Origin of the sequence: Pseudomonas sp. USTB-Z (genome assembly GCF_019691255.1) — a bacterium.
GTDB classification, from domain to species: Bacteria; Pseudomonadota; Gammaproteobacteria; order Pseudomonadales; family Pseudomonadaceae; genus Aquipseudomonas; species Aquipseudomonas alloputida.
Map to the genome: position 1 here is coordinate 1 of NZ_JAECZP010000033.1, position 57,671 is coordinate 57,671.

At 63.8% G+C, this 57,671-nt stretch carries 46 protein-coding genes (1 of these 46 running past the window's edge); 24 read left to right on the forward strand and 22 right to left on the reverse strand.

Annotated features, from left to right (window positions below; translation table 11 throughout):
• The 7 genes from I8746_RS25595 to I8746_RS25625 form a co-directional block, all read right to left on the reverse strand.
• A partial coding sequence (locus tag I8746_RS25595; protein ID WP_259674204.1) for a condensation domain-containing protein occupies positions 1-1,857 on the reverse strand: 1,857 nt, incomplete at its 3' end.
• A gap of 206 nt (positions 1,858-2,063) precedes the next feature.
• Positions 2,064-3,713 carry a cyclic peptide export ABC transporter gene (locus I8746_RS25600; protein WP_041168379.1) on the reverse strand — a complete coding sequence of 550 codons (1,650 nt, stop codon included), beginning with the start codon at positions 3,711-3,713 and terminating at the stop codon, positions 2,064-2,066.
• 22 nt (positions 3,714-3,735) lie between these two features.
• Complete coding sequence (locus I8746_RS25605) at positions 3,736-4,755, reverse strand: GNAT family N-acetyltransferase (protein ID WP_003251532.1); 1,020 nt, start codon at positions 4,753-4,755, stop codon at positions 3,736-3,738.
• A 75-nt stretch (positions 4,756-4,830) separates the two neighbouring features.
• Entirely contained in the window at positions 4,831-6,270 is a 1,440-nt protein-coding gene (locus I8746_RS25610; protein WP_259674205.1) for an efflux transporter outer membrane subunit, read from the reverse strand.
• Positions 6,267-8,237 (reverse strand): MacB family efflux pump subunit, encoded by a 1,971-nt coding sequence (locus tag I8746_RS25615; protein ID WP_221101170.1) that lies wholly within the window; start codon positions 8,235-8,237, stop codon positions 6,267-6,269. Before I8746_RS25615 ends, I8746_RS25610 begins: the two co-directional genes overlap by 4 nt.
• Positions 8,238-9,401, reverse strand: a complete 1,164-nt coding sequence (locus I8746_RS25620) for an efflux RND transporter periplasmic adaptor subunit (RefSeq protein ID WP_019750845.1) — start codon at positions 9,399-9,401, stop codon at positions 8,238-8,240.
• A gap of 205 nt (positions 9,402-9,606) precedes the next feature.
• Positions 9,607-9,879, reverse strand: a complete 273-nt coding sequence (locus I8746_RS25625) for a hypothetical protein (protein ID WP_003251523.1) — start codon at positions 9,877-9,879, stop codon at positions 9,607-9,609.
• 154 nt (positions 9,880-10,033) lie between these two features.
• Between I8746_RS25625 and I8746_RS25630 the strand changes: the two genes are divergently transcribed.
• The 4 genes from I8746_RS25630 (at position 10,034) to I8746_RS25645 (ending at position 13,752) form a co-directional block, all read left to right on the forward strand.
• Positions 10,034-10,510, forward strand: a complete 477-nt coding sequence (locus I8746_RS25630) for a PaaI family thioesterase (protein WP_003251521.1) — start codon at positions 10,034-10,036, stop codon at positions 10,508-10,510.
• Positions 10,507-10,989 (forward strand): PaaI family thioesterase, encoded by a 483-nt coding sequence (locus I8746_RS25635; RefSeq protein WP_003251519.1) that lies wholly within the window; start codon positions 10,507-10,509, stop codon positions 10,987-10,989. The genes I8746_RS25630 and I8746_RS25635 overlap by 4 nt, the downstream gene beginning before the upstream one ends.
• 69 nt (positions 10,990-11,058) lie before the next feature.
• The gene (gene htpG, locus I8746_RS25640; RefSeq protein WP_003251518.1) at positions 11,059-12,963 is read left to right on the forward strand and encodes a molecular chaperone HtpG; all 1,905 of its coding nucleotides are present in this window, start codon (positions 11,059-11,061) and stop codon (positions 12,961-12,963) included.
• Positions 12,964-13,026: 63 nt separating this feature from the next.
• Complete coding sequence (locus I8746_RS25645) at positions 13,027-13,752, forward strand: dienelactone hydrolase family protein (protein ID WP_012051739.1); 726 nt, start codon at positions 13,027-13,029, stop codon at positions 13,750-13,752.
• 126 nt (positions 13,753-13,878) lie between these two features.
• On the opposite strand, the gene I8746_RS25650 is transcribed toward I8746_RS25645, so the two are convergent.
• Positions 13,879-14,742 carry a pirin family protein gene (locus I8746_RS25650; protein ID WP_003251514.1) on the reverse strand — a complete coding sequence of 288 codons (864 nt, stop codon included), beginning with the start codon at positions 14,740-14,742 and terminating at the stop codon, positions 13,879-13,881.
• A gap of 117 nt (positions 14,743-14,859) precedes the next feature.
• Between I8746_RS25650 and I8746_RS25655 the strand changes: the two genes are divergently transcribed.
• On the forward strand, positions 14,860-15,867 hold the full coding sequence (locus tag I8746_RS25655) for an amidohydrolase family protein (RefSeq protein ID WP_017148203.1): 1,008 nt from the start codon (positions 14,860-14,862) through the stop codon (positions 15,865-15,867).
• Between the two features lie 157 nt (positions 15,868-16,024).
• Here I8746_RS25655 and fabB read toward each other — a convergent pair whose 3' ends face one another.
• The 5 genes from fabB to I8746_RS25680 form a co-directional block, all read right to left on the reverse strand.
• Complete coding sequence (fabB, locus tag I8746_RS25660; protein ID WP_012051741.1) at positions 16,025-17,245, reverse strand: beta-ketoacyl-ACP synthase I; 1,221 nt, start codon at positions 17,243-17,245, stop codon at positions 16,025-16,027.
• 11 nt (positions 17,246-17,256) lie between these two features.
• Positions 17,257-17,772 (reverse strand): 3-hydroxyacyl-[acyl-carrier-protein] dehydratase FabA, encoded by a 516-nt coding sequence (gene fabA, locus I8746_RS25665; RefSeq protein WP_003251509.1) that lies wholly within the window; start codon positions 17,770-17,772, stop codon positions 17,257-17,259.
• A gap of 207 nt (positions 17,773-17,979) precedes the next feature.
• Positions 17,980-19,911, reverse strand: coding sequence for an ATP-binding protein (locus I8746_RS25670; protein WP_014755895.1), 1,932 nt, complete (start codon positions 19,909-19,911; stop codon positions 17,980-17,982).
• On the reverse strand, positions 19,908-20,798 hold the full coding sequence (locus I8746_RS25675) for an ABC transporter substrate-binding protein (protein ID WP_012051743.1): 891 nt from the start codon (positions 20,796-20,798) through the stop codon (positions 19,908-19,910). The genes I8746_RS25670 and I8746_RS25675 overlap by 4 nt, the downstream gene beginning before the upstream one ends.
• A complete protein-coding gene (locus I8746_RS25680; RefSeq protein WP_012051744.1) occupies positions 20,798-22,912 on the reverse strand; it encodes a TonB-dependent siderophore receptor in 2,115 nt (704 codons plus the stop codon). Before I8746_RS25680 ends, I8746_RS25675 begins: the two co-directional genes overlap by 1 nt.
• A gap of 275 nt (positions 22,913-23,187) precedes the next feature.
• On the opposite strand from I8746_RS25680, the gene I8746_RS25685 reads away from it, so the two are divergent.
• The 14 genes from I8746_RS25685 to I8746_RS25750 all read left to right on the forward strand — a co-directional run bounded on the left by I8746_RS25685 (position 23,188) and on the right by I8746_RS25750 (position 37,447).
• Positions 23,188-24,213, forward strand: coding sequence for an NAD(P)H-dependent glycerol-3-phosphate dehydrogenase (locus I8746_RS25685; protein ID WP_014755898.1), 1,026 nt, complete (start codon positions 23,188-23,190; stop codon positions 24,211-24,213).
• 36 nt (positions 24,214-24,249) lie between these two features.
• Entirely contained in the window at positions 24,250-24,597 is a 348-nt protein-coding gene (locus I8746_RS25690) for a DUF4389 domain-containing protein (RefSeq protein ID WP_003251499.1), read from the forward strand.
• On the forward strand, positions 24,594-25,052 hold the full coding sequence (gene sixA / locus I8746_RS25695) for a phosphohistidine phosphatase SixA (protein WP_012051746.1): 459 nt from the start codon (positions 24,594-24,596) through the stop codon (positions 25,050-25,052). Before I8746_RS25690 ends, sixA begins: the two co-directional genes overlap by 4 nt.
• A 162-nt stretch (positions 25,053-25,214) precedes the next feature.
• A complete protein-coding gene (locus I8746_RS25700; protein WP_017148204.1) occupies positions 25,215-25,589 on the forward strand; it encodes a hypothetical protein in 375 nt (124 codons plus the stop codon).
• Positions 25,590-25,681: 92 nt separating this feature from the next.
• Complete coding sequence (locus I8746_RS25705; RefSeq protein WP_014755900.1) at positions 25,682-26,470, forward strand: alpha/beta fold hydrolase; 789 nt, start codon at positions 25,682-25,684, stop codon at positions 26,468-26,470.
• Positions 26,467-27,321 carry an alpha/beta hydrolase gene (locus I8746_RS25710; protein ID WP_014755901.1) on the forward strand — a complete coding sequence of 285 codons (855 nt, stop codon included), beginning with the start codon at positions 26,467-26,469 and terminating at the stop codon, positions 27,319-27,321. The genes I8746_RS25705 and I8746_RS25710 overlap by 4 nt, the downstream gene beginning before the upstream one ends.
• Before the next feature lie 109 nt (positions 27,322-27,430).
• On the forward strand, positions 27,431-28,225 hold the full coding sequence (locus tag I8746_RS25715; protein ID WP_014755902.1) for a DUF4892 domain-containing protein: 795 nt from the start codon (positions 27,431-27,433) through the stop codon (positions 28,223-28,225).
• Between the two features lie 12 nt (positions 28,226-28,237).
• Positions 28,238-29,287: an AI-2E family transporter gene (locus I8746_RS25720; protein WP_003251487.1), complete on the forward strand. Its 1,050-nt coding sequence runs from the start codon at positions 28,238-28,240 to the stop codon at positions 29,285-29,287.
• 238 nt (positions 29,288-29,525) lie between these two features.
• Positions 29,526-29,615, forward strand: a complete 90-nt coding sequence (gene kdpF, locus I8746_RS25725) for a K(+)-transporting ATPase subunit F (RefSeq protein ID WP_003251485.1) — start codon at positions 29,526-29,528, stop codon at positions 29,613-29,615.
• A 9-nt stretch (positions 29,616-29,624) separates the two neighbouring features.
• Positions 29,625-31,319, forward strand: coding sequence for a potassium-transporting ATPase subunit KdpA (gene kdpA, locus I8746_RS25730; protein WP_012051750.1), 1,695 nt, complete (start codon positions 29,625-29,627; stop codon positions 31,317-31,319).
• A gap of 9 nt (positions 31,320-31,328) precedes the next feature.
• Positions 31,329-33,383, forward strand: coding sequence for a potassium-transporting ATPase subunit KdpB (gene kdpB / locus I8746_RS25735; protein ID WP_014755903.1), 2,055 nt, complete (start codon positions 31,329-31,331; stop codon positions 33,381-33,383).
• A gap of 10 nt (positions 33,384-33,393) precedes the next feature.
• The gene (gene kdpC / locus I8746_RS25740; RefSeq protein ID WP_003251480.1) at positions 33,394-33,951 is read left to right on the forward strand and encodes a potassium-transporting ATPase subunit KdpC; all 558 of its coding nucleotides are present in this window, start codon (positions 33,394-33,396) and stop codon (positions 33,949-33,951) included.
• 149 nt (positions 33,952-34,100) lie between these two features.
• Positions 34,101-36,755 (forward strand): sensor histidine kinase KdpD, encoded by a 2,655-nt coding sequence (locus I8746_RS25745; RefSeq protein WP_014755905.1) that lies wholly within the window; start codon positions 34,101-34,103, stop codon positions 36,753-36,755.
• Complete coding sequence (locus I8746_RS25750) at positions 36,752-37,447, forward strand: response regulator (RefSeq protein WP_014590291.1); 696 nt, start codon at positions 36,752-36,754, stop codon at positions 37,445-37,447. Before I8746_RS25745 ends, I8746_RS25750 begins: the two co-directional genes overlap by 4 nt.
• Before the next feature lie 47 nt (positions 37,448-37,494).
• On the opposite strand, the gene I8746_RS25755 is transcribed toward I8746_RS25750, so the two are convergent.
• Positions 37,495-38,400: a LysR family transcriptional regulator gene (locus tag I8746_RS25755; protein ID WP_012051754.1), complete on the reverse strand. Its 906-nt coding sequence runs from the start codon at positions 38,398-38,400 to the stop codon at positions 37,495-37,497.
• Positions 38,401-38,470: 70 nt separating this feature from the next.
• Complete coding sequence (locus tag I8746_RS25760; protein WP_221101171.1) at positions 38,471-41,401, reverse strand: aminotransferase; 2,931 nt, start codon at positions 41,399-41,401, stop codon at positions 38,471-38,473.
• Positions 41,402-41,592: 191 nt separating this feature from the next.
• Here I8746_RS25760 and I8746_RS25765 point away from each other — a divergent pair, with 191 nt between their 5' ends.
• A complete protein-coding gene (locus I8746_RS25765) occupies positions 41,593-43,782 on the forward strand; it encodes a TonB-dependent siderophore receptor (protein WP_088512523.1) in 2,190 nt (729 codons plus the stop codon).
• 169 nt (positions 43,783-43,951) lie between these two features.
• Here I8746_RS25765 and I8746_RS25770 read toward each other — a convergent pair whose 3' ends face one another.
• From I8746_RS25770 to gloB, 7 genes are all read right to left on the reverse strand, one after another.
• Positions 43,952-45,559 carry an ABC transporter ATP-binding protein gene (locus tag I8746_RS25770; protein WP_012051757.1) on the reverse strand — a complete coding sequence of 536 codons (1,608 nt, stop codon included), beginning with the start codon at positions 45,557-45,559 and terminating at the stop codon, positions 43,952-43,954.
• Between the two features lies 1 nt (position 45,560).
• Positions 45,561-46,580, reverse strand: a complete 1,020-nt coding sequence (locus tag I8746_RS25775) for an ABC transporter permease (RefSeq protein ID WP_010954919.1) — start codon at positions 46,578-46,580, stop codon at positions 45,561-45,563.
• A gap of 1 nt (position 46,581) precedes the next feature.
• Positions 46,582-47,655 (reverse strand): microcin C ABC transporter permease YejB, encoded by a 1,074-nt coding sequence (locus I8746_RS25780; protein WP_003251466.1) that lies wholly within the window; start codon positions 47,653-47,655, stop codon positions 46,582-46,584.
• Position 47,656: 1 nt separating this feature from the next.
• Positions 47,657-49,492 carry an extracellular solute-binding protein gene (locus I8746_RS25785; RefSeq protein WP_221101172.1) on the reverse strand — a complete coding sequence of 612 codons (1,836 nt, stop codon included), beginning with the start codon at positions 49,490-49,492 and terminating at the stop codon, positions 47,657-47,659.
• Positions 49,489-51,318: an extracellular solute-binding protein gene (locus I8746_RS25790; protein ID WP_041168382.1), complete on the reverse strand. Its 1,830-nt coding sequence runs from the start codon at positions 51,316-51,318 to the stop codon at positions 49,489-49,491. The genes I8746_RS25785 and I8746_RS25790 overlap by 4 nt, the downstream gene beginning before the upstream one ends.
• A gap of 220 nt (positions 51,319-51,538) precedes the next feature.
• A complete protein-coding gene (locus tag I8746_RS25795) occupies positions 51,539-52,969 on the reverse strand; it encodes a lytic transglycosylase domain-containing protein (RefSeq protein WP_221101173.1) in 1,431 nt (476 codons plus the stop codon).
• A 100-nt stretch (positions 52,970-53,069) separates the two neighbouring features.
• Positions 53,070-53,849, reverse strand: a complete 780-nt coding sequence (gene gloB, locus I8746_RS25800) for a hydroxyacylglutathione hydrolase (RefSeq protein WP_004576947.1) — start codon at positions 53,847-53,849, stop codon at positions 53,070-53,072.
• Positions 53,850-53,934: 85 nt separating this feature from the next.
• Between gloB and I8746_RS25805 the strand changes: the two genes are divergently transcribed.
• The 4 genes from I8746_RS25805 to I8746_RS25820 form a co-directional block, all read left to right on the forward strand.
• A complete protein-coding gene (locus tag I8746_RS25805) occupies positions 53,935-54,708 on the forward strand; it encodes a class I SAM-dependent methyltransferase (RefSeq protein ID WP_003251461.1) in 774 nt (257 codons plus the stop codon).
• A gap of 15 nt (positions 54,709-54,723) precedes the next feature.
• Positions 54,724-55,170 (forward strand): ribonuclease HI, encoded by a 447-nt coding sequence (gene rnhA, locus I8746_RS25810; RefSeq protein ID WP_003251460.1) that lies wholly within the window; start codon positions 54,724-54,726, stop codon positions 55,168-55,170.
• Between the two features lie 50 nt (positions 55,171-55,220).
• Positions 55,221-55,979: a DNA polymerase III subunit epsilon gene (gene dnaQ / locus I8746_RS25815; RefSeq protein ID WP_003251459.1), complete on the forward strand. Its 759-nt coding sequence runs from the start codon at positions 55,221-55,223 to the stop codon at positions 55,977-55,979.
• A gap of 265 nt (positions 55,980-56,244) precedes the next feature.
• A protein-coding gene (locus I8746_RS25820) for an Orn/Lys/Arg decarboxylase N-terminal domain-containing protein (protein WP_029611831.1) crosses the window boundary here: on the forward strand, positions 56,245-57,671 show its 5' portion. The gene runs 823 nt beyond the window's last position; only the first 1,427 of its 2,250 coding nucleotides appear in the window; it begins with the start codon at positions 56,245-56,247; the stop codon falls past the right edge of the window.

A 57,671-nucleotide genomic window follows, 5' to 3' on the forward strand; every position in this document is an offset into this window, starting at 1 on the left:
CGGCAGGCTGGCCAGCACCTGGGGCTGGGCCAGCACGCGCTGCAGGCCGCTGTCTTCGATCATGTAGGCCAAACGGTCGGCCGGGTAGGCCGGGTCCAGCGGCACGTAGGCACCGCCAGCCTTGAGGATGGCGAAGATGCCAACGACCATGTCCAGCGAGCGCTCGGCAGCCAGGCCGACCAGCACGTCGGGCCCGACCCCGTCGTCGACCAGGCGCCGGGCCAGGGCGTTGGCACGCTGGTTGAGCTGGGCATAGCTCAGGGCCTGGCCCTCGCAGGTGACGGCGATGGCATCGGGGGTGCGCTGCACCTGGGCCTCGATCCGGCTGTGCAGGGCCTGGTCGGCCGGGTGCTCGGCGGGGGCCGGGTTCCACTGGGCGAAGGTGGCTTGCTGTTCCGGGGTGCCCAGCATGTCGAGCTCGCCCAGCCGTTGCTCGGGCCCCCGGGCCATGGCCAGCAGCAGGTTCTGCCAGTGCCGGGCCATGCGTTGCACGGTGGCGTGGCTGAACTGGCTGCAGTCGTATTCCAGGCTGAAGCCAAGGCCGTCGGCTGCGTATTCAAGGTCGATGCCGATCAGGCATTTGGCCTGGGCGCTGGCGGTATCGAGGAAGTCCAGCTGCAGTGGGCCCAGGGCCAGCGGGCCGCTGGCAGTCCCGGCCACGCGCCAGTTGAACAGGGCCTGGAACAACTGGGTGGGTAGCACCTGGCCGTTGTGCTGCAGCGTCTCCAGGTACAGCTCCATCGGGTAGTCGCTGTGGCTCAGGGCCGCAATAGACTGCTCCCGCAGGTTTTGCAGCAGGGTCTGCACGGATTGCTGCGGGTCGAGTTCGGCGCGGTAGATCTGGGTGCTGACGAAGAACCCTACCAGCTGCTGGGTTTCGCTGCGGTTGCGCCCGGCGCTGGGCACGCCGAGGGTGAATTGCCGCTGGCCACTGTAGCGGCCCAGCAGCACCTGCCAGGCGGCCAGGGCGATGACGAAGGGTTGCACGCCCTGCTGCCGGCTGAGCTGCAGCAGGGCCTGGAACACCTCGGCGTCCAGTTGCAGGCCATGGTAGCGGGCACTGGTGCCCTCAGGCGGCACGCCAGCGCAGCGCGGGTCGAGGTCACCCGGCAACATCAACGGCTGCAGTTCGTCACCCAGCCGGGTATGCCAGTAGCGGGCAGACGCTTGGCACGCATCGCTTTTCAGGTAAGCCTGGCGTTGCCAGATGGCGTAATCGGCATACTGGATGGCGGGCCGTTGCAGCTTGCAGGCTCCCTGGGCGGCTGCCTGCGAATAGGCGCCCAGCAGGTCCTGCAGCAGGATTGGATTGGACCAGGCGTCTGAAACGATGTGGTGCATGTTCAGCAGCAACACATGCTCGTCACCTTGTACTTTCACCAGCCGGGCCCGGATCAGGGGCGCCTTGCCGAGGTCGAACGGTGCCAGCGCATCCGCTTCGATGAGCCGCTGCAATGCATGAGGGCGTTGCGTGGCGGGCATGGCGGTCAGGTCTTCGCAGGGCATTTCGAGGCGTGCGTTGGCTTCGACGAACTGCTGCGGTATGCCCTCGACCTCGGCGAACCTGCTGCGCAGGATGTCATGGCGGTCGACCACCGCCTGCAAGGCCATGGTCAGGTGCTGGCCATGCAGTTCACCCTTCAGTGACAGTGCCCGTGGCAGGTTGTACGCCGCGCTCTGCGGGTTGAACTGCTGCAGGTACCACAGGCGCTGCTGGGCGAAGGAGAGGGGGGCCGGCCCGGCGCTCTCGCGTGGTGCTATCCGGTCGGGTTCAGGCCGCTCATCCTGGAGGAGGGCGAGCAAGGCGTCGTCCAGCAAGTCTTCAGCGAGCGAGTCGGCATCCAGTGATTCGTGCATGGCGGTCCCTGTGGCAGTCGAGGCGAAGGACAGCAGCATGGGGGCCGGCCTTGCCGGCGAATGGCCGCTGTCCTCTGGAGAGGTGTATGGCCAGTAAACGAGCCGCCGCCCGGCAAATTTACCGGCGGGCGCGTGGGTGACGGGGCGGGTGGGCAGGCCCCGGCCAGGGTTGTAGCCGACCTGGTCGGGGCGAGGGATGCAGTCGGTCAGGCCGGCTGGGCTGCGGTGCGAACCTTGCCGCTGTCCATGTGTACCAGCTGGTCGGCAATATCGAAGTAGCGGTCATCGTGGGAGATGACAATGATGGTCTTGCCCAGGCGCTTGAGGTCCGGCAGCAGCTCTGTGTAGAAGATGCGGCGGAAGGTGGGGTCCTGATCAGCTGCCCACTCGTCGAACACCAGTACCGGGCGCTGCTCCAGCCAGGCGCTGATCAGGGCCAGGCGCTTGCGTTGCCCAGTGGACAGGTCGGTGGTGGTGAAGGCGCCGTCACGTACGCTGACCTTGTGCGCGATCTCCAGGCGTTGCAGGTATTGGGTAGCATCGTCGGGAATCTGCTGGTCACCCTGGACCACGTCGTCGAACAGGTAGTAGTCGGCGAAAATGGTGGTGAACAGTTGTCGGTAGTCATCCCGGTCAAGCACCGAGACCGGCTGACCATCCAGCAGGATGTCACCACTGTGCGGCGCATACAGGCCAAGCAGCAGCTTGATCAGCGTGGTCTTGCCACAACCGTTCTCGCCGACAATGAACACGATGTCGCCCTGGTTGATCGTGAGGTTCACCGGGCCCAGGCGAAACGGCGTGCTGCCCTCGACGGCCGGAAATGCGTACTGCACATTGTGCAGTTCCAGGCTGTCGATGGTCTGGCGCGGTGCGCCTTGGCCGTCGAGCAGCAGGTTCGGTTCGGGCGAGGAAAACTGCTCTGACAGCTCGGCAATGCGCTGGAATGCCACCTGTGCCTTGCTGACCAGCGGCAGTACGCTGACCAGATGGTCCAGTGGGCCTTTCATGTACAGCAGCACCAGCACGAAGCCGGTCATTGCCGCCTGATCGACGCTTGTCCAGGTGCTCTGCAGGGCCAGGGCCAGGCCGATGACGATGAAGAACAGCGTCGAGCCGAACGTCTTGGCCAGGATGTAGGTGTTGACTGCCTTGATCTGGATGGCGCTGATCCGCTCGCTGATCCCCTGGATGTGCCGGGTGAACATGCGATACCGGCGCGGCCGGTGTATGCGCAGCTCCTTGGCGCCCTGGGCAATGGCGTTGTAATGCTTCTGCAGGTCGTCCTCGGCCTCGCGGGCGGTATTGAACCCCTTGATGCCGCGCGTGCGGGCGATGACCTGGGCGGTGATGCCGGCGCCCAATGCCAGCAGCATCAGCAGGAACAGCGGGCCGGACAATGTTGCCAGGTAGCCCATGCAGCCCAGCGTCACCGTCAGCGAAATGGTCAGGGGGGCGAAGGCGAACGAGAAATCGCTGATGGTATCGATATCGTGGGTCAGCACCGGTATCAGGCGGTGGCTGCGATAGCGCTCGATCTGCTCAATGGGCGCCGAAAGCACTTTTTCGCCCAGCTCCTTGCGCAGTTTGGCAATGATCTTCTGGCCAACGAAATTGGTGCCCATGTCGGAGAAGATGCTGCTGAGCAAGGTCAGCACGCAGAGGCCGGCAAACAACCACAGCACGGCGTGGGTCAGCCCTGCTTCGCTGTTGAGGGCGCGGTTGATGGTGGCCAGCAGCGTGGTGACGCTGAAGCCGCCGAGGATGCCCAACAGTATGGAAACCAGCACGATGGGCCAGAACGGCTTGAGCAACTGGGCAAGCTCGCGGGTCGCGCTGAGCGGTTTGCGAATCATGGGGAAGTCTTCTCCAGGCGGATCAAAGGACGTGGTCATCAAAGAAGGCTTCACGCTCCAGACGCAGCAGAGCGGCTTTCTTGTGGGCCAGTTGAATGTCCTTCAGGTGGCCGAACCCCTGGGACTTGAGGAAGTCGATCTGGCGCGTATGGTCGATGCGCGGCTCGCCGAGAATCCGCTGGGTGCGTGGGTCATCGAGGAACATGTAATGCATCAGCGAGCGGAACCAGCCGCGCAGTTTGCCGATGCCCTGGTGCTTGGGTTCGCCGATCACCACATGCCAGCCACGGTCGTAATCGGCGACGTCGTAGTAGGGGGCGATGCGGTCTTCCTTGCACCAGTACACCTCAAAGTAGGCGAAGGGTTCGTCATCGAAGCAGCCGATCAGCGGGTGTACGCGCGGGTCGTCGAGCATTTCGCGAATGTATTGCGCATGTTCTTCCGGGGTGCCGGTCTGCTCCCAGAAGAACGCGACTTGCTCCAGGTTCATCCAGCGGTTGAAGGCTGCAAGGTCCTTCACCGGGTCGATGGTGCGCAGTGAAAAGGTGGCGTTCAGCTTCGGCAGATGGCGTCGATAGACTTCGCCCGCCGGTTTGGGCGGGCGTTGCGGGTGGCGTTTCTCGCCGCTGAAGCAATAACGCGGGGCCGTGTGCACGCTGGCCGGCTCGCGAAGCCATGGCAGGGGTTGCTGCCAGAAGGTCTGGCGGGTACAGCGCAGGGCAAGCCTGCCTTGGTCGTCGACCTGCCAGTGATCGAAAATGCCTTCGCGTACCGCACGCACGGCAAATTCCCGGTCGCCAGGGACCTGCACATTCACCTCGTTGCATTGTTTGCGGTGGCAGAAACGGGTCGCCAGCACTGCCAGCATCGCGCTGGCCGGAAATGCTGGCGGAAGTTGCTCGAAGACGATGCGGTTGTCGACCTCCCGGTAGGGGATGGCGGCGCTGCTGTCGAGGCGCAGGCTACCGCTCTCTGGCGTTTCATCCTGGGCACTGGCTTTGCGGCCATCGGCCAGGATCAGACTGAAAGAGGGTGCGTTCATAGGGCTTCCTGTGAGGGGGCGAGTGCGACTTGTCGGATGCTGTCCATGGAAAAGACGAACCGCACCTGCCGATGTTTAAGCGCCAGGTGCGGCACCCGGTTCAGCGCCAGCGACCTGCCAGCCGCCGCCCAGGGCCTTGTACAGGGCGATGCTGCCCATGACCCGCTTGAGGCGCAGTTGCACATCCTCGTCCTGAGCCTGGTACAGGGTGCGTTGGGTTTGCAGGACGGTCAGCAGGTCCTCGGCGCCCGCCTGGTAGCGGCTTTCGGCGATGTCGAAGGCTTTGCGCGCCTGTTGCAGTTCGATCGCCTGCCAATGCAGTTGCCGGTCGATGCCGTCCAGGGTATTGAGGGCCTTTTCCACATCGCCGAAACCGGCCAGGATGGCGCCGCGGTAGTTCTGCAGCAGTTCCTCCTGGCTTGCTACCGCCTTGTCGCGTTCAGCGCGCAGGCGGCCGTTGTTGAACACCGGCGTGACCAGGCCTGCGGCGAGGCTGGTGAAGGGGTTGCGCAAGACGTCCGGGAAGTGATCGGCGCCGCTGCCGACGATCAGCGTCAGGTTGAGTTTGGGCAGCATCGCCGCGCGGGCTACGCGCACATTGGCCTGAGCCGCCGCCAGCTTGGCCTCGGCATTGGCGATGTCCGGCCGACGGCTGATCAGTTCGCTGGGCAGGCCCGCATCGATCGAGGGCCAGTTGAGCTGTTCAAAGCGCGTGTTGTCCAGTTGCAGGTCCTGCACCGGTTGCCCGACCAGGGTCGCCAGGGTGATCAGGGCCTCCCGGGCCTGTTGCTGGTAAAGCGGGCGTTGCCGTTGCTGGGTGGCGACCAGGCTTTGTTGCTGGGCCAGTTCCAGTGCTGTGGCCGAGCCTGCATCGAAGCGGGTTTGCACCAGTTGCAGGACACGCTCGGCATTGGCCAGGTTAAGGTCGGCAATCCGCCCCTGCTGCTGGAAGGCCAGCGCCTGCATGTAGCTGTCGGCAACCTTGCCGAGCAAGGTCAGTTCAACGGTCGCGCGGTCGAACTCACTGGCTTGCAGGTTGTGCAGGGCACTTTCGCGCGCTGCCGCGTTGCCGCCCCAGAAGTCCACCTCGTAGCTGGCCTTCAGGGCCACATCCAGGTAATGAGTGGTGCGCTGGGTCGGGCTGGAATTCAGCTGGCTGTAGCCGTCGCCGTGCTGCAGGCGCTCGCGGTTGGCGTTGGCTGCCCCGGTCACTTCAGGCAGCAAGGGGCCGCCGGCAATGACCGCATCGGCCTGCGCCTGGCGAACCCGGGCCATGGCCGCACCGACTTCGAAGCTGTCGGTGCGGGCTTGCTCCACCAGCTGGTTCAGTGTCGGGCTGCCGAACGACTGCCACCAGCCGGTCAAGTTGCGGGGTGGCGCCTCGGGCGTGGCTGCCTGCCAGCGGGCCGGGGCAGGCACGCCGTGTTGCGGCGGCAGTGCAGGGGTGGCGCAGGCGCTCAGCAGCAGGCAGGCGCCCAGCAGGGGCAAGGGTTTGATCAACGTTGGGGTACTCATACGCTGGTAAGGGCGGCCACCGGGTCGAGCCGGGCAGCCTTGCGGGCGGGCATGAAGCCGAACGCGATACCGGTGACCACGGCGCAGCCGAAGGCACCCATGGCGGCGGGCAGCGAGAAGGCGACGGCGACCTGGCCGAGGCTCAGGGCGCCGCCAATCAGCAATGCCAGGGCGATGCCGCTGACGCCGCCGACCATGGTCAGCATCACGGCTTCGGTAAGGAACTGGCGCAGGATGTCGCGCTGGCGCGCGCCGGTGGCCATGCGGATACCAATTTCCCGTGTGCGCTCGCGCACGGTCATCAGCATGATGTTCATCACCCCGATGCCGCCCACCAGCAGCGAAATGGCGGCAATGGCGCCCAGCATCAGCGACAGTGCGTTCTGCGTTTTCGCTTCGGCCTGGATCATCGCCGCATTGTTGGTGAGTTCGAAGTCGGTTACGCCGTTGTGCAGTTTCAGCAGCAACTGGTCGATGACCTGCTCGGTCTGCTTCACCTGGCGCGCATCCGCAGCGGCGATCACCACGTATTCCGGGGCCTGGTTGCCGAACAGGCGCACGCTGGCGGTGGTGTAGGGCACCATCACCCGGGCATCGGCATCCTGGTCGCCAGAGCTGGCGCCCTTGCCGGCCAGCACCCCGATGACCTGGAACGGTGCGTTCTCGATGAGAATGTACTGGCCCACCGGGTTGCGGTCGGCAAACAGTTTTTCCCGGGTCTTTTCGCCAATTACCGCCACTGCCGCGCCGGCGGCTTCGTCGGCCTCGGTGAAGAAGCTGCCTTGCACGACCGGCCAGTTGAATATCTGCGGGAAGTAGGTGTTGGAGCCGCCTACATACAGCTTCAGGTCCTGGTTGCCATAGCGTACGCCGGCCTTGCCGCCATTGACGGGCATGATCATGCGTACCTGGGGCAGGGTGGCGATGGCGCGGGTGTCGTCCAGGGTGATGATGCCTTCCGGCGCCCTGGGGGCGGGTGGCTTGCCGTTGAGGTAGATGATGTTGGAGCCGAAGGCGCCCATCTGCGCCATGACCTGGCGCTTGCTGCCTTCACCCACTGCCAGCATGACCACCACCGACGCCACGCCGATGATGATGCCCAGCAACGTCAGTGCGGTGCGGAAGCGGTTGATCCACATCACCCTCCACGCCGCCTTGACGGCGTCCAGCAGTTCGCCTTTCCAGGCACCGTTGTGCTCGCTGCCGTCGTTCAGGCGCTGGCGCAGGTCGACGGCCTGCAGCACGTCGACCTCAGGGTGCGAAGCGGGCAGTGGCTCAGGCTGGGCCTGGTCGCTGATGATCTGGCCATCGCGGATTTCGATGATGCGCTTGGCCCGTGCGGCGACTTCCCGGTCGTGGGTGATGAGGATCACCACATGGCCCTGGCTGGCCAGTTCGTCGAGCAGGGCCATGACTTCGGTACCGCTGCGGCTGTCGAGGGCGCCGGTGGGTTCGTCTGCCAGAATGATGTGGCCACCGTTCATCAGCGCGCGGGCTATCGATACGCGTTGTTGCTGGCCGCCGGACAACTGGTGCGGGCGATTACCGGTACGTTCGGCCAGGCCCAGGCGGGTCAGCAGGGCATGGGCGCGTGCGTGGCGCTCGGCGGCAGGCGTGCCGGCATAGATCGCCGGCATTTCGACATTTTCCTGGGCGGTGCCGGAGGCAATCAGGTGATAGCCCTGGAACACGAAACCGAAGGCTTCACGCCGCAGCCAGGCGAGTGCGTCACTGTCCAGGCTGGCCACCTGTTCACCCGCGAACAGGTAGTCGCCACTGGAGGGGCGGTCCAGGCAGCCGAGGATGTTCATCAGCGTAGACTTGCCTGAGCCGGAGGTACCGACAATGGCGACAAATTCACCGGCGTGAATGCTCAGGTTGATACCGCGCAAGACCTCGATTTGCGGTGTATCGACGCCGCCATAGCATTTGCGGATATCGCGCAGCTCAATCAGTGGGACTGGCATTTACCCTCCTGCACTGAGCAAGGGGCTGATCAGCAGGCGATCACCTTCTTCCAGCCCTTCGAGAATCTGCACGCGCAGGCGGTCGCTGATGCCTGTGCGCACTTCGCGATTTTCAATGGCGCCGTGTTTCGTCAGTACCTGTGCCAGCCTGCGATCGGGCTGCTTGCCCGGGTTGAGCGCGGAAATCGGGGCGGTCAGCACATTGTGCGCACGGTCAGCGACGAAGAACACCTGGGTGGTCATTTCTGCCATCAGGGCGCCGTCGGCGTTATCGACGTCCAGCAACACCGTATACAACACCACCCGGCCATTGCTTTTGCTGGCCGGGCTGCCGCTGCCCTGGTTGGCATGCTCCAGCGGCTTGGGCGGCACCGGCAGGATCTGCCGTACAGTGCTGTTCCAGCGCCGGGTGCCACCGCTGAGGGTGGTGAAATAGGCGTGCATGCCGGGTTTGACGTGGCCAATGTCCGCTTCCGACACTTCCGCCCAGACTGTCATCGGTGACAATTTGGCGATGCGCAGGATCAGCGGGGTCTGCTGCTGGGCGTTAAGCGTCTGCCCCTCGCGGGCATCCAGTGCGACCACGGTGCCACTCATGGGGGCATAGATGCGGGTGTAACCCAGTTCGGCCTGGTCGCTGCGCAGGCTGGCCTGGGCCTGGCGAATCTGCGCCTGGATCATGTCGATGCGCGCCTGGGTGGCCTTGAGCTCGGCGCGCGCCGTTTGCACATCCTCTTCGCGCGTGGCGCCGCCTGCCGCCAGGCTCTGCTGGCGCTCGGCCTTCTGCCGGGCCAGCTCATGCTGGGCACGTTGCTCTTGCAACTGTGCCTGCAGGTTTTCGACCGAGTAGCGTCCCGCGTCCAGCTTGGCCTGTTGCGTGGAAGGGTCGATCTCGACCAGCAACTGGCCTTCTTGCACCGCGTCGCCGACCTCGACCTTGATGGCACGGATCTGCCCGGATGCCTGGGCGCCGACGTCAACATAACGGCGTGGCTGCAAGGTGCCGATGGCGGTAACGCTGCTCTCGATATCACCCCGGCTGACAGTGACGGTATTCAGGCCATCATGGCGGGGTGGCATGATCTGCCAGGCACTTACGGCCAGCAATGTCGCCAGGCCAACTAAGGTGATCAGGGCCCGGCGGGCCAAGGGGGGACGTTTCATGCAGGGTTCCGGCCAAAGTAAGTTCCTCCGAGACACGTCGCGGGGTTGTACTTTGAACGAGAACCCGCCCGCAAAATTTACTGCGCGGCGCGCGGCGGGTGCTGATAAATGCCGGCGGCGAGTGAACTATCGGGTTAAACGTTTAAGCTGCAACTAGCAAACACAAAAAAACCCGACAGTTGTCGGGTTTTTTTGTTGACGCGAGTTACTGCTTGGCAGGTTCTGCCGGCGTAGCTGGAGCCGGAGTAGCCGGAGCGGCTTCTTCGGCAGCCTTCTGCTCGGCTTCGGCCTGATCTTTGGCAGCTTCGGCGTTTTCCTTGGCGGCTTCGTTCATCTTATCCTGAGCTTCACCCATTTTTTCCTGGGCTTGCTCGGCGTGTTGCTGTGCGTCCTGGGCTTTGTCTTCGCTCGCTTTATCGCAAGCAGCCAGGCCCATGGCAGCGGCCAGCATCAGAGCAAAAGCAAAAGGTTTACGCATGGGGGTGTTTCTCCTTGGTGGAATAAGTGACTTGTTCCTTCGAGTGCAACTACGCGGAATAAGTTCCACGAAGATTACAGATATATAACGCCCCGTTCTACATAGACTTTTTAACGAATTTATGCCGCTGCCCTGCGGCCGGTGGGAACAGCCGATGAACGATTCAACCTTGATGGCAATGGCCGAACGCTTTCTCTCGGCGTTAAAACATTGTCAGCTGTTGCAGATGCGCGTGGCGCAGGCTGATGGTGATGGCATGACCCTGGTCCTGCCATGGTCGCCAGCGATTGTCGGCAACCCGCAAACCGGTGCCGTGCACGGCGGTGCGCTGACCACGCTGATGGACACCACCTGTGGCATGGCCACGTTGTGTGTGCTGCCGCGCTTCGAAGTGTGCCCGACGTTGGACCTGCGCATCGACTACATGCACCCGGCTGAGGCCGGCAAGGACATCTACGGCCACGCCCAGTGCTACCGTGTTACCCGCGACGTGATCTTTACCCGTGGCACCGCCTACCAGGACGACCCCGACCAGCCCATCTGCCAGGTGGTGGGCACGTTCATGCGCCTGGGCCAGGACATCAAGGGCGGCATCCGTTTCGGCGACAGTCTGAAGGAGGGCAAGGCATGATTCCGCACGCGGTGCGCCAGCAGCTCAACGCCGCCCATGCGGTGGGCGACTATCGACCATTGCTGGCGCTGATTCCCTATGCCGGGCTGATCGGCATCGAATGCGAGCGTCAGGGCGATGATGTGTTGTTCCGCCTGCCGGCCAGCCCGGACAATATCGGCAACCCACTGCTACCGGCCATTCATGGCGGCGTGATCGCCGGCTTCATGGAGCTGTCGGCAGCGCTGTACCTGCTGATCTACAGCGAGAGCGCAAGCATTCCGAAGATCATCGACTTTTCTATCGACTACCTGCGCGCCGGGCATTTTCGCGATACCTACGCCCAGTGCCAGCTGTGGCGTCAGGGCCGGCGGGTGACCAACGTGGCCATCACCGCCTGGCAGGGCGACAGGCAGTCGCCGATTGCCACGGCCCGTGCGCATTTCAAGATCGAACCGGAAAAGCCCTTGAAATCATCCGGGCAGCCCCCATCTGCATGACATCCGCCGTTAACGCTGGCCGAACCGGCCGCCAGGCGCCACCGCCATCAGATCGGAGTTTCGAAGACCATGACTGTGGAAACACAAAAGGAAACGTTGGGCTTCCAGACCGAGGTGAAGCAACTGCTGCACCTCATGATTCACTCGCTGTACTCGAACAAGGAAATCTTCCTGCGGGAGCTGATTTCCAATGCTTCCGACGCCGCCGACAAGCTGCGTTTCGAAGCCCTGGCCAAGCCAGAGCTGCTCGAGGGCGATGCTGACCTGAAGATTCGCCTGAGCTTCGACAAGGACGCCGGTACCGTGACCCTCGAGGACAACGGCATCGGCATGAGCCGCGAAGACGTCATTGCCCACCTGGGCACCATCGCCAAGTCCGGCACTGCCGACTTCATGAAGAACCTCACCGGTGACCAGAAGAAGGACTCGCACCTGATCGGTCAGTTCGGCGTGGGCTTCTACTCCGCGTTCATCGTTGCCGACAAGGTCGACGTGTACAGCCGCCGTGCGGGCCAGCCAGCGGCCGAAGGTGTGCACTGGTCGTCGAAAGGCGAGGGCGAATTCGAAGTCGCCACCATCGACAAACCACAGCGCGGTACCCGTATCGTCCTGCACCTGAAGAAGGACGAGCAGGAGTTCGCCGATGGCTGGCGCCTGCGCAACGTGGTCAAGAAATACTCCGACCACATCGCTCTGCCGATTCAACTGCCGAAAGAGCAGGCCGCCGCCGAAGGTGAAGAGCAGCCGGCCGAAGCGTGGGAAACCGTCAACCGTGCCAGCGCCCTGTGGACCCGTTCGCGCACCGAGGTGAAGGACGAGGAATACCAGGAGTTCTACAAGCACATTGGCCATGACTTCGAAAACCCGCTGGCCTGGAGCCACAACAAGGTCGAAGGCAAGCTCGAATACAACTCGCTGCTGTACGTGCCGGCCCGTGCGCCGTTCGACCTGTACCAGCGCGAAGCGCCGCGCGGCCTGAAGCTGTACGTGCAGCGTGTGTTCATCATGGACCAGGCCGAGTCGTTCCTGCCGCTGTACCTGCGCTTCATCAAGGGTGTAGTCGATTCCAACGACCTGTCGCTGAACGTGTCGCGTGAAATCCTGCAGAAAGACCCGATCATCGATTCGATGAAGACAGCGCTGACCAAGCGTGTGCTGGACATGCTGGAGAAGCTGGCGAAGAACGAACCCGAGCAATACAAAGGCTTCTGGAAAAACTTCGGTCAGGTGCTGAAAGAGGGCCCGGCCGAAGATTTTGCCAACAAGGAGAAAATCGCCGGCCTGCTGCGCTTTGCTTCCACCCAGGACGACAGCGGCGAGCAGAGCGTCGCCCTGGCCGACTACCTGGCCCGCGCCAAGGAAGGTCAGGACAAGATCTATTACCTCACCGGCGAGTCGTACGCGCAGGTCAAGAACAGCCCGCACCTGGAAGTCTTCCGCAAGAAAGGCATCGAAGTGCTGCTGCTCACTGACCGCATCGACGAGTGGCTGATGAGCTACCTCAACGAGTTCGACGGCAAGGCCTTTGTCGATATTGCCCGTGGTGACCTGGACCTGGGCAAGCTGGATTCGGAAGAAGACAAGAAAGCCCAGGAAGAAGTCGCCAAGGACAAGGAAGGTTTGGTCGAGCGACTGAAAGGTGCGCTGGGTGACAGCGTGGCCGAAGTGCGCGTCTCGCACCGCCTGACCGACTCGCCGGCGATCCTGGCCATCGGCGAGCAGGACTTGGGCCTGCAGATGCGCCAGATCCTGGAAGCCAGCGGGCAGAAAGTGCCGGAGTCCAAGCCGATCTTCGAGTTCAACCCGAGCCACCCGCTGATCGAGAAGCTGGACCACGAGCAGAGCGAAGACCGTTTCGCCGAGCTGTCACACATCCTGTTCGATCAGGCGGCCCTGGCGGCCGGTGACAGCCTGAAGGACCCGGCGGCATACGTTCGTCGCCTGAACAAGCTACTGGTCGAGCTGTCTGCTTGAGTTGATGCACAGCAAAGCCCGCTTCGGCGGGCTTTTTTATGACGAGTGCCAAAGGAGTGCTTGATGAGCAAAGTAATCGTCGAATCGCTGGTTTATCACCTGTCTGGCAAGGCCTTCGAAAGCCGTTTGGTCTATGAGCCGGGTGCGCTGGGCCGCCCAGGGCTGGTGATGGCGCCGAACTGGATGGGCATTGGTGAAGGTGCCGAGCGCATTGCCAAGGAAGTGGCCGAGAAGGGCTATGTGGTGCTGATCGCCGACCTGTACGGGCAATCGGTGCGCCCGTCCAATGCCGATGAGGCAGGCGTGGCGATGATGCCGCTGAAGAATGACCGTGACGAACTGCGCAAGCGCATGCAGGAAGCCCTGGCGCAATTGCTGGGGCAGTCGAAGGCGCTGCTGGAGCCTGGCAAGGTGGCCACCTTCGGCTTCTGCTTCGGTGGCTGCTGTGCGTTGGAACTGGCCCGTAGCGGCGCCGACCTGCGTGCGGCTGTGTCGTTCCACGGCACCCTGGACACGCCGAATCCTGAAGATGCCAAGCGCATCAAGGGCTCGGTGCTGGTGTTGCATGGTGCCTCCGACCCATTGGTGCCTAAGGAGCAGTTGCCGGCATTCGAGGACGAGATGAACGCGGCCAAGGTGGACTGGCAGTTGCTCAGTTATGGCGGCGCGGTGCACTCGTTTACCGACCCGAATGCCAATGTGCCGGGCAAGATGCAGTATAACCGGCGCACTTCCGAGCGAGCGTTTCGTTCGATGCATAATCTGCTGAGTGAAGTGTTCCAGCGTTGAGATTGCAGCCTTTCGCGGGTGAACCCGCGCCTACGTGACGGCCTGCGCCTAATCACCGATGTGTGTCCACCCCCCGATCAGGTGTAGGCGCGGGTTTACCCGCGAAGGGCCGCAAAGCGGCCCCGATCACCGAGGCAACTCGATCCTCGAATGTTCCCCCGGCACCTCCGGCCAATCCCCCGCAGCCCACCTGGCCCGGGCCCGCTCGATCAGCTCCGGGTCGCTGGCGACGAAGTTCCAGTTCATCCGACGCGGCCCATCCAGTGGTGCGCCGCCAATCAGTACCAGTTGGCATTCACCCTCGGCATACAATGTCACCTCTTCGCCCTGCGGCAACACCACCAGGGTGCACGGCTCCACGTCTTCATCGTTCATCATCAACTCACCATCGAGCACGTACAGCGCCCGCTGCACATGCTCGGTCGGTACCAGCAAGGTGGTCGCCGGTTGCATCCGGACATGCGCATAAAGGGTAGGGGACAGCACCGGCACCGGTGACGCCAGGCAGAACCCGCTGCCCGCAATCATGCAGATACGTACACCCAGGCTGTCACTGACGGGCAGGCTCTCGGCGGGGTGATGGCTGTAACTCGCCGGGCCTTGCTCAAACGCGCGTGGCGACGCCAGCCATACCTGCAGCCCATGCAGGCGCGAACCATGGGCCAGGGCATCTTCCGGGGTGCGCTCGACATGGGCGACGCCGCTGCCTGCGGTCATCCAGCTGACATCACCAGGCAGCACCCGCTGCGCCGAGCCGAGGCTGTCCTTGTGCAGGATTGCGCCTTCGAACAGGTAGGTCAGGGTGGACAGACCGATATGCGGGTGCTGGCGGATGTCCATGCCATGCCCCGGGGCATAGTCTGTTTCGAGCATGTGGTCGAAGAACACGAACGGGCCGACGCTGCGGCACTGGGCTGATGGCAGCGGGCGCAGGATCGGCTGGCCCTCGACCGTCTCAGCTCGGGGGTGGATGACCAGTGGGCTGCTCATGGGGAAGGCTCCAGGCACGGTGGAAGTGCCTCAAGCATAGCGGTTTGCCCGCCGTGGCTGAACCGTCTTGGCGGCCGCCTGGTCTACTGGGTTCGTACTTGCATGAGGAAGATGACCATGACCGCCAGAGCGCTGGCTTGTGTGCTGTTGTTCGGCTGGCTGTGCCAGGCGGCCCAGGCGCGCGAGTACCGCTACAGTGATGCCCACTTGCACTACGTGGACTTCTTCCAGGAAAGTGAAGGCATGCCGGCGCTGATCAAGGCCATGGATGCCGCAGGGGTTGAGCAGTCGATGATTTCAGGCATACCCGTGGCCAAGAAATGGCACGAAGACGAGCCCAAGCGCCCGCGCTACTACGCCGGTGATGACGCCGACGCCTATTGGTACAGCGCCACCGACACTTACGTGGCGGCGGCGCTGCAGCAATTGCCAAGTGAGCAGCGCAAGCGGTTCCACCCGTTCCTAAGTGGTTTCAACCCGGTGGACAAGAATGCGGTCAGCCATATCGAGCGCATGCTCGATTTGTACCCGGGGTTGTGGCAGGGCATCGGCGAGGTGTTCACCCGACATGATGACCTGACAGCGCTGACCAGTGGCGACACGCCACGTGCCAATAATGAAGCCATGACGCGTATCTACCACCTGGCGGCCGAGCGCGACCTGCCCGTGCTGCTGCATTCCAACATCACCTCCAAGCGCGAGCGCAACCCGCTCTACCTGGCGGAGATCGAAGAGCCGCTGCGCAACCATCCGCATACGCGATTCATCTGGGCGCATGCGGGCAGCAGCATGGAGATACATCGCCATCAGACGCAGATGGACTTTCTACTGCCGGTACTGACGCGATTGCTGGAGGACTACCCGAACCTGTATGTTGATTTGTCGTGGAGTGTGCTGCAGCCGTATTTGCTGGATGAGCAGGGCGTGCCGCGCAAGGCATGGCTGACGCTGGTCGAGAAGTACCCGGAGCGGTTCATGCTGGGGTCGGATGTGGTGGGGCGGTTCGGCAGCCTGGGGGAGCAGATGCACGGGTTCAAGCCGTTTCTGGATGCCTTGCCGGAGGCGGTGGCGCACAAGGTGGCCCGGGAGAATTTTCTGGCGGTGTTGCCCAAGGTACAGCAGTGACCTGTGCGGGCCTCTTCGCGGGTAAACCCGCTCCTACAGGGTGTGCACAGCGCTGAAGGCTTGTGTGGTGGGTTTACCCGCGAAGAGGCCAGCACAGGCAACACAAACAAAAACGCCCCGAACCAGTCGGGGCGTTTTCATTGACAGCAGCAGCGTCTTACTTGCCTTCCCAGCGCTTGAGCACCAGGGTGGCGTTGGTGCCGCCGAAGCCGAAGCTGTTGCTCATGACCGTGTCGATCTTGGCGTTTTCTTCGGTTTTACGCAGGATTGGCAAGTCGGCGACTTCCGGATCCAGCTCGTCGATGTTGGCAGAGCCGGCGATGAAGTTGTTTTCCATCATCAGCAGGCAGTAGATCGCCTCGTGCACGCCGGCAGCGCCCAGCGAGTGACCCGACAGGCTCTTGGTAGAGCTGATCTTCGGCGCCTTGTCGCCGAACACGGCACGCACGCCCTTGATCTCGGCCACGTCACCGACCGGGGTCGAGGTACCGTGGGTGTTCAGGTAGTCGATCGGGGTGTCGACAGTGGACAGCGCCTGCTGCATGCAGCGGATGGCGCCTTCGCCGCTCGGTGCAACCATGTCGTAGCCGTCGGAAGTCGCACCGTAGCCAACGATTTCGGCGTAGATCTTGGCGCCGCGGGCCAGGGCGTGTTCCAGTTCCTCGACCACGACCATGCCGCCACCGCCAGCGATGACGAAACCATCACGGTCAGCGTCGTAGGCGCGCGAGGCCAGTTCCGGGGTTTCGTTGCGCTTGGTCGACAGGGCGCCCATGGCATCGAACAGGAACGACTGGCTCCAGTGCTCTTCTTCACCACCACCGGCGAAGACGATGTCCTGCTTGCCCCACTGGATCTGCTCCAGTGCGGTACCGATGCAGTGAGCCGAGGTGGCACAGGCCGACGAGATCGAGTAGTTGATGCCCTTGATCTTGAACGGGGTTGCCAGGCATGCCGACACGGTGCTGCCCATGGTGCGGGTAACGCGGTACGGGCCGACGCGCTTGACGCCTTTCTCACGCAGGGTGTCCAGCGCTTCCATCTGGTTCAGGGTCGAGGCGCCGCCGGAACCGGCCACCAGGCCGGTACGCGGGCTGGAAACCTGCTCTTCGGTCAGGCCGGCGTCCTTGATCGCGTCCTGCATGGCCAGGTAGGCGTAGGCAGCCGCATGGCCGACGAAGCGGTAAACCTTGCGGTCGATCAGTTCTTCGAGGTTGAGGTCGATGGACCCGGAAACCTGGCTACGCAGCCCCATTTCCTTGTATTCCGGGTTGAAACGGATACCCGGACGGCTGTTGCGCAGGTTTTCGGTGACGGTAGCTTTGTCATTGCCCAGGCACGATACGATGCCCAGACCAGTGATAACGACGCGGCGCATGCGAATAACCCTTAGAAATTGTCAGTGGAGGTGAACACGCCGACCCGCAGGCCTTCGGCAGTGTAGATCTCGCGGCCGTCGACGCTGACCGAACCATCGGCGATGGCCATGTTCAGCTTGCCCTTCAGGACGCGCTTGATGTGAATGTTGTACGTGACTTTCTTGGCTTCAGGCAGTACCTGGCCAAAGAATTTCACCTCGCCCGAACCCAGGGCGCGGCCACGGCCCGGCAGGCCCTGCCAGCCGAGGAAGAAGCCAACCAGCTGCCACATGGCGTCGAGGCCCAGGCAGCCCGGCATGACCGGATCGCCTTCGAAATGGCAGGCGAAGAACCACAGGTCCGGGTTGATATCCAGCTCGGCGACCAATTCACCTTTGCCGTACTTGCCGCCTTCTTCGCTGATATGGGTGATGCGATCGACCATCAGCATGTTCGGCGCGGGCAGTTGCGCATTACCTGGGCCGAACAGCTCACCGCGACTGCAGCGCAGCAGGTCTTCCCGAGTAAAGGCGTGTTGTTTGGTCATGCGAGCTCCTCAATAACCCCCTGCGGCAGGGGATGAATCTTCCCGGCCGGCCCGAAAACCAAGCGCTTCGAGACGGCAGCCTACAGGTAGACTATTGCGTTGTGGTGAAAGTCACAGCGCACCTGGTGAAAGAAGTACAGGTGTGCACTGAAACGTCTATTTTCAGGTCCGATGAAGGTCCTGTCCAGTGTTTAAGACTGCCGCACTTTAGCATTTATCGCCAGTCGCGGTTGTCTGACCGGGTAACCAGCGCTGCAGCACCTGCTGCAATTCGGTACGGCGCAAGGGTTTGCTCAGGTAATCGTCCATACCGGCGGCCATGCAACGTTCGCGGTCGCCCTGCAACGCGTTGGCGGTCAGGGCGATGATCGGTAGCCCGGCGCCGTTGGGCAACTGGCGGATGCGTCGGGTGGCTTCATAGCCGTCCAGGTGAGGCAGGCGGCAATCCATCAGCACGGCAGCAAAGCGCTGCCGGCCGACCCGCTCGACGGCTTCAAGGCCATCTTCTGCCGTGCATACTGCCAGCCCCAGGCTGCGCAGCATGGCTTCCACGACGCTCCGGTTGACCGGATTGTCCTCCACCAGCAGTACCTGATCATTGTCCGGCACCGTCGTTTGTGCGGCCGTTGGCGGCGTCAACGGGACGGGGGCAGGGGTGGCGAGGGTCAGCGGCATCTCCAGGGTAAAGGTCGAACCCAGGCCCTCACGGCTTTCACCGCGGAGCTTGCCGCCCATGCGTTCGGCCAAGGTACGAGCGATCGACAGCCCCAGCCCGGTACCGCCATAACGACGGGAAATCGAGCTGTCGGCCTGCTGGAAGGCGACGAACATCATTTCCAGGCGGTCGCTGTCGATGCCGATGCCGGTGTCGCGCACGCTGCAGGTCAGCCAGATCAGCTGCCGGTCGAGCACCTGCCAGCGTGCGTCGACCTGCACCTGGCCACGTTCGGTGAACTTCAGGGCGTTGCCCACCAGGTTCAGCAGGATCTGGCGGATGCGCGTGGGGTCGCCGTTCACCTGCAACTGCTCGATGCCGGCCGGCAGTTGCAGGTGCAGGCCCAGGCCGCGTTGCTGGGCGCTGTGCTGGAACGACTGGACACTGCTGGTGATCAGCTCGCCCAGGTTGAAGTCGATGTGCTCCAGCTGCAGCGCGGCGCGTTCGATGCGCGAAAAATCGAGGATGTCGTTGATGACCTTCAGCAAGTGCCCGGTGGACTCGCTGGCCACTGCCGTGTAATCGGCCTGTTCATTGCTCAGCGGCGTGGTTTCCAGCAGTTGCAGCATGCCCAGCACGCCATTCATCGGGGTGCGCAACTCATGGCTCATCATCGCCAGGAAATCCGATTTGGCGCGGTTGGCCTGTTCGGCCTCCTCGCGGGCCTGTATCAGTTCGGCAATGGCCTGCTTCTGTTCAGCACTGGCCTGTTCCAGGGCGCTGGCCAGGTTGTTGATGTGGCGGGCCAAGTGGCCCAGCTCGCTGTCGTCGACGACCGGCAAGGGGGTGTTGTACTTGCCTTGCTGAATCGCCTTGACCGCATGGCCCATGTCGCTGATCGGCTTGGCCAGGCTCAGGGCCAGGCGGCGTGCCAGCAAGAAGGTGAACAGCAGGGCGAACAACGCCAGGATCCCGGCCTTGATCACGATTTCCTGCTGGCGCTGACTGAAGGCGTCATCGGACATGCCGACGATCACGCGGCCCAGGTAGTCGTCACCGATGGCCGGGGTGGTGGCTTTGCCCTGTTGCAGGAAGTCGTTGTCCAGGCGGATTTGCTGCAGGCGAATGGGCGCCTGGAACACTTCGACCCGTTGCGCGCGGTTGGCACTTTCGTCGGACTGCTCGACGTACACCAGGATGTGGTTGCGGCTGTCCTGCACTTCCAGAAAGCGTACGTGCGGGATGCTGAGGGTGGCACGCATCAGCCCTTCAAGCACTTCGTTGTTGCCCGAAATCACCCCATACTCCGACGCCGGTGCCAACTGGTTGGCGATCAGTTGCCCGGTGTGGTTGAGTTCCTGGCGCAGGTCCTGGATGCGTACGAAGGTAAAGAAACTGATCAAGAGCAAGGTCAGTAGCAGGGCGGGGCCGAGACTGATGATCTGCGTGCGGGTATGAATGTCCCAGCTCAAGCGTTTGCTCATGGGGTGGGTTCTCCCTCGGCCAGGGCCTTGACGGCGGCGTTCTGATCGATCGGTTCAAGACCCAGGGCCCGGGCCACCTGCTGGTTGCCACTGACCCCGTAGCGCACTGGGTACAGGCTGCGCGGCCAGCGTGTCGGCGGCTGGTCGAGCAACTGGTCGAGCACCCACAGCCAGTCGTCCTGGTCGCTGTAGGTACTGGCCAGGGCGCCGGCGCGAACGAAGCCGGCGTTCGGGCCGATCAGTGCCATCTGCCGGCCATAACTGCTCAACAGCAGGTTCTTTGCGGTCTTGGAGTTGTACAAGTCAGGGTCGTCCAGGCCCAGTAGCACATCGCTGTTGCCCAGCAGGTGCTGCAGCGGCCGGTTGTCACGCGGGTCGGACCAGTCCTGGGCCACGATCTCCAGGCCTAGCGGCCGTGCAGCATGGCGCAGTTCCTCCAGCAGAAAGCTGCTGTGCTCGCCGTACAGCACGCCAACGCGCCTGGCCTGCGGCAACAAGTAGCGTGCCAGGCGCAGTTGCCGTCCCAACGGTGCGTCGCTCCACAACAGTGTGAGGAACGCGGGGCGCGACTTTCCCAGGCGCTGTTCAGCCTGTACCCGGCTGACCCGCATGACCAGCGCCGGTGGGCCGGCGGTTTCTCCCAGGCGCCATTCCAGTGCTGCGTTGTCGAGCAGGATCAGGCGTTGGTCGGCTTTGAGCTTGCCCGGGCGCGGCAGTTCGGTGGTGGTGCGAAACTGCACATGATCGTGTGGCCGGCGGCTTTCCAGAGCGGCGATGAAGCTGCGTACACCGGGCTGGTCCTCAGCCCCAACCAGCAGGACTTCGCTGGCGGACAAAGGCCCCAACGGCCACAGGCAGAGCAGCAGCAGGCGCAGCACCAGGGCCATCAGAACTCCAGCTCCGCGCTCACGCTCAGGCGGTGACGGCTGTCGTAGCGGTTCTGCAGGGCCGAGGTCGGTTCATCGTCCAGGCGCTGCTGCCACAGCGCCGCCAGCTCCAGGTTGCTGCCATACACCCGAAAACGCTTGGCCAGGCGCAGGTCCAGACGCTCGTAGCGGTACTGGTTGAGGGCATCGTCACCGTAATAGAACAGCGCGCTCGACCAGCCGGCACCCCATTCGCGCATCCACCCGGCCGAGCCGCTGTTGCGGGCGCTAAGGCGACGGTCGTCGGGGTTACTGGCCCAGGCATCGACGTAAGCATAGGTCAGGCGCAGGCGGTCGCGCAGGGTGGGGCGCCAGTCCATTTGCGCCTCGCTGCCGCTGAAACGGGCCTTGTTGGCGTTGCTGGCGATGTACTGGTTGTTCCTCAGCGGCTCGCTGATCATGCCGGTGATCTCGTCGTAGAACAGCTTCACATCCAGGCTCAGGTCGATGTCGCTGAAGTAGCCGTTGTAGCCCAGCTCGCGCGAGCGCATGCGCTCCTGTTCAAGGTCGCCAGGGCCACGGGTCTTGACGAAGTACTCACCGTTTTGCAGGCCGAATGAATTGGGGGTGAGGTTCTTGACCGTGTAACTCCAGTTGACGTTGTTCTCGAACATGTCGGGCGAGCGCACCGCTTCGGAGTACACCGCACGCAGGCCGTGGCGTGGGGTGATCAGGTAGTTGACCGCGACGCGTGGGGTCAGCGAACTGCCTGACAGGCGCGAGTCTTCGAACATGGCCCCACCCTGCAATATCCAGTGCTCGTCGGCCCGCCATTCCAGCTGGCCGAACAGGCGCCAGGTCTGGTCGTCGATGCTGCCGTTGAAGTAGGTCTGCGAGTCGGCGCGATCATAGCGGTAGTTCATGCCACTGAGCAGACGCAGGCTATCAGTCAGGCTCAGGGTGTCCTGGATTTCCAGGTCATAGCGGGTTTCACGGGTGCTCTGGTCCACATCGCCGCAGACCTGCTCCCGCCCTCCCTGCTCCCATTGCTGCTGCACTTTCTGCAGAAGGCCTTTCAGGGCTGGGTCGTCAGTGGAAAGGGGGGCGCCGGTCGCAATACCGCGCGCTACTTTTTCGGCGAAGTCGGGGTTCATCTGCCAGAGCTGGGTCAGTTCGGGGCTGAACGACTGCAAGGCATCACAGGCGCGCCACACTTGCTGGCGATCAAAATGCTGGGCTGAGCCCTGGATATAAAGGCTGTGTTCAGCGCTGAAGTCTTTGGTCCAGCGCAACGAGCCCGCATAGTCCTTGGCGTTGACGTCGGCATTGTTCCCGGACTCGTACTGCTGGAACACCGGCTGGTAGGTGTAGGGCCGCTGATTGCTGCCTTCCTTGGCCGCCAGTTGCCACTCCAGGGTCTGGTCGACCGCCAGGTTGTGGTTGGCGCTGAGGTTGAAGCGGGTCAGGCGGCGGCTGTCGCGGTAGTCCTGGCCGAACTGGTTCTCATCGAAGCCGTCGTCCTGTTGGCCCGACAGCGACAGGCGCATGTCGCCACCGTCCCAACCGAAGCCGTGGCTGGCATAGAAGTCGTTGATGCCGTCCTGGCCGCGCGTCACTTTCAGCCGTGTGCCATGGCTGTCGGCGGGGTTGCGGGTGAGGATGTTGACCACTGCCATCAGCGCGTTGGCGCCATAGCTGACGGTGTTCGGGCCGCGGAACACCTCGATGCGCTCGATGTCCTCCATGGCCAAGGGGATGTCGCTCCAGTCCACCGTGGCCAGGCCTGCGCGGTACACCGAACGGCCATCGATCAGTACCTGCATGCGCCGTGCGTCGTTGACGTTGCTGCCGTGGTAGTTGACCGTGGGTTGATTGCCGGCACCGTAGCCGATCATCATGCCCGGTACCAGGCGCAGCAGTTCGGGGATGTCACGGGCACCGCTGGCGCGAATCAGTTCGCTGTCGAGTACGGTCATGCTGCCCGGGACAGCGGCGGGGGATTGTTTCAGGCGTGTGGCGGTCAGAACCTGTGGCAGGTCGGGGGTGTCGATGAACAGGTCGTCGGCCGCAGCCTGGCCGCCGAGCAGGGCGGTCAATAACAGCAGGCGCGGGTACGGTGGCGTGCCAGGGAACACGGAGCGGCCTTTGTTTCAGGATTGAAACAGGCATGGTAACTGACCTTGGCGTATTTTCCAGTGATCTGCAGCGGTTTTGCAGCGTGCCTGTCTTGACGCTTTCGTGGGGGCGGAAATCGAGCGCCGCCGGCGCGGTGCATCGCGAGCACGCTCGCGCCTGCATTTGTTGCAACGTGGCCATGACAGTGTGATCTGCGTTGCTGACCTTGGCGCATGGCAGGCGAGCCGTATAATGGCGGGGTCGCCACTTAACTTTTGGCTTTAATGGATTGGATATGACTGAACAGCAACCTGTTGCGGTTCTGGGCGGCGGTAGCTTCGGCACCGCCGTGGCGAACCTGCTGGCGGAAAACGGTGTGCCGGTGCGTCAATGGATGCGCGACCCGGCGCAGGCCGAGGCCATGCGTGTGAATCGCGAGAATCCGCGCTACCTCAAGGGTATCCGCCTGCACGATGGGGTTGAGCCGGTCAACGACTTGCTGGCCACCCTGCAGGCCAGCGAGCTGATCTTCGTTGCCCTGCCATCGAGTGCCTTGCGCAGCGTGCTGGCACCGCATGCCGAGCTGCTGCGCGGCAAAGGCCTGGTCAGCCTGACCAAGGGCATCGAAGCGCAAAGCTTCAAGCTGATGAGCCAGATCCTCGAAGAAATCGCCCCCGAGGCGCGCATCGGCGTTTTGTCAGGGCCCAACCTGGCGCGCGAAATCGCCGAACATGCACTGACTGCCACAGTGGTGGCCAGTGAGCACGAAGATCTGTGCCAGCAGGTACAGGCCGTGCTGCACGGGCGTACCTTCCGCGTCTACGCCAGTGCCGACCGTTTCGGCGTCGAACTGGGCGGTGCATTGAAGAACGTTTACGCGATCATCGCCGGCATGGCTGTGGCCTTGGGGATGGGCGAGAACACCAAGAGCATGCTGATTACCCGGGCCTTGGCCGAGATGACCCGTTTCGCCGTCAGCCAGGGCGCCAACCCCATGACCTTCCTCGGCCTGGCCGGTGTCGGTGACCTGATCGTCACCTGCTCCTCGCCCAAGAGCCGCAACTATCAGGTTGGCTACGCACTGGGGCAGGGTCAAAGCCTGGAAGAGGCAGTCAGCCGCCTGGGCGAAGTGGCCGAAGGTGTCAACACGCTCAAGGTGCTCAAGACCAAAGCCCAGCAAGTGCAGGTGTACATGCCGCTGGTGGCCGGCCTGCATGCCATCCTGTTCGAAGGCCGCACGCTGAACCAGGTGATCGAGCACCTGATGCGCGCCGAGCCCAAGACCGATGTCGATTTCATTTCCATCAGCGGTTTCAACTGAGCCCTTGGCGGCTCTGACACGAGCAAGGAGCAACACATGAACGATACGCCCGAACGCGCCCAGCGCGAGTCGATCATCCTGCGGGTGCTGTGGATGCTGGTGTTCCTGGTGGTCTGGCAACTGGCCGAGTTGCTGTTGGGTGGCCTGGTGCTGGTACAGCTGATCTACCGACTGGTGTATGGCGCGCCCAGCGCCAGCCTGATGAACTTCGGCGACAGCCTGAGCCAGTACCTGGCACAGATCGGTCGCTTCGGCAGTTTCCACAGCGACCAGAAGCCATGGCCGTTCGCAGACTGGCCGGCCCCGCGTGCGCCGGAAGGTGAAGCCGCGCACGCCGTGGCACCGGCCGCGCATCCGGTGCGTGACGAGGAACCCAAGCTGTGAAGCTGTGGGTGCTGCGCCACGGTGAAGCTGAGCCGCGGGCCAAGACAGATGCCGAGCGCCGGTTGACGGCCCATGGTCGCGAGCAGGTGCTGCACAGTGCGGCTTACCTGATCGGGCAGCCACTGCAGGCGATTGTCGCCAGCCCTTACGTACGCGCCCAGCAGACCGCCGCGCTGGTGCATGACACCCTGGGTTTCGCCGAACCGGTGCGCACCGTGCCCTGGCTGACACCCGAGGGTGATGTACAGCAGGTCATCGGCGAAATCGAGCGCCTGGGGCTTGAGCATGTGCTGCTGGTCAGCCACCAGCCGCTGGTAGGCACCTTGGTCGGTGCACTGGAGCACGGCCACAGGCAACAGCCGGCAGCCATGAGCACTGCCAGCCTGGCAGAACTGGAAGGGGAGTGGCCGCTGGCCGGGTTGATGACGCTTCGGGCCATCCACTCACCCGCGTGAACGTCCCATGGCTTGTGCAGGCCACTGTTTCGCTCGCGTCTGCATGCTGGCATGGGTAAAGAGCGATAAGGCAACTGGCATTTTTGTCAGTTGTCGCACTTCACCACCGCTTGTTAGCGTTGCCACATGGCAAACATCAGGGAACGGCGAATGAGGGGTGAAATGCTGGAGCTGTTGCGCTCCCTGGACCTGCAACCCACCCTGGAACAGGTTGACCAAGGTACTTCGCTGGATTTCGCCCAATACAGCCTGCTGCGTGAATCGGCCGATGCCAAGCTTTACCACCTGATGCGCAAGGTGAACGACAACCCTGGGCTGGACCCTGTTGCGAGGCAACAATGCGAGCAGGACCTGCGGACGCTGCAGGACGCCTGCCTGCGGGTCTCGCACCTGCTGCAAACCAGTTGTCTGGCCTTGCGCCGCCTGCAACTGGACTACCAGGACCAGCGTCTGGCCCGCGAGGCGCTGGAGAGCCAAGTGGCCTATATGCAGGCCTGCCTGCGTCGGTCGCTGAGCAGTTTCGACCGCTCGGCATGACCTGATCCCCCTCGCCGATGACCTTTATGGACATTGCCGAACCGCCCCGCGATGCCGACAATGGGCCATCATTCCGGTCCGGACCAGGCGCCATGTCGCAGCAGATCTTCTTCGCCCATGCCAACGGTTTCCCATCGGCCACCTACGGCAAGCTGTTTGCAGCGCTGGCGCCGGACTATCAGGTGCAGCACCTGGCCCAGCACGGGCATGACCCGCGCTTTCCCGTGGACGAAAACTGGCAAAGCCTGGTCGATGAATTGTTGCATCACCTGGCGCAGCAGGACCAGCCGGTCTGGGGCGTCGGCCATTCGCTGGGTGGCGTGTTGCACCTGCACGCGGCATTGCGCTGCCCCGAGTACTACCGGGGGCTGGTGATGCTCGACTCCCCGGTGCTCACCCGCGCTGATCAATGGCTGCTGCGTACAGCCAAGCGCTTTGGTTTCATTGACCGCATCACACCGGCCGGGCGTACCCTGGGGCGTCGCGAAACGTTCAATGACCGCGACAGCGCCCGGGACTATTTCGCTGGCAAATCACTGTTCCGCCATTTCGATCCCGATTGCCTCGACGCTTATGTAGAACATGGCCTGCAGGTGGTGGAACAAGGGCTGCAGTTGCGCTTCGACCCTGCTACTGAAATCAGCATCTACCGCAGCATCCCGCATACCAGCCCCGCCCCTGCGCGCCAGTTGCAGGTGCCGCTGGCCATGGTGCGCGGCAACCGGAGCAACGTCATTCGTCGCCACCACACCTTGGCTGTGCGCAGTATGCCCAAAGGTGAATACCACAGTGTACCGGGTGGGCACATGTTCCCGCTGGAGCGCCCGGCCGACACTGCCAGCCTGATCAAGGGCCTGTTCGACCGCTGGAGCCAGGCATGAGCGCACACGTTGAGGAAATTCGTCTGAGCCTGGGCCATATCGAACTGGCTGCACACCTGTTCGGCCCCGAAGACGGGCTGCCGGTGATTGCCCTGCATGGCTGGCTGGACAATGCCAACAGCTTTGCCCGCCTGGCACCGCAACTGAAAGGTCTACGCCTCGTCGCCCTGGACCTGGCCGGCCATGGTTATTCGGAGCACCGCCCGCTTGGCGCCGGTTATGCCCTGGCCGACTATGCCCATGACGTGCTGCGCGTGGCCGAGCAACTGGGTTGGCCGCGTTTCGCCCTGCTGGGGCATTCGCTGGGCGCGATCATTTCGGTGCAACTGGCCGGTGCATTGCCCGATCGGGTCAGTCACCTGGCGCTTATCGACGGCGTGATCCCGCCGACTGGCGCCGAGCAGGACGCAGGTGAGCGCTTAGGGATGGCACTGCAAGCCCAGTTGCGGCTGGATGGCAAGCGCAAGTCGGTGTATGCGACATTGGAAGCAGGGGTGCAAGCCCGGATGAAAGGCATGGTCGCGGTCAGCCGTGAAGCGGCGGAGCTGCTGGCCCAGCGTGGCCTGATGCCGGTGCCCGGTGGCTACAGCTGGCGCAGCGACAGCCGGCTGACCCTGCCCTCGCCGGTGCGCCTGAGCGAGGCCCAGGCCATGGCCTATGTGCGGCGGGTGAGTTGCCCGGCGCTCTTGGTGGTGGCCGCCGACGGTATGCTGGCGCGCCACGCCGGGTTGCTGGAGCAGCTACCCTTTGAACAGGTGACACTACCCGGCGGCCATCACCTGCACCTGAACGATGCGCAGGGCGCGGCCCTTGTTGCAGACTGTATCAATCGCTTCTTTGGCTTTGCTTGACTTGCACCGGACAAGTGTCGAGGCTTGGCGGGTTGAACAGGGAGACAACCATGCAACTGCCAGACATCCTGGAGCTTCAATTCGGCGCTGAGCGCCGCCTGGTTCGCCAATGAGCGTACCCGTTTCCATTCGCACTGCCTTGGCTGCCTGTCTGGTGCTCGCCACCCCCGTGTCGTGGGCCGGCGTCCTGCCGGTCCCGCAGGACGCCAAGGTGGTCGATCAACGCCCGGCGACGGAACAGGAGCGGGTCTACCCGATGGGCCCGCTACGCAAGATCAGTGGCCGCCTGCGGGTCGATGACAAAGTCGAAAGCCGCGGTCAGGTCAGCTCGGTAACCTACGAATTGCCCGTCGAGCGGACTGCACGCGAGGCCTTCACCAGTGCCCGCGAAGCACTTGTGCGCGAGGGTGGCTACCCGTTGTTCTGGTGTCAGGGACGTGATTGCGGTGAGGCCAGCCTGTGGGCCAATGATGTGTTCGCCAATGCCCGCCTCAACGGAGGCGACGAGCAGCAGGCGTTCATCCTGCTACGCCGCTCGGCAGACGAGGCCGACACCCTGGTCGCGCTGTACAGCGTTACCCGTGGCAACCGCCGTGCCTATCTGCATGTGGAAGAGTTCATCGCAGGCAGCCCGCTGGGCGAGCTGCTGCCAACCGCCGCCACGGTGCTGCGCGAAATGCGTGACACCGGCAAGCTCGACTACCCTGACCTTGCTGCGCCGCAAGACGCCTGGGTAAACCTGCTGGCCCGCAGCCTGAACCTTGACAGCACCTTGCGCGTCAGCCTCAGTGGCGCCCAGGCTGAGGCCTGGCGCGAGGCGCTGGTCAAGGCCGGGGTGCGCAATCGCCGTCTTGAAGTCGGCAGCGCGCCTACAGACGGCCTGCACCTTGAACTGATCCCTTGAACGAGCACCCTCATGGTTAACAATGATCGCCTGCTGGTCCAGATTCTGCTGGTGGCGTTGCTAGGTGCCGGCCTGTGGGTGATGGCACCGTTCATATCGGCATTGCTGTGGGGGGCCATCCTGGCTTTTGCCAGCTGGCCGTTGATGCGCTTCCTTACGCGCCTGCTGGGCGGTCGTGAGACGCTGGCAGCCGGCCTGCTGACCATGGCCTGGATCCTGATCGTGGCACTGCCGCTGGTGTGGCTGGGGTTCAACCTGGCCGATCACATCCGCGACGCTACGGCGTTCGTGCGTGACGTGCAGGTCGACGGCCTGCCCGATGCACCGGCCTGGCTGGGTGGCATTCCATTCGTTGGCGAGCGTCTGGTCAACGGTTGGCAATCGCTGGACCAGCAAGGCGCAGCCTTGCTTACCTCGATCAAGCCTTACTTTGGGCAGGTGGGCAACTGGTTGCTGGCGCGCAGCGCGCAGATCGGCAGCGGCGTGCTGGAACTGACCCTGAGCCTGGTGTTCGTGTTCTTCTTCTACCGCGACGGGCCACGCTTGGCGGCATTCGTGCTGCGCTTGCTGCACCGGCTGGTGGGCGAACGCGCCGAGTATTACCTGGACCTGGTAGCCGCTACCGTGCAGCGGGTGGTCAACGGGGTGATCGGCACGGCGGCCGCGCAGGCCCTGCTGGCATTGATCGGCTTCCTGATCGCCGGGGTGCCCGGGGCGATCGTGCTGGGGTTGGTGACCTTCATGCTCAGCCTGATCCCCATGGGGCCGCCACTGGCCTGGATCCCGGCCACCGCTTGGCTGGTGTGGAAGGGCGAATACGGCATGGCGGTGTTCCTGGGCGTCTGGGGCACCTTCGTCATCAGTGGCGTGGACAACGTGCTCAAACCGTACCTGATCAGCCGTGGGGGCAACCTGCCGCTGGTGATCGTGCTGCTGGGCGTGTTCGGCGGCTTGCTTGCCTTCGGCTTCATTGGCCTGTTCATCGGGCCGACCTTGCTGGCGGTGGGCTACAGCCTCCTGCTGGACTGGAGCCGAAACGCGGCGCAGCCGCCACAACAGTAAGCCTGCGTCGGCCCTTTTGCGGGCTTGCCCGCTCCCACAGGTACCACACAGGCCGTTAAGGCTGTGCAGTGCCCGTGGGAACGGGCGAGCCCGCGAAGAGGCCGTTACAGGCAAACCACAACGCTGATCTTTACGCATTCTTTATCCCCACCCCCATCCCCCGATCTCGCCCCTTTACGCCCCTCCCTCGGACAATTTCCCCAAAGCGGCCCAAGCCGTAACACGGGGAGAACCACACATGAACATGCTCGACGGGCTGTCACTGCTGCTGGCAGTGGCATTGGCGTTTTATCTGCTGGTGGCGCTGCTGCGCGCCGATCGCAGCTAGGGAGCGGCCATGCACAGTTACGATTTCGCCTTGCTCCTGGCATTCTTTGCCATCGTGCTGCTACCAGCACCCTGGCTCGGGCGGTTCTACTTCAAGGTCATGGAAGGCCAGCGTACCTGGCTGACGCCTGTGCTGGGGCCGGTCGAGCAGGGCTGTTACCGGCTGGCGGGTGTGAACGCCAGCCAGGAGCAGAACTGGCGGCAATACACCCTGGCCCTGCTGGCGTTCAACCTGGTCGGCTTCCTGCTGCTGTTCAGCGTGCTGCTGTTGCAGGGCCACCTGCCACTCAACCCACAGCACCTGCCTGGCCAGGAATGGTCGCTGGCGTTCAACACCGCCGTCAGTTTCGTTACCAACACCAACTGGCAGGCCTACAGCGGTGAGGCGTCGGTCAGCTACCTGAGCCAGATGCTTGGCCTGACCGTGCAGAATTTTGTCAGCCCTGCCACCGGCCTGGCCGTGCTGGTTGCCCTGTGCCGCGGTATCGCCCGGCGCAGCGCGACGACGCTGGGCAACTTCTGGGTCGACATGACCCGTGCCACCCTCTACGGCCTGTTGCCGCTGTGCTTGCTGCTGGCGCTGTTGCTGGTGTGGCAGGGCGTACCGCAGACCTTTGCCGACTACGCCCACGCGCTGACCTTGCAAGGTGCCGACCAGACCATTCCGCTGGGGCCGGCCGCCAGCCAGATCGCCATCAAGCAATTGGGTACCAATGGCGGTGGCTTCTTCGGCGTCAACTCGGCGCACCCGTTCGAAAACCCAACGGCCTGGAGCAACCTGTTCGAGGTGGCATCGATCATCCTCATTCCGGTGGCGTTGGTGTTCACCTTCGGTCACTACGTGAAGGACCTGCGTCAGAGCCGCGCCATCCTCGCCTGCATGCTTGCCCTGTTCCTGATCGGCGGTAGCACGGCGCTGTGGTCCGAGCACCAGCCAAACCCGGCCCTGGACAGCACGCAGGTGCAGCAGACCGCCCCCCTGGAGGGCAAGGAAAGCCGCTTCGGCACCACCGGTTCGGTGCTGTGGGCGGTCACCACCACCGCCGCCTCCAACGGTTCGGTCAACGCCATGCACGACAGCCTGAACCCGCTGACCGGTATGGTGGCGATGGTCAACATGATGGTCGGCGAGGTGATATTCGGCGGCGTCGGCGCGGGCCTCTACGGCATGCTGCTGTTCGTCCTTATCGCGGTGTTCCTGGCCGGGCTGATGATTGGCCGTACCCCGGAATACCTGGGCAAGAAGCTGCAGGCCCGTGAAGTGCAGCTTCTGGTGGCAACCCTGCTGGTGATGCCGGTCGGCGTGCTGGTACTTGGCGCCATCGCCGCCAGCCTGCCCGGCCCGGCCGGGGCGGTCACCAACCCGGGGGCGCATGGTTTCAGCCAGTTGCTGTACGCCTATACCTCGGGCTCGGCCAACAACGGCTCGGCCTTTGCCGGGTTTGGCGCCAACACCGTGTACCACAACCTGATGATCGGCCTGGCCATGCTCATCGGCCGCTTCGGCTACATCCTGCCGATACTGGCGTTGGCCGGCAGCCTGGCGGCGAAAAAAAGCGCGCCGCTGGGGCAGAACAGCTTCCCGACTCACGGCCCGCTGTTCACCGGCTTGCTGCTGGTGACCATCCTGCTGGTCGGTGGCCTGACCTTCCTGCCGACCCTGGCCCTTGGGCCAATCGCCGAACACCTTAGCCTGGGTTTTTGAGGACCGATCATGAACATGCCCATTCCTGAAGTGAATAGCCGGCACAATGCCAAGGACCAGACCCGCTTCGCCGCGCTGTGGCGCCCGGCGCTGGTGCAGGCGTTCGTCAAGCTCGACCCGCGTCAGCTCAAGCGCTCCCCGGTAATGCTGGTGGTGGCCCTGACCGCGGTGCTGACCACCGTGCTGTGTTTCGCCCCCGGCGGCGGCGTGAGCACCGGTGTTGCGGTGCAGATTGCCCTGTGGCTGTGGTTCACCGTGTTGTTCGCCAACTTCGCCGAGGCGTTGGCCGAAGGCCGTGGCAAGGCCCGCGCCGACAGCCTCAAGGCCGGCAGCCAGGGCCTGACCGCCCAGCGTCGTCTGCGTGATGGCAGCTACGAGACGGTAGCTGCCAGCGCGCTGCGCAAGGACGATTTGGTACGCGTGGTCGCCGGCGAAATGATCCCCGGCGACGGCGAGGTGATTGAAGGCATTGCGGCCGTCAACGAGGCCGCCATTACCGGCGAGTCCGCGCCGGTCATACGCGAATCAGGTGGCGACCGCTCGGCGGTGACCGGCAATACGCGGCTGGTCTCCGACTGGCTGCTTGTCCGCATCACCAGCAACCCGGGCGAGTCGACCCTGGACCGCATGATCGCCCTGGTTGAAGGGGCCAAGCGGCAGAAGACCCCGAACGAAATCGCCCTCGACATCCTGCTGATCGGCCTGACCCTGATTTTCCTGATCGTGGTGGTGACCTTGCAGCCGTTCGCCCACTTCGTGGGTGGCAGCCTGCCGCTGATCTTCCTGGCCGCGCTGCTGGTGACGCTGATCCCGACCACCATCGGCGGCCTGCTGTCGGCCATCGGTATCGCCGGCATGGACAGGCTGGTACGGCTGAATGTCATTGCCCGCTCGGGCCGCGCCGTCGAGGCGGCCGGGGACGTGCATACGCTGATGCTCGACAAGACCGGCACCATCACCTTCGGTAACCGCCGCTGCAGCGCACTGCATGCTGCACCGGGCATTACCGCCAAGGAACTGGGGGAGGGCGCCTTGCTGGCGTCGCTGGCCGACGACACCGCTGAAGGCAAATCGATTGTCGAATACCTGCGCCAGTTGCACGACTTTGTCGACCCGCCTGCCGGGCAGTTCGAAGCGGTGGCGTTCAGTGCCGAGACACGCCTGTCGGGCATCGACTTCCAGCAGCACCGCTACCGCAAGGGCGCCGTCGATGCGGTGCTGGCCTTCGTCGGTATGCAACGCCTGGAAATGCCGGCGGCGCTGGCCCGTGAAGTCGAACGCATCGCGCAGAGTGGTGGCACCCCGTTGCTGGTGTGCGTCGACAAGCGCTTGCTGGGTGTGATCCACCTCAAGGACGTGGTCAAGCCTGGCATCCGCGAGCGCTTCGCCGAGCTGCGCAAGCTGGGCATCCGCACGGTGATGGTAACCGGCGACAACCCGTTGACTGCGGCCGCCATCGCCGCCGAAGCGGGGGTAGATGACGTGCTGGCCGAGGCCACGCCCGAGAAGAAGCTGGCGCGTATTCGCCAGGAGCAGAATGACGGCCGCCTGGTTGCCATGTGTGGCGACGGTGCCAACGACGCCCCGGCACTGGCCCAGGCTGACGTAGGCATGGCCATGAACGACGGCACTCAGGCTGCGCGGGAGGCCGCCAACATGGTCGACCTGGACAGCGACCCGACCAAGCTGCTGGACGTAGTCCAGGTCGGCAAGGAGCTGCTGGTCACCCGCGGTGCGTTGACAACGTTCTCCATTGCCAACGACGTGGCCAAATACTTCGCCATCCTGCCGGCGCTGTTCGCTGCCATCTACCCGCAACTGGGTGTGCTCAACCTGATGCAACTGGCCAGCCCGCAGAGCGCCATCCTGTCGGCGATCGTGTTCAACGCGCTGATCATCATCGTGCTGATCCCGCTGGCGCTGCGTGGGGTGCGCGTGCAGGCGGCCAGTGCGGCGCACCTGTTGCGGCGCAACCTGCTGATCTACGGGCTGGGTGGCATTGTGGTGCCGTTTGCCGGGATCAAGCTGATCGACCTGCTGCTCAACGCCCTGAACCTGGTCTGAGGAGGCCGCCATGACTGCTTATCTACGCCCGGCATTGAGCCTGGCTTTGTTGATGACCCTGGTGACGGGCGCCCTGTATCCGCTGGCGGTGACCGGTATTGCCCAAGTCGCTTTCCCGAACCAGGCCAACGGTAGCCTGGTACGCGATGCGCAAGGCCAGGTGCGGGGTTCGGCATTGATCGCCCAGGACTTCCAGGGCGATGGCTGGTTCCACTCGCGGCCCTCGGCAGGTGCCTACGCGACCGTGGCCAGCGGCGCCAGCAACCTGTCGCCGAGCAACCCGGCGCTGGCTGAGCGGGTAAAGGGCGATGCGGCCACGTTGTATCAGGCGCAGCAGGGGCCAGTGCCGCAGGCGCTGCTGACCACCTCGGGCAGCGGCCTGGACCCGCACCTGCCACCGGAGGCCTTGGCCTATCAGATCCCGCGGGTGGCGGCGGCACGGCAGCTGCCGGTCGAGCGCTTGCAAGCCTTGCTGGAACAGGCCACCCTCCACCCATTGATCGGCCCGCCGGTGGTCAACGTGCTGGCGTTGAACCAGGCCTTGGAAAAGCTTGCCATTGTCAGGTAATCGAAGCGCTGGCAGGAAGCCTGTAGGAGCGGGTTTACCCGCGAATGCGGTGGTGGTGCCACTGACGTATTCGCGGGTAAACACGCTCCTACACGTTAAGGGGGCTTTCCCTGAAGTGGCCGACTGCTGGAAAAAGCAAAGGATGAAACATGAGTGACTCCGCCCGCGCCGATGCGCTGTTGGCCAACCTCCCACGCACCGGCCGGGGCCGGCTGAAGGTGTTCCTCGGCGCTGCCCCCGGCGTCGGCAAGACCTTCGCCATGCTCCAGGCCGCACACGCCCAGCAACGCCAGGGCGTGCAGGTGTTGGCCGGGGTGGTCGAAACCCATGGCCGCGCCGAAACCGAAGCGTTGCTCGGAGGGCTGCATCAGCAGCCCTTGCTGCGTAGCCAGTACCGTGGCGTCACCCTCGAGGAAATGGACCTTGACGGCCTGTTGCGTGCCGCACCGGCCTTGGCCCTGGTGGACGAACTGGCCCACACGAACGCCCCCGGCAGCCGCCACGCCAAACGCTGGCAGGACGTGCAAGAACTCTTGGCCGCAGGCATCGACGTGTACACCACGGTCAACGTCCAGCACCTGGAAAGCCTCAACGACAAGGTCCGTGACATTACCGGCGTGCAAGTGCGCGAGACCCTGCCGGACTGGGTGCTGCAGGAAGCGTTCGAGCTGGTGCTGATCGACCTGCCTCCGCGAGAGCTGCTCGAACGCCTGCGTGAAGGCAAGGTGTACGTGCCCGAGCAAGCTCGGGCGGCCATCGATGCGTACTTTTCGCAAACCAACCTCACCGCCCTGCGCGAGCTGGCCATGCAGACCGCCGCTGCTCAGGTCGATGCCGACCTGGCCCACGGCTATCGTCAGCGCGGCCAGGAGGCGCCGGCCTTGCGCGGCCGGTTGCTGGTGGGCATAGACGGTGATGACCAGGCCGAACGCCTGGTGCGCCATGCCAGCCGCGTGGCCCAGCGCCGCCACCTGCCGTGGAGCCTGGTGCATGTGGACAACGGCCGCCTGCGTGACGAAACCGCACGGCATCGTTTGCAAGCCGCGCAGCAACTGGCCGAGCGACTGGGCGGGGAGGTGGTGCTGCTGCGTGCTGGCGAAGTGGCCCGTACGCTGATCCAGCATGCTGTCGAACGGCGGGCCAGCCTGGTGCTGGTCGGGCAGTCCCGCAACCGCCTGCGTCGGCGTTTGTTCGGCGCGGGTGTGGCGGCGCGGCTGCTGCGCGAAAGCCGTGGCCTGGAAATCAACGTGCTGGACCGCGACGTGCAGCCGCCAGCGCCGCGTTCAGCCGTGCGGCGGGTGTGGGTGTGGCGTCATTACCTGCTGGCGCTGCTGGCCACCGTGATGGCTGCGGGTCTGGCCTGGGCGGTGTCCAGTGTGCTGGCGCTGCCCAATATCTCGCTGGTGTTCCTGGCGGCGGTGTTGCTGGTCGCAGTGCGCAGTAGCCTGGGACCTGCGCTGGCTTGCGCCGCGCTGTCGTTCCTGGCCTATGACTTCCTGTTCATACCGCCCAACTTCTCGTTCACCATCCAGCGCGAAGAAGACGTGCTGACCCTGGTGTTCTTTCTGTTGATGGCTGCGCTCACCGGCAACCTGGCCGCGCGCCAGCGTCGCCAGTTGCAGGCGCTGCGCGAGACCCAGGCGCAGACCAGCCAGTTGCTCGACCTGTCTCGCCGCTTGACGGTAGCCACCGACCGCCAAGCCATATTCAAGGCTGCCGGCCAGCACCTGGACGGCTGGCAGGACACCCAGGTGTGCTTGCTGGAGCGCAACGCCGAAGGCCAGTTGCAAGTGGCCAGCGGGGAAGCCTGCACCTTCAGCGACACCGAACGGGCGGCTGCCGATTGGGCCTGGCAGCACGGGCAGGCCGCCGGCCACGGCAGCGATACCCTGCCTAATGGCCGCTGGTGGTGGTGGCCATTGGCGGTGGACGATCAGCCGCTGGCGCTGCTGGGCGTGCGCCCGCGCAACGGGCAGCCGCTCAGCGACCCACGGCGGCGCCTGCTCACCGCCCTAGGCCAGCCCCTGGCCCAGGCCCTGGCCCGCGCACGCCTGGCCGAACAGCTGGAAGCCGCACGCCTGCACGGCGAAACCGAGCAACTGCGCAGCGCCCTGCTGGCTTCCGTATCCCATGACTTGCGCACGCCGTTGACCGCCATGCGTGGCAGCATCGACAGCCTGCTGGCGTTGGGCGATGCGATCCCGGCTGAAGACCGCCGCGAGCTGCTGGAGGGCACCCGTAACGAAGCCGAACGCCTCGATCGCTACATCCAGAACCTGCTGGACATGACCCGCCTGGGCCATGGCGGCCTCAAGCTGGCCCGCGACTGGGTGGCCCCGGCGGATATCGTCGGCAGTGCGCTCAACCGCCTGCGGGTGGTGCTGGCGCCGCTGCGTGTGCACACGGACGTGCCGGCCGAGCTGCCATTGCTGTTCGTGCATGCGGCGTTGATCGAGCAGGCACTGGTCAACGTGCTGGAAAACGCCGCACGCTTTTCGCCGGCCAATGGTCGGCTTGAGCTGCAGGTGGCGGTGCATGACGACCAGCTGCGCTTGACCGTCAGCGACCAGGGCCCCGGCATTCCCGAAGCCGACCGCGAGAAAATCTTCGACATGTTCTACACCGCCGCCCGTGGCGACCGCGGCGGGCAGGGTACCGGGCTGGGCCTGGCGATCTGCCAGGGCATGATCGGTGCCCATGGCGGGCAGATTCTGGTGGGCGAAGGCATTGATGGCCAAGGCACCAGCATCACTCTATGCTTGCCGCTGCCTCCTCAACCTGAAGCCGAAAGCGAAACCCCATGAGCCAGTCCGCCACCCTGTTGGTCATCGACGATGAACCGCAGATCCGCAAGTTCCTGCGTATCAGCCTGGCCTCGCAAGGCTACAAGGTGCTGGAGGCCGCCACCGGTGCCGAAGGGTTGGCCCAGGCGGCATTGGGCAAGCCGGACCTGGTGGTGCTCGACCTGGGGCTGCCGGACATGGACGGCCAGCAGGTACTGCGTGAGTTGCGCGAATGGAGTGCAGTGCCGGTGATGGTGTTGTCGGTGCGTGCCAGTGAAGTGCAGAAGGTCGATGCGCTGGATGGTGGTGCCAATGACTATGTGACCAAGCCGTTCGGTATCCAGGAGTTTCTCGCGCGCGTGCGGGCGTTGCTGCGCCAGGTGCCCCAAGCCGGCGGCTCGGAAGTGGCGGCCAGCTTTGGGCCGCTGACGGTGGATTTTGCCTTCCGCCGGGTGACGCTCGAGGGTGTTGAGGTGGCATTGACACGCAAGGAGTATGCTTTGCTGGCGCTGTTGGCCGGGCACCCCGGGCGGGTAATTACCCAGCAGCAGCTGCTCAAGGATATCTGGGGGCCGACCCATGCGGAGGATACCCACTACCTGCGCATCGTGGTCGGGCATCTGCGACAGAAACTGGGCGATGACCCCACGGCGCCGCGGTTCATCATTACCGAGGCGGGGGTTGGCTACAGGCTGGTAGCGCCGACAGCATAACCCTCCCAAAGGCGATCGCCTGCAGGGCCTGGACGTGCGCAAGGGTGTCAGGCCCTGGGGGGCTCCTTCTCGAACAGCTGGCGCATGACTTCCAGGTAGCGTCGCGCGCCCAGGCCCAACGGGCGCGACTTGATCCAGATGATGTCTACCCACAAGCGCAGGCGGCTGGCCATGTTGTCGAAGCGCACCTCGGCCAGTGCGCCCGAGGCAATCAGCGGTTCGACCAATGGCTGCGGCAGGTAGGCCCAGCCCAGCCCGGACTGCACCAGGTCCAGCGTGGCCAGGTAGCTGTCGGTCAGCCAGATGCGCCGGGACAGCACCATGCGTGGGTCCGATCCGGTGGCCTTGCCCGAAGCCACGATGATCTGCCGTTGTTCGGCAAAGGCCTCTTCAGGCAATGGCGTACCGCTGTTCTGCCCGGCCGGATGGCGCGGTGAGGCAACGGCCACCAGCAGTTGGCTGCCGGCTTCGAGGAAGGATTCGCGCTCATCGATGCCGGGCCGTTCGAACACCAATGCCAATTGCACACTGCCGTCATGCAGCAGGCGAATGGCCTCGGTCTGGGTGGCCGAACGTACCTCGACTTCCAGGCTGGGAAATGCCTGGGCGAGGATTTCCAACGGCTGGCTCCAGCGGCCGGTCTGCAACTCGGGCGCCATGGCGATGGTCAGGCGCTTTTCCAGGCCTTTGTGCAATTGCAGGGCCTGGGCATCCAGCAGGTTGAGTTGGCAGATGACCTGCCTGGCCTGAGGTTCCAGCGCCAGGGCGGCGTTGGTGGGCAAGGCTTTGCGCGTGGCCCGGTCGAACAGGGGCAGGTCCAGTTCCGCTTCCAGTTGGGCGATTGCCATGCTCACGGCTGAAGGCACACGGCCCAGCTTGCGGGCGGCGGCGGAGAACGAGCCGGCATCGAGCACCGCGAGGAAAATCGCCAGGGAGTCGCTGGTAAAGGCCATTGTCGAAAACCTGCTGACGGGAGCGTTGTGGCCGAAAAGTATGAACACTCATCGGCCAGCTTCACAATCCCTACAGCCCTTCACCCAGTACCTGATCAATACAATCGACAAAGTAGTCCACGCTCGCCCGGCTGGTGCACATCGGTGGCTTGATCTTGAGGATGTTCAGGTAGTCGCCGGTCGGCTGCATGAAGATGCCCAGGTCACGCAGGCGATCGCACAGCATCATGGTTTCTTCGGTGGCCGGCTCCAGGGTGGTGCGGTCGCGCACCAGTTCCAGCCCCAGGTAGAAGCCCGAACCATGTGCCGCTCCGGCCAGCGGGTGCTTGTCGACCAGCGCCTGCAGGCGTGCCTTGAAGTAGCGCCCGGTGTCACGAGCGTTGTCCCACAGGCCTTCCTCCTGCATGACATCCAGCACCGCCATGCCGATGCGGCAACTGACCGGGCTGCCACCGGCCGAGGAGAAGAAGTAGCCCTCGGCCTCCAGCGCCTCGGCGATTTCGCGACGGGTGATGACCACGCCCAGTGGCTGGCCGTTACCCATGCCCTTGGCCATGGTAATGATGTCCGGCACCACGCCCTGTTCCTCGAAGCCCCAGAAGTACTCGCCCAGGCGGCCATAGCCCACCTGCACTTCGTCGGCGATGCACACCCCGCCGCGGGCGCGGACTTTGGCATAGGCTGCACGCAGGTAGCCTGCGGGCAGTGAGATACCGCCGGCATTGCCGTACACCGGTTCGCAGATGATGCCCGCCAGCTGACGGCCACGGGCGTCGAGGTCAGCCAGCTTGGCGTCGACGTCTTGCAGGTAGTCGGCGGCGCTGTCGGCCCCGCGGAAGCGGCCGCGGAAGGTGTTCGGTGCTTCGACCGGGTGTACCCAGTCTGGGCGGGTTTCCAGGGCTTGCGGGTTGTCGGCGATCGACGTGGAGATGGCATCGGTGGCCACCGACCAGCCGTGGTAGGCCTCCAGCACACTGAGCAGATCGCGCCCGCCACTGTAGGCCCAGGCCAGACGAATCGCCAGGTCGTTGGCCTCGGTGCCGCTGTTGACCATGAACACCCGGTCGAAACCTTCGGGGGCCAGGTCCAGCAGGCGCTCGGAGAATTCGGTGATTGCTGCGTAATGGAAGCGCGAGTTGGTGTTCAGCAGCGACCACTGCCGCGCCGACTCGGCAACCATGCGTGGATGGCCATGGCCCAGCACCGCGACGTTGTTGAGCATGTCCAGATAGGAACGGCCCTGCATGTCGATCAGGTAGTTGCGCCAGCCACGTTCAATGTGCGGCGGTTGCGCGTAGTAGTGCTTCTGCGAGCGGGCGAAGCTGGCATCGCGGCGGGCCAGCAGCGCTTGCGGATCGGGTAGCGGCTCGGCATCGCAATCGAAGCCCAGCAGGGCGGCCGGTGACGGGCACAGGGCCAGCCAGGCGGCGGCTTGTGAAGGTGTGGCGAAGCGCGGCGGATGGATGCCATTGTCCAGGCACAACTGCACGCTGAGGAAGCCGCAGCTGCTGCCCAGGAACTGGCCCTTTTCCACGGCCTGGCCGTCTGCCGGTGCGTCTTCCAGGCCTTGCAGCCACAAAGCCCAATGCGGGGTGCGCAGGCAGCCCCGGCCGTCGCCGCGGTGCTGCCAGGTGCCGGCTGCCGGCGCTTGCACCGGGCTGCCGTTGGGCACATGCAGCTCGACGCCAAGGGCGCAGGTGGCGGGTTCGTCGGGGCGGTCGATATGGGTCTGCGACAGGCGATACTGCCCGTGCAGGCTGCAGGCCGGGGCAGGGTGCAGGGTTAATAGACGTTGGTCGAAGCCGGGTTGCTCCCAGTTGCCCGCTTCACAATGCTCGCTGAGCACGCCGAGGTCCACGCGCGTCACCGGTTGCCCCGCAAGTTCGGGCAGCAGCGGCGCGCAGCCGGTCAGGTCTGGCGTGGCGGGCTGCAGGCCGGCAGCTTGCAGGATGGCCGCTTGCATTAGCGCGAAAGGCACGGCGGTGGCGGTATCGAAGATTTCCCACTCATGGGCGACGTTGTCGCGGGTGTACTGGTTGCCCGGGTCCACGGCCAGTTGCTGCGCACTGCTCAGCACCAGCACTGCCGCGCGGTTCAGTACCAGAGGCCACAACGCACGCAGCTCGGCGTCGGTCAGCGGGTTGAGCGCCTGGTAGGCGCTGATCGCCGGCAGGATCCGCAGCGGGTCGCCTTCGGCGTGATGCAGCAGCGCCGCGCAGGTCACCGACAGGTCGGCGATGCGCCACGTGCGCAGCAGGTCGCCGAAGTCGATCACTCCTTGCAACTGCCACTGGCGCTCGCCATCACGGGCCCAGACGGTGTTGTCGTCGGTAATGTCCAGGTGCACGGCCTGGCTTGGCAGCCGATCAACCAGCGGTGCGAGGTGTTCGTCGGCGACGCGGGTGGCGTGTTCGATGCGGACGCGTTGCTCGGTGTTGTGCAGGACGGGCAGCAGATGCTGGATCAACGCCTGGGCGTGTTGCGGGTCCCACTGCAGGGTGCGCGCAAGGCCGGGGTGGTCGAAATCGGCCAGGGCGCTGTCGAGCCGCGCGCACAGCCTGCCCATTTCGGCCATCACCTGCGCTGGCATGTGCTTGAGACGCGTCAACGGTTGACCGTCAATGTAGTCGAGCAGGCGTACCCGCAGCGGTTGGCCATCAACCTCCACGGCCAGCAAGTTTTCGCCGCTGTGCGCCGCACGTACTGCGGGCACCGACAGGCCGTGCTCACGCAGGTAGGCGAGGGCGGCATGCTGCGCCTCCAGCTCCACCTTGGCGTAGCTGTCATGACAGGCCTTGAGCACGAACTGCCCTCCAGCCGTGTCGACCCGGAAGTTCAGGTCCTGCTGACTGCCCAATGCCGACAACCCACCGGCAAGGCCGTAGTGCATCTGCAGCAAGGCATGCGCCTGGGCTTCGCTGAGCGTGGGGCCTGGCAGGCCGGCGCGCTGGATGAGCTGCTCGAGGGCAGGGGAGACGTTTTTTTGTTGTTGACTGGGCATGGGCTCTACCGTTGGAGCAGGGGTGACAGCAGCGACTGTATGCCCGATCTGGCTGATGATGAAAGACGATCGTGATCAGAAATCCTGATAAATGGCAGCCCTTTGCCACGTACCTGGGTTGATGTTTGTTTTTGGTAAGCATTACCATTTACATTTAGTTTCACTTCCTCAGCGCTGTCAGGAATTTACCAATGCCTTCCCGTATTCCCTCACGCCCCGCCTTACTGGCGATCTGCTGTTCCGTAACTCTGATGGCGCAGGCTGCCGAGCCGATTCAGCTGGAGGCGACCGATGTGAGCGCCGATGCCTTGAAAGCGCGGCCCGACGCGTTACCGGACGAGTTTGCCGGAGGTCAGGTTGCCCGTGGCGGGCGAATGGGCGTGCTGGGTAACCAGGACTACATGGATGTGCCGTTTACCATGACCAGTTATACCGCCAAGGTGATCGAGGACCAGCAGGCGGAGGATATCGGTGACGTCTTGGCCAACGATCCTTCGGTGCGTGAATCATTCGGCTTCGGCAACCAGTCCAAGGTGTTCGTGATCCGTGGTTTGCCGTTGGCTGGCGACGATATTTCATTCAATGGCCTGTACGGCATCTTGCCGCGACAGATCATGTCCACCGACGGCGTCGAGCGGGTCGAAGTGTTCAAGGGGCCCAATGCCTTCCTCAATGGCGTAAGCCCGACTGGCACCGGCCTGGGCGGCAACGTCAACCTGCAGCCCAAGCGCGCCGGCGATGAGCCGACCCGCCGCTATACCCAGGACATCAGCTCTGATGGCCGCATTGGCGAGCACCTGGATATCGGCCAGCGCTTCGGTGAGGACAACCGCTTCGGCGCGCGCCTGAACCTCAGCCAGCGTGAAGGTGAAACCGCCGTCGACGACCAGGACCAGCGCACCAAGCTGTTCACCGCTGGCCTGGACTACCGCGGCGACAACTTCCGCGTGTCGGCTGATATCGGCTACCAGAAACAGCGCATCAACCACCTGCGCAATTCGGTGCGCCTGGGCAGCACCGCGACCAAGGCCCCGACCGCACCGGATGCCAGTCACAACTATGGCCAGAACTGGAGTTACAGTGAGTCGGAAGATACCTTCGGCATGGTTCGTGGCGACTGGGACCTGAGCGACAACTGGACCGCCTACCTCGCCGGCGGCGCCCGTCACACGCGCGAGCAGGGTACCTACGGCACGCCGGTACTGGTCGGCAACAGCGGCGCAGCGACGATGACCGCTTCGGACATCGTGCACGGCGAAGACAACACCAGCTTCAGTACCGGCCTGAATGGGCGGCTGCAGACCGGGCCGATCAGCCACCAGATCGCCGTGGGAGCCAATACCATGTGGACCCAGGCGGAAAACGCCTACATCTTCTATTCGCCAATCAACACCAACATTTACGACACCGTGCAGCAGGCCAAGCCGGGCACGGTCACCAGCACGGGTGGCGACATGGGTGACCCTGGTGTCACCGGCAAGACTCGCGCGCGGAGCATCGCGATTTCCGACACCATTGGCGTCTTCGATGACCGCCTGTTGCTGACTTACGGCTTGCGACGGCAGCAACTGCGGGTGGAAAGCTACACCTACGATGGCACTGTTTCCCAAGGGCAGCCCAACCTGGCGAATGACGGCAGCCGCAAAGGCGACCCATACGAGGAGTCCATCACCACACCGGTCTATGGCATCGTTTTCAAGGCCACCGACAGCATTTCCTTGTATGCCAACCGCATCGAAGGCCTGGCGCAGGGGCCGACGGCGCCAGCCAATGTGTCGAACGCCAGCGAGATGTTCCCGCCAGGCCGCACCAAGCAGCTTGAGGCTGGTATCAAGTTCGACCGACAGACCTTTGGTGCGAACCTGGCCGTGTTCCGTATCGAGAAGCCTTCGGACGGCTACACCTTGAACAACGTCTTCGTTCGCGACGGCGAGCAGGTCAACAAAGGCCTGGAGTTGAGTCTGTTCGGCGAGCCAGTCCAGGGCTTGCGCCTGATGGCCGGCGGCACGCGCATGACCTCGGAACAGAAAAATACCGCCAACGGCAGCAACGATGGCAACCATGCCATCGGCGTGCCGACATTCCAGCTCAATGCCAGCGTCGACTGGGACGTGCCCGGCGTGCCGGGGCTGGCGCTGAATGCGAGGATGCTGCGCACCGGTGGCCAGTTCGTCGATGCGGCGAACAATGTCAGTCTGCCGACCTGGAACCGTTTCGATGCTGGTGCCCGCTACAAGTTGAAGGTAGCGGAGAAAGACCTGACCTTGCGGGTGAATGTGGAGAACTTGACCGACAAGAACTACTGGGCCTCGGCTAACGGCGGTTACCTGACCCAGGGTGACCCGCGGCTGGTGAAGTTCTCCGGGACCATCGATTTCTGATAACCCCGGACGTACGCAATCTCATCATTCCAGGTGTCCTACGCCCGATTGCGTCAGGGCGGCAGGGCGCCTGCCTTGGGTTTTGCGGTGTTGCGTAGATCGAGCGCCGCCCGCGCGGCGCTCGATCTCAAACACGCCGCAAGAATCAAGGCGAACACACACCCTTTCCCTAAGAAGCCTCAACCTCCAAAAACGCCGCCTCCAGCAACTGCCGCGTATAGGGATGCTGCGGCGCATGGAAGATTGCCTGCGCGTCCCCTTGCTCTACCACATGCCCATGCTTGATCACCATCAATTGATGGCTCAACGCCTTGACCACTGCCAGGTCATGGCTGATGAACAAGTAGGTCAGATTGTACTTTTGCTGCAGATTACGCAGCAGCTCGACCACTTGCCGCTGCACGGTACGGTCCAGCGCCGAGGTGGGCTCATCCAGCAGAATCAGCGCCGGCTTCAGCACCAGCGCCCGGGCAATCGCTATGCGCTGGCGCTGGCCACCCGAAAACTCATGGGGGTAGCGATGGCGCGTGCGGGGGTCCAGGCCTACTTCCTCCAGGGCCGCGATGATCGCCGCTTCCTGTTCCTGCGCGGTGCCAATGCCGTGGATGCGCAGCCCTTCGCCGACGATATCCGCTACGCACATGCGCGGGCTAAGGCTGCCAAACGGGTCCTGGAACACCACCTGCATTTCCCGCCGCAGGGGGCGCACGGCTTTCTGGTTCAGCCCTTCGAGGTTCTGCCCATGAAAGCGAATGCCGCCTTGGCTGGAAATCAGCCGCAAGATCGCCAGGCCCAATGTGGACTTGCCCGACCCGGATTCGCCAACAATGCCCAGCGTCTGGCCCTGGGGCAAGCTGAAGTTGACCCCGTCCACCGCCTTCACATGGTCGACCGTGCGCTGCAGAAAGCCCTTCTTGATCGGGAACCACACCTTGAGGTCATCCACTTCCAGCAACGGCGCGCCCACCGGATTGTGCGCCGGCAGCCCGCTGGGTTCGGCATTGATCAGCATCTGGGTGTAGTGGTGCTGTGGCGAGCTGAACAGCGTGGCGCATTCGGCTTGCTCGACAATTTGCCCGCGCTGCATCACGCACACGCGGTGGGCGATGCGGCGCACCAGGTTCAGGTCATGGCTGATCAGCAGCAGGGCCATGCCCATACGCGCCTGCAATTCCTTGAGCAGCTCGAGGATCTTCAGCTGCACGGTCACATCCAGCGCCGTGGTCGGCTCGTCGGCAATCAGCAGCTCGGGCTCGTTGGCCAGCGCCATGGCGATCATTACCCGCTGGCGCTGGCCGCCCGACAATTCGTGGGGCAGGGCCTTGAGGCGCTTGCGCGGCTCTGGAATGCCGACCATATCCAGCAACTCCAGGGTGCGCGCAGTCGCTTCCTTGCCCGTCAGGCCCTTGTGCAGCAGGAGGATTTCGTTGATCTGCTTTTCGATGCAATGCAGCGGGTTGAGCGAGGTCATCGGCTCCTGGAAGATCATCGCAATGCGGTTGCCGCGAATGCGCTGCAGGGTCTTCTCGCTCTGCTGCAGCAGGTCCTTGCCTTCGTAGCGAATGCTGCCGCTGGGGTGCCGGGCCAGGGGATAGGGCAGCAGGCGCAGGATCGAGTGCGCGGTGACCGATTTGCCCGAGCCACTCTCGCCCACCAGGGCCAGTGTCTCGCCTTTGCGAATATCGAAGCTGACGCCGTCCACCACCCGGTTGACCTGGTCCCCGGTCACGAACTCCACGGCCAGGTCCCGCACTTCGATCAGGTTCTGTTCACTCATGTCACTTCCTCGGGTCGAAGGCGTCGCGGGCGGATTCGCCGATGAACACCAGCAGGCTCAGCATCAGCGCCAGCACGGCAAAGGCGCTGATGCCCAGCCATGGCGCTTGCAGGTTGGACTTGCCCTGCGCCACCAGTTCGCCCAGCGAGGGCGAACCGGCGGGCAGGCCGAAGCCGAGGAAGTCCAGGGCGGTGAGGGTGCCGATGGCGCCGGTGAGAATGAATGGCATGAAGGTCATGGTCGAGATCATGGCGTTGGGCAGGATGTGCCGGTACATGATCGCGCCGTTGCGCATGCCCAGGGCGCGCGCGGCGCGCACGTATTCCAGGTTGCGCCCGCGCAGGAACTCGGCGCGTACCACGTCCACCAGGCTCATCCACGAGAACAGCAGCATGATGCCCAGCAGCCACCAGAAGTTGGGCTGCACGAAGCTGGCCAGGATGATCAGCAGGTACAACACAGGCAGGCCGGACCAGATTTCCAGAAAGCGTTGCCCGGCGAGGTCGACCCAACCCCCGTAGAACCCCTGCAGGGCGCCTGCGATGACGCCAACAATGGAGCTGGCCACGGTCAAGGTGAGGGCAAACAGAACCGAGATGCGGAAGCCGTAGATCACCCGCGCCAGCACGTCGCGGCCCTGGTCGTCGGTGCCCAGCCAGTTGTCCGCCGAAGGTGGGGCGGGGGCGGGGACGCGCAGGTCATAGTTGATGCTCTGGTAGCTGAACGGAATGGGCGCCCACAGCACGAAGCTGTCTTTCTTCGCCAGCAGTTCGCGGATGTAGGGGCTCTTGTAGTTGGCTTCCAGCGGGAATTCTCCGCCGAAGGTGGTTTCCGGGTAGCGCTTGAACGCCGGGAAGTACCATTGGCCGTCGTAACGTACGGCGATCGGTTTGTCGTTGGCGATCAGTTCGGCGCCCAGGCTCAGCCCGAACAGAATCAGGAACAGCCACAGCGACCACCAGCCACGGCGGTTGGCCTTGAAACGCTCGAAGCGCCGGCGGTTGAGGGGGGACAAGGCCATGTCAGTGCTCCCGGCTGGCAAAGTCGATGCGCGGATCGACCAAGGTGTAGGTCAGGTCGCCGATCAGTTTCACCACCAGCCCTAGCAGGGTGAAGATGAACAGGGTGCCGAAGACCACCGGGTAGTCGCGGTTGATGGCCGCTTCGAAACTCATCAGGCCCAGGCCGTCGAGGCTGAAGATCACCTCGATCAGCAAGGAGCCTGTGAAGAAGATGCCGATGAACGCCGAAGGGAAACCGGCGATCACCAGCAGCATGGCGTTGCGGAACACATGACCGTACAGCACCCGTGATCGGCTCAGGCCCTTGGCTTTGGCGGTGACCACGTATTGTTTGTTGATCTCGTCGAGGAAGCTGTTCTTGGTCAGCAGGGTCATGGTGGCGAAGTTGCCGATGACCAGCGCGGTGATTGGCAGCACCAGGTGCCAGAAGTAGTCCAGCACCTTGCCGGTGGTGCTCAGTTCGTCGAAGTTGTTGGAGGTGAGGCCACGCAGGGGGAACCAGTCGAAGTAGCTGCCACCGGCGAACAGCACGATCAGCAGGATGGCGAACAGGAACGCCGGGATGGCGTAGCCGACGATGATCGCCGAACTGGTCCACACGTCGAAGTGGCTGCCGTGGCGCACGGCCTTGGCGATCCCCAGCGGGATCGACACCAGGTACATGATCAGCGTGCTCCACAGCCCCAGCGAGATCGAAACCGGCATCTTCTCGGCGATCAGGTCGATCACCTTGGCGTCGCGGAAGAAACTGTCGCCGAAGTCCAGCCGGGCGTAGTTCTTGACCATGATCCACAGGCGCTCGGGCGGCGACTTGTCGAAGCCGTACATGCGCTCGATTTCAGCGATCAGGGCCGGGTCCAGGCCCTGGGCGCCGCGGTAGTTGGAGCCGGCCACGGAAACCTCGGCGCCGCCACCTGCAATGCGGCTGGTGGCGCCTTCGAAGCCTTCGAGTTTGGCGATCATTTGCTCGACCGGGCCACCGGGGGCGGCCTGGACGATGATGAAGTTGATGATGAGGATGCCGAACAGGGTCGGAATGATCAGCAGCAGGCGGCGCAGGATGTAGGCCAGCATCTTAATTGGCCTCGTCCGCAGGCGCTTCGCTGACCGCCGGGGTTACATCGGGCTTGATCCACCAGGTGTCGATGCCGATGTCGTACTTGGGCGACACGTTCGGGTGGCCGATGTGGTTCCAGTAGGCCACACGCCAGGTCTTGATGTGCCAGTTGGGGATCACGTAGTAGCCCCACAGCAACACGCGGTCGAGGGCGCGGCAGTGGTCGACCAGGCTCTGGCGCGAGTCGGCGTTGATCAGCTGGTCCACCAGTTGGTCGATGGCCGGGTCGCGCAGGCCGATGAAGTTGCGGCTGCCGGGGTTGTCGGCGGCGGCGCTGGACCAGAACTCGCGCTGCTCGTTGCCTGGCGAGTTGGATTGCGGGTAGCCGCCAACGATCATGTCGTAGTCACGCGAGCGCAGGCGGGTGATGTATTGCGAAACGTCGACGCGGCGAATGTTCAGCTCGATACCGAGGTCGGCAAGGTTGCGCTTGAACGGCAGCAGAATGCGTTCGAACTCGGTCTGCGCCAGCAGGAACTCGATGCTTGCCGGCTTGCCTTGGGCGTCGACCATCTTGTCGTCGACGATTTTCCAGCCGGCTTCCTGCAACAGCTTGTAGGCCTGGCGCTGTTGCTCGCGGATCATGCCGCTGCCGTCACTGACCGGGTTGTGGAAGACCTCGGTAAATACTTGCTCGGGCACTTTGCCGCGCAGTGGTTCGAGGATTTTCAGCTCGTTGGGGCTGGGTAGGCCGTGGGCGGCCATTTCTGAGTTGTCGAAGTAGCTGCCGGTACGGGTGTAGGCGCCGTTGAACAGCTGCTTGTTGGTCCACTCGTAGTCCAGCAGCAGGCTCAGGGCCTGGCGCACACGCACATCCTGGAACACCGGGCGGCGGATGTTGAAAATGAAGCCCTGCATACCGGTGGGGTTGCCGTTGGGCAGCTCTTCCTTGATCAGGCGACCTTCGCGCACGGCGGGCACGTTGTAGGCGGTGGCCCAGTTCTTTGCACTGACTTCCAGGCCATAGTCGAATGCCCCGGCCTTGAGGGCCTCCAGGGCGACGGTGGTGTCGCGGTAGGCGTCGAAGGTCATGACATCGAAGTTGTAGAAGCCACGGTTGATGGGCAGGTCCTTGGCCCAGTAATCCTTGACCCGTTCGTAGCGCACCGAGCGCCCGGCCTTGACCTCGGCGACCTTGTACGGGCCGCTGCCCAACGGGATTTCCAGGTTGCCGCGGTTGAACTCGCGGTTTTCGTACCAGTGCTTGGGCAGTACCGGCAGCTGGCCGAGAATCAATGGCAGCTCGCGGTTGTTCTTGTGCTTGAACTTGAACAGCACCTTGAGTGGATCTTCGGCGACCACTTCGGCGACGTCGGCGTAGTACTGGCGGTACAGCGGGGCGCCGTCCTTGATCAGGGCGTTGAACGTGAACACCACGTCGTCGGCGCGCATCGGATGGCCGTCATGGAAGCGCGCTTCGGGGCGCAGGTAGAAGCGTACCCAGCTGTTGTCCGGGGCCTTTTCGATCTTGCCGGCCACCAGGCCGTATTCGGTGAACGGTTCATCCTGGCTCTGGCGCATCAGGGTGTCATAGATAATGCCGATGTTCTCGGCCGCCACGCCTTTGTTGATGAACGGGTTGAGGCTGTCGAAGCCGCCGAAGCTGGACTGGCGGAAGGTGCCGCCCTTGGGCGCATCCGGGTTGACGTAGTCGAAGTGCTTGAAGTCGGCGGGGTACTTGGGTGGCTCGTCGTAAAGGGTGAGCGCGTGCTGCGGTGCGGCCAGCGCGGGAAGGCTCAGGCAGGCGAGCAACAGGCTGCCTGCCAGCCGGCGCAGACGGTGCGTTGGCGTCATTGGGCTTTCTCCGAAGTCTTGATCCACCAGCTGTTCAGCCCAAGGGTGTAGGGCGGCGTGGTGACGAAGGCGAACCGGTTGCGGTAGGCCAGGCGATGGTTGTCGAGGTACCAGTTGGGGATCATGTAGTAGTGCCATGAAAGCACGCGGTCCAGGGCGCGGGCAGCGGCGACCTGGTCATCGCGGGTGCGGGCGGCGAGCAGGGTGTCGAGCAGGTGGTCGACCACCGGGTCCTTGACCCCAGCATAGTTCTTGCTGCCCTTTGTCGCGGCCTGGCTGGAATGGAAATACAGCCACTGTTCGAGGCCGGGGCTGAGGGTCTGGTTCAGGGTCATCAGAATCATGTCGAAATCGAACTGGTCCAGGCGTTGTTTGTACTGGGCACGGTCCACGGTGCGCAAGCGCGCATCGATGCCGATGCTGGACAGGTTTTCGACATAAGGTTGCAGGATGCGTTCAAGGTTGGGGTTTACCAACAGCAGCTCCATGCGCAGCTGCTGGCCCTTGCTGTCGACCAGGCGCTGGCCGTTCAGCTTCCACCCGGCTTCAGCGAGCAGGCCCAAGGCCTGGCGCAGGGTCTGACGGCTAATGCCACGGCCATCGGTGTGGCTGACCTTGTACGGTTCGCTGAACAGCTTGGCGGGCAACTGGTCTCGGAACGGCGCCAGCAGCAGCCACTCCTTGCCGGTGGGCAGGCCGCTGGCGGCGAACTCGCTGTTGGGGTAGTAGCTGGTCGAGCGGCGGTAGGCGCTGCTGAACAGCGCGCGGTTGGTCCACTCGAAATCCAGCATCAGCCCCAGCGCCTGGCGTACCCGCGGGTCACTGAACGCGGCCCGGCGGCTGTTCATGAACAGGCCCTGTGTTTGCGTGGGAATGCTGTGCGGGATTTGTGCCTTGATCACTTCACCGCGGCGCACTGCAGGGAAGTTGTAACCGTTGGCCCAGTTTTTTGCCTGGTGCTCGATATAGATGTCGAACTCGCCGGCCTTGAAGGCTTCGAAGGCCACCGTCGCGTCGCGATAGAACTCGTATTCGACCCGATTGAAATTGTACTTGCCACGGTTGACCGCCAGGTCTTTGCCCCAGTAGTTCTTCACCCGTTCAAACACCAGGCGTCGTCCGGGTTGTACCTGGGTGATGCGGTAGGGGCCGCTGCCCAACGGGGGCTCGAAGGTGGTGGCCTTGAAGTCGCGCTTCTGCCAGTAGTGTTTGGGCAGCACCGGCATTTCGCCCAGACGCAGGATCAGCAGCGGGTTGCCGGCGCGTTTGAACACGAAGCGGATGCGTAGCGGGCCGAGGATGTCTACCCGCTGCACTTCCTGCAGGTTGGTGCGGTAGATCGGGTGGCCATCCTTGAGCAGCGTGCGGTACGAGAAGGCCACGTCAGCCGAGGTGATGGGCTGGCCGTCATGCCAGCGGGCTTCGGGGCGCAGGTTGAACACCACCCAGCTGCGGTCCTCGCTGTACTCCACCGAGCGGGCGATCAGGCCGTAGCTGGAGGTTGGCTCGTCACCGGACGGGTCGTACTGGCCAGTGCCGACCATCAGTGGCTCGTTCAGCTCACTGATGCCGTACTGCTGGAAATTGGGCGTGGTAATCGGGCTCGACCCTTTGAAGGTGTAGGGGTTGAGCGTGTCGAAGGTACCAAAAGCCATGGCCCGCAACGTGCCGCCCTTGGGCGCTTGCGGGTTGACCCAGTCGAAGTGGGTGAAGGTGGCTGGGTACTTGAGCGTGCCGAACTGCGCGTATCCGTGGCTTTCGCTCACCATCGCGGCTGCGGGAAAGCTCAAGGCCAGGCTGAGTGACAGCAGGAGGGGACGTATCAAGTCGGCATCCGATCCAGAGGCGTTGGGCTTTGATCGAGTACAGTAACAGCTTGGTGGGGTTGGAAAAAGAGAGGGGCTGGGGTTTTCCAGTGGCTGGGTTTTCAGCCCCATTCGCGGGCACGCCCGCTCCCACAGGTACGGCACCGGCTTTGAGGGCTGTGAAAAACCTGTGGGAGCGGGCGTGCCCGCGAATGGGCTGCAAAGCAGCCCCTGTAACGACTCAATGCCCGAGGTAGACGGTCAGGGTCTGGCCTGGCTTGAGGGCATGGCCGCTGCGTGGGTTCCAGCGCTTGAGGTGCTTCATTTCCACATTGAAGCGCTTGGCCACCAGGTACAGGGAATCGCCCTTGCGGACCTTGTATTGCGTGGAGCGCTTTCCGGAGGCGGCAACCCGGTTGCCGGCGGCGCTCGGTGCACTGCCACCGCGCAGGGCTAGCACCTGGCCAGCACGCAGACTGTTGCCGGACAAACGGTTCCAGCGCTTGATGTCCTTGACCGACACACGGTTGGCCTTGGCGATGGCGCTCAGGTTATCGCCACGCTTGACCCGGTAGCTGCGTGCCCCCACCGGTGCCTTGGCTTCGGCCACGGCCCGGGCAAACGCTGCTTTCGGCGGTTGCAGGCTGACCAGTTGCTCCGGGTTGAGGTTGGACAGGCTGGCACTGAGCAACTGCGCCTTGGCGGTGGGTACCAGCAGCTGTTTCGGGCCATCGACGGTCATGCGCTTCTTGAATGCCGGGTTGAGCTGGATCAGCTCGTCCTCGTCGATGTTGGCAAAGGCCGCGACCCGGGTAAGGTCCAGGCGATCATTGATCGCCACCGCTTCGAAGTACGGTTCGTTGGCGATCGGGGTGAGATTGACACCATAGGCTTCTGGCGTGGACACCACCTGCGACAGTGCCAGCAACTTGGGTACGTAGTCGCGGGTTTCCTGTGGTAGCGGCAGGTTCCAGTAGTCGGTCGGCAGGCCGAGCCTTTCGTTGCGCTCGATGGCTCGGCTGACGGTGCCTTCGCCGGCATTGTAGGCCGCCAGGGCCAACAGCCAGTCGCCGTTGAACATGTCGTGCAGGCGGGTCAGGTAGTCCAGCGCGGCGTTGGTCGACGCGGTGACATCGCGGCGGCCGTCATAGAAGTTGGTCTGGCGCAGGTTGAAGTGGCGACCGGTAGCCGGCATGAACTGCCACATGCCGGCAGCGCTGGCGCGTGAGTAGGCCATGGGGTTGTAGGCACTTTCGATGGCTGGCAGCAGGGCCAGTTCCAGCGGCATGTCGCGTTCTTCAAGGCGCTCGACGATGTAGTGCAGGTAGAGGCTGCCACGTTCCCCGGCGCTTTCGATGAAGGTCGGGTTGCTGGCGAACCACAAGCGCTGCTGTTCGATGCGCGGGTTGACGTCGATGCTGTCCTGCAGGGCGAAGCCCTGGCGCATGCGCTCCCAGACATCCTGCGGCGCCTGCTCGGCCGGCTTGACCAGCAGCGGAGAAGGCTTGTGCTTGATCCGCGCCTGGTAGTTGTGCGCGCGAACGCTATCGGATTCGTCGAGCTGACGGGTGCTCTGGCAGCCCACCAAGGTGGCGGCCAGGGCCAGCGCACTGATTTGGGCCAGGCGCGTCAGGGCGACGGAATGAGAGGTTCTGCGGCTACGGGAAGACATCGGCTGATACAGGTATCCGGGCGAAAAAGTTCGGCGATTCTAGAAACCGCTCCGGGCCTGGTCAACCTTTGACCATCACTTGCGATATATCTTGCGGTTATCAGAAGGTGTCCTTCCAAGACCTCAAGGCAGCAAAAACAGCGACATGCGTGGTGTTTGAATGTCCCTTCCATTCGTCTGCTTTTTGTTTAACTAATGTTTCAGAGGTACGCAGAAAGGGGTTGGTCAGGCGCTCCAGTCCGATCGTTGATGGCAAACTGATGCGATTTTCGGCGCGCAAACGGCTAACGTCCTCGAACCGTTGTTGAACGTGCGGGTTGGTCGGTTCCACCGCCTTGGCGAAACGCAGGTTGCTGAGGGTGTACTCATGGGCGCAGTACACTGCTGTCTGCTCTGGCAGGGCCGCCAGGCGGGCGAGGGCCGGCTGCATCTGTTCGGGTGTACCTTCGAACATGCGCCCGCAACCGGCGGCGAACAGGGTATCGCCACTGAACAGGATGGGTGTTGCTGGCTGGTCGCTGAAGAAGGCGATATGCCCCAGGGTGTGGCCGGGTACCGCCAGCACCTGGAAAGTCACACCCAGCACGTCCACCCTGTCGCCTTCGTCCAGTGCCAGGTCGCGGCCGGGAATGCGTTCGTTGGCGGGGCCACAGACCCGTGCGCCGGTCAATTGCCTGAGCCGCTCCACACCGCCGACATGGTCATTGTGGTGGTGGGTGACGAGGATGTCGCTCAGCACCCATTCGGGGTTGGCAGCCAGCCAGCGCTCCACCGGGCCGGCATCGCCCGGGTCGACCACCGCACAACGGCGTTTGGCAGTATCCTGTAACAACCAGATGTAGTTGTCGGAGAAAGCGGGGAGAGCATCGATCTGTATCATGGTGCGGATCCGATTCGCCTAGCGTGGCACATGAGGGCATCTTAGCCGCGATGGCGCGGTGGGAGAACCTTCGAGGGAGAGCGCAATGACCGACCAAGCTTTTGCACAGGCCGACCCGGACTGGGTCGAGCTGATCAGCCTGGCCCGTGAGTGGTTCAACGGCCCACTTGGGCAACTGATGCTCAAGGAGGAGGACAAACTGCTGGAAGAAGAGCTCGGGCGCTTCTTTGGCGGCTATCTCGTGCATTACGGGCCCTGCGCCGAGCCACCGCCCAGAGCCCCCCAGGTGCAGCGTAACGTGCGCCTTGGTGCGCCCTTGCCGGGTGTGGAGATTGTCTGCGAAGAACAGGCCTGGCCGTTGAGCGAGCACGCTGCCGACGTGGTGGTGCTGCAGCATGGCCTGGACTTCTGCCTGTCGCCCCATGGCCTGCTGCGCGAGGCCGCCAGTGCCGTCCGCCCGGGCGGGCACCTGCTGATCGTGGGGATCAACCCCTGGAGCAGCTGGGGCATGCGCCATTTCTTCAGTCACGGTGCTCTGCGCAAGGCGCGCTGCATCTCGCCCTCCCGGGTGGGCGACTGGCTCAACCTGCTGGGCTTCGCGCTGGAGAAACGCCGCTTCGGGTGCTATCGTCCGCCGCTTGCCTCACCTGCCTGGCAGCAACGCCTGGAGGGCTGGGAGCGACTGGCCGGCGGCTGGCAGGGCTCCGGTGGCGGGGTGTACCTGCTGGTGGCGCGCAAGATGGTGGTAGGCCTGCGGCCTTTGCGGCCGGAACGCCGCGAGCCAATGGGCAAGCTGCTGCCGCTGCCACTGGCGAAAGTCAACCGCACCGCAGCCAACCCCGAAACTGACAAGCACTGAATTCAAGAGTGGTACATGAGCGATAGCGTCGAGATGTTTACGGATGGTGCCTGCAAGGGCAACCCTGGCCCGGGTGGCTGGGGCGTGCTGATGATCTACAAGGGCGTCGAGAAGGAACTGTGGGGCGGCGAACGTGAGACCACCAACAACCGCATGGAGCTGATGGCCGCGATCCAGGGCCTGATGTCGCTCAAGCGTGAATGCGAGGTGGTACTGACCACCGACTCGCAGTACGTGATGAAGGGCATCAACGAATGGATGGTCAACTGGAAGAAGCGCGGCTGGAAGACCGCCGCCAAGGAGCCGGTGAAGAACGCTGACTTGTGGCAGCAGCTCGATGAGCAGGTCAACCGCCACAAGGTGACCTGGAAGTGGGTACGCGGCCATATCGGCCACCCCGGCAACGAACGCGCCGACCAGCTGGCCAACCGTGGGGTCGATGAGGTGCGCGCCCAGCGTTGAGCTGGGGTACAATCGCGGCCTTTGTAACGGATGCAAGTTGGAGCGCCCGCGTGGAGCAGCAGCAAGATAAACGGTTCGTCATTCTCGATACCGAAACCACGGGTATGCCGGTTGGCGAAGGCCACCGGATCATCGAGATCGGCTGTGTCGAGGTCATCGGCCGGCGCCTGACCGGGCGGCACTTCCACGTCTACCTGCAGCCCGACCGCGAGAGTGACGAGGGCGCGATCAACGTTCACGGCATCACGGATGCCTTCCTGGTCGGCAAGCCCCGCTTTGGTGATGTCGCCGAGGAGTTCTTCCAGTTCATCCAGGGCGCCACGCTGGTCATCCACAACGCGGCGTTCGACGTTGGCTTCATCAACAACGAATTCGCCTTGCTGGGCCAGCAGGACCGTGCCGACATTTCGCAGCATTGCACCATTCTGGACACCCTGCTGCTGGCACGTTCGCGCCACCCGGGGCAGCGCAACAGCCTGGATGCGCTGTGCAAACGCTACGACATCGACAACTCGGGCCGTGAGTTGCACGGCGCACTGCTCGACTCGGAACTGCTGGCCGACGTTTACCTGGCAATGACCGGTGGCCAGACCAGCCTGTCGTTGGCTGGGAATGGCGCAGATGCCGAAGAGGACGGGCAGGGCGCTGGCGGCAGCGAGATCCGCCGGATTGTCGGGCGTGCGCCAGGGCGGGTGATCATGGCCAGCGCTGAAGAGCTGGAGGCGCATGCCGAGCGGCTGGCGGCCATTGCCAAGTCGGCGGGTGGGCCTTCGCTGTGGCAGGCCCTGACTGAGACGCCAGCCGGCTGATCTTTCGCCCTGCAACAGAAGTGGAGATCGTTGGAGGCGCGGGTTTACCTGCCGAATACGGTGGCGGCTGCGGCGGTGAATGGCGGGGGCAGATTGGCCAGCAGGCCCGGCCCTTTCGCGGGTAAACCCGCTCCTACGACGGCCTGTGTCCAATCACCGACCGGTGCCCAGCAGGAGCGGGTTTACCCGCGAAAGGTCCAGTACAGGCAATACAAGGCTCAACTACCCTGAAATGGACGCCATGTCCTTCGGAGGTAGCCACCTGATGTACAAGGACCTCAAGTTCCCGATCCTCATCGTCCACCGCGCCATCAAGGCCGACAGTGTTGCTGGCGAACGTGTGCGCGGCATCGCCGAGGAATTGCGCCAGGATGGCTTTGCCATTCTCGCCGCCGCTGACCACGCCGAAGCGCGCCTGGTCGCTGCCACCCACCACGGCCTGGCCTGCATGCTCATTGCGGCCGAAGGCGCTGGCGAGAACACCCATCTGCTGCAGAACATGGCCGAGCTGATTGGCCTGGCCCGCCTGCGTGCACCCAACCTGCCGATCTTCGCCCTGGGCGAGCAGGTGACCCTGGAAAATGCTCCCGCCGAAGCCATGAGCGAGCTCAACCAGCTGCGTGGCATCCTTTACCTGTTCGAAGACACCGTGCCGTTTCTCGCCCGCCAGGTGGCGCGTGCTGCACACACCTACCTCGACGGCCTGCTGCCGCCGTTCTTCAAGGCGCTGGTGCAGCACACTGCGCAGTCCAACTACTCCTGGCACACCCCGGGCCATGGTGGCGGTGTGGCCTATCATAAAAGCCCGGTAGGCCAAGCCTTTCACCAGTTCTTCGGGGAAAACACCCTGCGCTCGGACCTGTCCGTTTCCGTGCCGGAGCTGGGTTCGCTGCTCGACCACACAGGCCCGCTGGCCGAAGCCGAGGCCAGGGCGGCGCGCAACTTCGGCGCCGACCACACCTTCTTCGTCATCAATGGTACCTCCACGGCCAACAAGATCGTCTGGCACGCCATGGTCGGTCGTGACGACCTGGTGCTGGTGGACCGCAACTGCCACAAGTCGGTGGTGCACGCGATCATCATGACGGGTGCCATCCCGCTGTACCTGTGCCCGGAGCGCAACGAACTGGGCATCATCGGCCCGATCCCGCTCAGCGAGTTCAGTCCCGAGGCGATCGCCGCGAAGATTCAGGCCAACCCCCTTGCCCGTGATCGTGGCCAGCGTATCAAGCTGGCGGTAGTGACCAACTCCACCTACGACGGGCTGTGTTACCACGCCGGGCTGATCAAGCAGGCCCTGGGTGCCAGTGTCGAGGTGCTGCACTTCGACGAGGCCTGGTTTGCCTATGCTGCGTTCCACGACTTTTTCACCGGGCGCTACGCCATGGGCACCGCCTGCGCGGCAGACAGCCCGCTGGTGTTCAGTACCCATTCCACCCACAAGCTGCTCGCGGCGTTCAGCCAGGCTTCGATGATTCATGTGCAGGACGGGGCCAGGCGGCAGCTGGACCGGGACCGTTTCAACGAAGCGTTCATGATGCACATCTCTACCTCGCCGCAGTACAGCATTCTCGCCTCGCTGGATGTGGCTTCGGCGATGATGGAAGGGCCGGCCGGGCGCTCGCTGCTGCAGGAGATGTTCGACGAGGCGTTGAGTTTTCGTCGTGCCCTGGCCAACCTGCGTGAGCACAT

Coding starts and splice junctions, on each gene's coding strand:
- I8746_RS25600 (WP_041168379.1), bottom strand. CDS start 3,713: ATGATTCGCAAACCGCTCAGCGCGACCCGCGAGCTTGCCCAGTTGCTC.
- kdpA (WP_012051750.1), top strand. CDS start 29,625: ATGCACAGTTACGATTTCGCCTTGCTCCTGGCATTCTTTGCCATCGTG.
- I8746_RS25760 (WP_221101171.1), bottom strand. CDS start 41,401: ATGCCCAGTCAACAACAAAAAAACGTCTCCCCTGCCCTCGAGCAGCTC.
- fabB (WP_012051741.1), bottom strand. CDS start 17,245: ATGCGCCGCGTCGTTATCACTGGTCTGGGCATCGTATCGTGCCTGGGC.
- I8746_RS25795 (WP_221101173.1), bottom strand. CDS start 52,969: ATGTCTTCCCGTAGCCGCAGAACCTCTCATTCCGTCGCCCTGACGCGC.
- I8746_RS25750 (WP_014590291.1), top strand. CDS start 36,752: ATGAGCCAGTCCGCCACCCTGTTGGTCATCGACGATGAACCGCAGATC.
- kdpB (WP_014755903.1), top strand. CDS start 31,329: ATGAACATGCCCATTCCTGAAGTGAATAGCCGGCACAATGCCAAGGAC.
- I8746_RS25705 (WP_014755900.1), top strand. CDS start 25,682: ATGTCGCAGCAGATCTTCTTCGCCCATGCCAACGGTTTCCCATCGGCC.
- kdpC (WP_003251480.1), top strand. CDS start 33,394: ATGACTGCTTATCTACGCCCGGCATTGAGCCTGGCTTTGTTGATGACC.
- I8746_RS25745 (WP_014755905.1), top strand. CDS start 34,101: ATGAGTGACTCCGCCCGCGCCGATGCGCTGTTGGCCAACCTCCCACGC.
- I8746_RS25610 (WP_259674205.1), bottom strand. CDS start 6,270: ATGAGTACCCCAACGTTGATCAAACCCTTGCCCCTGCTGGGCGCCTGC.
- rnhA (WP_003251460.1), top strand. CDS start 54,724: ATGAGCGATAGCGTCGAGATGTTTACGGATGGTGCCTGCAAGGGCAAC.
- I8746_RS25635 (WP_003251519.1), top strand. CDS start 10,507: ATGATTCCGCACGCGGTGCGCCAGCAGCTCAACGCCGCCCATGCGGTG.
- I8746_RS25605 (WP_003251532.1), bottom strand. CDS start 4,755: ATGAACGCACCCTCTTTCAGTCTGATCCTGGCCGATGGCCGCAAAGCC.
- I8746_RS25655 (WP_017148203.1), top strand. CDS start 14,860: ATGACCGCCAGAGCGCTGGCTTGTGTGCTGTTGTTCGGCTGGCTGTGC.
- I8746_RS25675 (WP_012051743.1), bottom strand. CDS start 20,798: ATGGCCCTGGTGCTGCGCCTGCTGCTGCTCTGCCTGTGGCCGTTGGGG.
- I8746_RS25650 (WP_003251514.1), bottom strand. CDS start 14,742: ATGAGCAGCCCACTGGTCATCCACCCCCGAGCTGAGACGGTCGAGGGC.
- I8746_RS25720 (WP_003251487.1), top strand. CDS start 28,238: ATGGTTAACAATGATCGCCTGCTGGTCCAGATTCTGCTGGTGGCGTTG.
- I8746_RS25715 (WP_014755902.1), top strand. CDS start 27,431: ATGAGCGTACCCGTTTCCATTCGCACTGCCTTGGCTGCCTGTCTGGTG.
- I8746_RS25685 (WP_014755898.1), top strand. CDS start 23,188: ATGACTGAACAGCAACCTGTTGCGGTTCTGGGCGGCGGTAGCTTCGGC.
- I8746_RS25670 (WP_014755895.1), bottom strand. CDS start 19,911: ATGAGCAAACGCTTGAGCTGGGACATTCATACCCGCACGCAGATCATC.
- I8746_RS25710 (WP_014755901.1), top strand. CDS start 26,467: ATGAGCGCACACGTTGAGGAAATTCGTCTGAGCCTGGGCCATATCGAA.
- I8746_RS25785 (WP_221101172.1), bottom strand. CDS start 49,492: ATGACGCCAACGCACCGTCTGCGCCGGCTGGCAGGCAGCCTGTTGCTC.
- I8746_RS25690 (WP_003251499.1), top strand. CDS start 24,250: ATGAACGATACGCCCGAACGCGCCCAGCGCGAGTCGATCATCCTGCGG.
- I8746_RS25805 (WP_003251461.1), top strand. CDS start 53,935: ATGACCGACCAAGCTTTTGCACAGGCCGACCCGGACTGGGTCGAGCTG.
- I8746_RS25780 (WP_003251466.1), bottom strand. CDS start 47,655: ATGCTGGCCTACATCCTGCGCCGCCTGCTGCTGATCATTCCGACCCTG.
- I8746_RS25625 (WP_003251523.1), bottom strand. CDS start 9,879: ATGCGTAAACCTTTTGCTTTTGCTCTGATGCTGGCCGCTGCCATGGGC.
- fabA (WP_003251509.1), bottom strand. CDS start 17,772: ATGACCAAACAACACGCCTTTACTCGGGAAGACCTGCTGCGCTGCAGT.
- I8746_RS25615 (WP_221101170.1), bottom strand. CDS start 8,237: ATGCCAGTCCCACTGATTGAGCTGCGCGATATCCGCAAATGCTATGGC.
- I8746_RS25765 (WP_088512523.1), top strand. CDS start 41,593: ATGCCTTCCCGTATTCCCTCACGCCCCGCCTTACTGGCGATCTGCTGT.
- gloB (WP_004576947.1), bottom strand. CDS start 53,849: ATGATACAGATCGATGCTCTCCCCGCTTTCTCCGACAACTACATCTGG.
- I8746_RS25620 (WP_019750845.1), bottom strand. CDS start 9,401: ATGAAACGTCCCCCCTTGGCCCGCCGGGCCCTGATCACCTTAGTTGGC.
- I8746_RS25645 (WP_012051739.1), top strand. CDS start 13,027: ATGAGCAAAGTAATCGTCGAATCGCTGGTTTATCACCTGTCTGGCAAG.
- kdpF (WP_003251485.1), top strand. CDS start 29,526: ATGAACATGCTCGACGGGCTGTCACTGCTGCTGGCAGTGGCATTGGCG.
- htpG (WP_003251518.1), top strand. CDS start 11,059: ATGACTGTGGAAACACAAAAGGAAACGTTGGGCTTCCAGACCGAGGTG.
- I8746_RS25775 (WP_010954919.1), bottom strand. CDS start 46,580: ATGGCCTTGTCCCCCCTCAACCGCCGGCGCTTCGAGCGTTTCAAGGCC.
- I8746_RS25755 (WP_012051754.1), bottom strand. CDS start 38,400: ATGGCCTTTACCAGCGACTCCCTGGCGATTTTCCTCGCGGTGCTCGAT.
- I8746_RS25770 (WP_012051757.1), bottom strand. CDS start 45,559: ATGAGTGAACAGAACCTGATCGAAGTGCGGGACCTGGCCGTGGAGTTC.
- I8746_RS25700 (WP_017148204.1), top strand. CDS start 25,215: ATGCTGGAGCTGTTGCGCTCCCTGGACCTGCAACCCACCCTGGAACAG.
- I8746_RS25630 (WP_003251521.1), top strand. CDS start 10,034: ATGAACGATTCAACCTTGATGGCAATGGCCGAACGCTTTCTCTCGGCG.